Source organism: Acinetobacter sp. YH12135, assembly GCF_013418565.1.
Lineage (GTDB): Bacteria > Pseudomonadota > Gammaproteobacteria > Pseudomonadales > Moraxellaceae > Acinetobacter > Acinetobacter towneri.
Genome location: NZ_VPBU01000017.1, coordinates 1 through 57,671, shown reverse-complemented (window position 1 = coordinate 57,671; position 57,671 = coordinate 1). Strand labels below are relative to the sequence as shown.

Here is a 57,671-nt window from a genome sequence, read left to right as displayed (position 1 = left end):
CTGTTGCTGTGCTTCTGCAATATATTCAGGAATATTACTCACCAAAGTAATGCTGCCACCTGCTTTTAAGCGTGACAATAAAAACTCAAAAAACGGCATATTCAACCAACGCTGGGTGGCATTATGCGGTTCTGGATTCGGATATAAAATAAAGAATTGCTCGACTTGAGCAGGAAATAAAGCATGCACAATCCATGGAATCGCATCGGCATGAACAATCTGTAAGTTCTGCTGACCTTCAAGCTGATGCTGTTTTTGCATCGCCAAAAATTTTTCACGGGTGCGCTCAATTGCAATCAACTTGTGCTCAGGATGCTGCCCGCTAAACAATAGGGCGTGTTTACCTTTTCCGGCCCCAATTTCCACACAAACCGATTCATTGGCAATGGCTTGAAAATCACGAGGGGCATGCATACGCTGTGCTTGAAATTGACGAATTGGCATAATCAGATCAAACTTACAAAATTCGGCACAAGTCTATCAAGTCAGGTGCTATTTGCCTAATCCAATCCTGCATTTTTCATTTGGAGTTGATCATGCCACGTACTTTCCCTTGCCCACGTTGTGGCGAAGCTACACAATGGGAAGACAATCCTTTTCGTCCATTTTGTTCTGAGCGTTGCAAGCTCATTGATTTGGGCGCATGGGCAAATGACGAGTATCGTTTACCCACCCAAGATGCTCCGCAAGCAGAAAACTCTGAGGAATAAGCAATAAATTTCCACGCCAAATATTGCCTAAAACTACACACAGTTTCATGGAATTTTTCACATTTTTAGAAAAATTATTCAAAATTTAGTTGTTATATAATTGCTTTCAGCAGAATTAGCACAGGTTATACTTTGCACTATTCGTGACTCCGTCACTGCACATAACAATAAAGAAAGCAAAAAATAACCTAGGAACATTTCACCATGGAAATCATGTTAAAAGGAATTGTAATGCTGTGTATTTTACTCTCTACCAGCAGTTTAGGCTTTGGACTGTACGCGCATGATTTACTCATGCTGTGCATAGGCATCTTACTGACAATTTTCACAATGCTGTTTGCAATTGAAAGCAAACAAATGCTGAATAATCCCTTTCGCAAATAAAAAAGTCAGCGACTGCTGACTTTTTCTTAAAGCATAAATACACACTGCTTTTAACCTGCTTGCCCCGCCACAAAAGGGTTGTTCTGTTTTTCAAATCCAATGGTACTGATGGGACCATGCCCCGAAATAAACTGAGTGTCATCGGGCAAACTAAAACACTCGCGCTGAATTGAATCTAATAATTGTTGATGATTCCCACGTGGAAAATCGGTGCGTCCAATCGAGCCTTTAAATAGCACATCGCCTGTCCACAAGACGCCATATTTTGCATTATAAAACATCACATGGCCTGGGGTATGCCCTGGTGCATAACGCACTTCAAAGCTTTCTTGACCCAATTGCAGCACTTCACCACCCTCTAACCACTGTGTAACCGTGACTTGTTCAGGGATAGGAAAACCATAACGTGCAGACACTTCTTGCAGTTGATCTAACCAAAAAGCATCTTCTTTCTGTGGACCAATCACAGGAACATTCCAGTAATGTTGCAACGCACCAACAGCCCCCGCATGGTCTAAATGTCCATGAGTGAGCCACAAAGCTTTCACCGTTAAACCCAACGCTTCAACTTCGGCTTTCAGCTTTTCAGGCTCACCGCCTGCATCAATCAAAATTGCTTCTTTGCTTTCTGCATCCCACACAATCGAGCAGTTTTGCTGAAAAGCGGTGACGGGAACAATTTTGACTTGCAACATGGTGGCGAACCTCAAAAATTAATGGCTTAGGTTAAGCTTTACAGCATCAAGATTAGCTTGAAGTAAATGTTTGAGCAAATCCAAATGATCGGCACGAGTATTCAGTGCAGGAATATAGGCATATTCTTTGCCACCTGCTTGTAAAAACAATTCTGCGTTTTGAATTGCCAATTCTTCTAGCGTTTCCAAACAATCTGCAGAAAAAGCAGGACTCATAATTTGCACCGACTTCACGCCCTGCTGTCCCCATTCTTCAAGTAAGACATCGGTATAGGGTTTGACCCATTCCTGTTTGCCAAAACGTGACTGGAAGCTAATTGCCCATTGTTCATCATTTAAATTTAAAGCATCGGCAACCAATTGTGCAGTGATACGGCAACGCTCGGCATAAGGGTCGCCCTTATCAGCATACGGCTGTGGAATGCCATGAAACGACATCAATAATTTTTCTGCCACACCATGCTCGGCTTGAAATTCACGCACACTTTGCGCCAACGCCTGAATGTATAAAGGATGCTGATAATAATCACGAATGATGGATAAGCCCGGCAAATTACGCTGCTGTGGCACCCATTTGGCAACGGCATCATATAAAGGTGCAGTCGAAGTTGCCGAATATTGTGGAAATAAAGGGAACAAAATCACGTGATCTTGAGGATTTTGACTCAAAGCTGCCAAAGCCTGTTGAATACCCGGATTGCCATAGGTCATTACCGGTAGAATATTCAATTCAAACTCAGGATATAGCGGCAATAACTGCTGTTTTAAAGCATCAACCTGTTGCAACAAAATTTCCCGCATGGGTGAATCTTGCTGCCAGACCATAGCATAAGCATGTGCAACACGCTTAGGACGAAATGGCAAAATGAATAAGTTCAAAATGATTTGCCAAATCGGTTTGGGAATTTCAATCACGCGCTGATCAGACAAAAACTGCTTTAAAAAACGGCGAACCGCTGCTGCAGTCGGTTCATCAGGCGTACCTAAATTGGCTAAAAGAACGGTTACTTTGGGTTTTGCTGTAGACAACATCCAGCCCTCGTGTCTGATGATTGAGCCCGACTACTTTAACAGTTTTTTCACTCTGTATTGAGAGATTAATACGGTGTTTTAAATGAATAAACCCGATCGGTATCTAGCAAATTGCTCTCTAAAAGTTTTTGCGCTTTTGCCGTGGTTTGCCACAACATCCGCTGACGATCATCACGCCCCGCCTGCACAATCCAGTCATTTTGACGCATTTGCATTTTAATCTGATGCAAGGCCCGAATATTGATTTGGGCACGTGCAACTGCATGCGCACGTGGCATGATCCGACGTGCATCCTCCAAACCAGTTTCATTCAAATATTCATTCATGCGTTTCGAAAAATATTCTTCAGGGGTTGGATGAATAAAAGTATTGCCTAAAATTGCCAACAACTGCGCCCAACTTAAACTTCGCTCAACTTTCAGCTCTCTAAAGTTACCATCCTGATAGGCATGCATGCGATATTCAAAACGATATGATTCATTCATCGACACTTTAGATACGCTTAGAAACGGGTCTGCTTCGCGCTGTCCCACATCGGTTTCCAGCTGACGTAACTTACTTTTTAAACGTTCAATTTCATCATGCAAAGCTTGTGTATTTTGCGGGCGCACCCAACCAGAAGTCGGATAACGTTCTAGCATTTGCGACATATTAAAGCGGACAGCAAGCTCTAAATCACGCAGAGTGCGGTAGCTAAACACCTGATCGACTTCTTGTTGTAATAATTTACGGAACTCTTTGAATTTTTCACGCAATTCAGGTTTTTCATCATGTAAAGATGAATCACGTGAATCTGGGTCTTCGTGCATAAATACAATGATCGGCTTTTGCTTGGTGACTGCATAAATATACTCTAAATGCATATACCCCACGCCCGACACCGATTGCTCACCGTACTGGCTGCCCAATAGAATCACCACATAATCACAATCATCAATTTGACGGCGTGCAAATGCAGTGCTGAGTGGGGTACGTTGTTCTAAACCCCACGAAAAAAAACCCATTCCCACCAATGTTTGTGCCAAGATCACTCGTTCTGGCTGCATATCTGCCCCAGACGTCGAGATAAAGACCTGATAGCGCTTATCGAGCATTGGTTTCCCCTCTCCTATTGCCATTACAAGTCGGTCACCGTCTACTTGTAATGCCTTTCCCCAATCATAAAAAAATTATCTTAAAGTCAGTCCACAGTACTCACATTTGCGATACTCCAAGAAATATTGCCTGGAATAAGATGCTGCAACACGGGCTTTAATTGTTCTGCATTGTTCCCGCTGACATAACACGCAATTTGTAAAGTATCTGCCAAACTTTGTTCAAATAATAACTCATTTTTAATTAAAATGCGGGAAGTTTGACGCGCAACGGCAATTCCTGAGTCAATTAATGTCAGTTTCTGACCAAAAATGGACTCAATCGCAGGTTTTAGGAAAGGATAATGGGTACAACCGAGCACCAAATAGTCCGCGCCCTGATCGACCACAGGTTGCAAACTCTGCTGTAAGGAACTTAAACATGCCTCACTCATTTGCGCCCCTTGCTCAACAAAAGGCACTAAATCTAGATTGGTGACATTCAAGACTTGCACTTGAGCAGGAATCGCAAAACGCTGCATCACATCTTTAATAAGTTGTCCGCGAAAAGTCGCAGGCGTCGCAAGTACAGCCACAGTTTTGCTTTGGCTATTTAATACGGCAGGCTTTAAAGCAGGCACTAAACCAATAATGGGAAAATCTTCGCCGTAATGATCGCGCAGATAATCTAGACTAAAAGCAGAAGCAGTATTACACGCCACGACCGCAACTTTACAACCTTGTCGATATAACCATTCGATTGCAGCTGCAGTGAGTTCTCGAATATTTTGATCATCACGTGGGCCATACGGCACATGTGCAGTATCGGCATAATAAAGGATGCGCTCATTGGGCAAATATTCTGCAATTTCAATGGCAACTGACAAGCCTCCTATGCCCGAATCAAAAATACCAATTGGCGCACTGGCTTGTGCTTTTGGCATGGCTTGATTTAAGGGAGAAACAGGATGAATGGCTGTCATAGCAAGAGATTCAGCAATACAAAATGGGATGAATAAAGCTTAAACCTCAGCTGCTTAAATGCAAGTGCAAATCACCACTTTTCAACGATAAAATCGTTTCGCCCTGCGCATTTTCACTCAGCTCGCCCAATTCCACCAAATGTAAAAAAGCCGCACGCTGAATCAGGGCATTAATACCAAAACGCACATGCACATAAGGACGCAGCTCACCTGCATATTCACGCATAAAAATAGGATGCTCGGCATCAACAATCACAATATCCTGATGTGTAGTGATAAGTTGAATATAATTTTGCTGTCCGATTTCGACCACATCAACCTGATTGATGAACAAAGGCTCATCTTCTACCTGGATTTCAATTTGTTCCACTGGGGTTTTTAAATAAAACTTGCCCTGCTCTTTCCATAACACACTAGAAAACAGATCAACCAATGCCTGACGTTTGATCAATTGACCTTCGTGCCACCATTCTCCATTGGCTTTGACCAGCAAATCCATTGCTCCACAATGCTTTGGATGCCATTGCTCCAAAGGAGGGATTGATCTTTTGTGACCTGACTGTCCAGTTTTTATATATTGTGCAATGTGCATTAAATTTTTATTATCAGCCGTAGCTACATTTTCTGTCGGTTTGATTGAATTATCGTCATGCTTCATGCTGCAGTACCTTACTGACGGAAAAATAATACGATTCAGCCAATTGGCTAAGACTCGGTTTAAAACTATACTAGCTCACAATACTTACCCATACTGTAAAAGACACGATTAAATTTGTGTCTGGCAACTAAAAATACTCATGGCAGCACCGTTGCTTGATGCGGTTGCCACCTTCAATTATATGAGGAGTCCTACATGGAACACATCGAACGTGAATCGATGGAGTTTGACGTAGTCATCGTAGGCGCAGGCCCTGCGGGTCTTTCTGCTGCGATCAAAATTCGTCAACTTGCAATTGAAAACAATTTAAATGATCTGTCCGTTTGTGTGGTCGAAAAAGGCTCTGAAGTTGGTGCGCATATCCTTTCGGGTGCAATTCTTGAGCCTCGCGCCATCAACGAGTTATTTCCTAACTGGAAAGAAGAAGGTGCGCCTTTAAATGTGCCTGTGACTGAAGATAAAACTTTCTTCTTGATGTCACCTGAAAAAGCTCAGCAAGCACCGCATTGGATGGTGCCTAAAACCATGCATAACGATGGTAACTACGTGATCTCGTTAGGCAACGTGGTGCGTTGGTTAAGTCAAAAAGCCGAAGAATTAGAAGTTTCTATTTTCCCTGGCTTTGCGGCATCTGAAATTCTGTATCATGCCGATGGTACGGTAAAAGGCATTCAAACCGGTGACATGGGCATTGGTAAAGATGGCGAGCCAACGCATAACTTTACTCCAGGTTATGAGTTGCATGCCAAATACACTATTTTTGCTGAAGGCTGCCGTGGTCATTTAGGTAAGCGTTTAATCCAGCAATTCAATTTAGATAAAGATGCTGACCCACAACACTACGGGATTGGTATTAAAGAGTTATGGGAAATTGACCCTGCCAAGCACAAACCTGGCTTAGTTATGCACGGTGCAGGCTGGCCATTAAGCGAAACGGGTTCTTCTGGCGGTTGGTGGTTATATCACGCAGAAAACAACCAAGTGACTTTGGGTATGATTGTGGACTTGTCTTATACCAACCCACACATGTATCCATTTATGGAAATGCAACGCTGGAAAACTCACCCACTGATCAAGCAATATTTGGAAGGTAGTAAACGTATTTCTTATGGCGCGCGTGCGGTAACCAAAGGTGGCTTTAACTCATTGCCCAAATTCACTTTCCCAGGTGGTTCTTTAATTGGTGATGATGCAGGCTTCTTAAACTTTGCCAAAATCAAAGGCTCTCACACTGCCATGAAATCTGGCATGCTCTGCGGTGAAGCGGTATTTGAAGCAATTGCTGCTGGTGTCGCAAAAGGCGGTGATTTAGCAATTGCCCGTGTCACTGAAGGCGAAGATTTCTTTGTGAAAGAATTGACTGCTTACACAGAAAAATTCAACAACAGCTGGCTCAAAGAAGAGTTATACAACGCGCGTAACTTTGGCCCTGCAATGCATAAATTCGGTCAGTGGTTTGGCGGTGCGTTTAACTTTATTGACCAGAACGTATTTAAAGTACCATTTACGCTGCATGATTTAGTGCCTGACTTCAGTGCGCTAAAAACTGTCGATGCTGCGAACTTCAAACCGAATTATCCAAAACCAGATGGTAAAATTACATTTGACCGTTTGTCTTCAGTATTTGTATCGAATACCGTTCATGAAGAAAACCAACCTGCGCACTTGAAACTGACAGATGCTTCTATTCCTGTAAATGTGAACTTACCAAAATGGGATGAGCCTGCTCAGCGCTATTGCCCTGCTGGTGTTTATGAAATCATGGAAAATGATGATGGTTCAAAACGCTTCCAGATTAACGCAGCCAACTGTGTTCACTGTAAGACTTGTGACATTAAAGACCCATCACAGAACATCACTTGGGTAACACCTGAAGGTGGCGGTGGTCCGAATTACCCGAATATGTAATTGCGAATCGCAATTGAGAAACCCAAAAGCAGTGCCTCGGCACTGCTTTTTTATACACAGTTTACAAAATTACCAAGGTCTCATAATCCCTTACATTTTTCAGGTATTTCTCTATTCAAAAGCAGGCGATTGAATAACTTTCCTTGTTATGCTGTTTTTGCTTATTTTTTATCTTTTCTATTTTTAGTTTTTTATTTCGTTTTTTTCAGACTTGAACAACCGAAAATGTTGTTTTGTCAGCTTTTATACAATGCTATTCGGCATTTTATGCAGCACTTAGCACGGTAGCAAAATGTTGTAGATGCTGACTAAAACTGACTTGAGTGGAGTATAAAGCAGTACTTTGAGTTTTATCTTGCTCAAGCATTTGGTTGTTCTTATTTTCATTAGAAGAGGAATTCCAACATGCTTAATTTAACAGACACCCTCAACCAACTTAAAAATGTGCAGGCACAACCTGCAGTCAGCTTATTTCTACCCACACATCGTACCTTTCCAGACAATCAGCAAGATGTGATTGCTCTTAAAAACCAACTTAAACAACTCGAAGAACGCCTGTTGGCAGACTATGACAAACGTCTGGTGGCACAAATTTTAGAACAGATTCATCATCAAACCAAAGATTTGAATCCCAACTACCATTTAGACAGTCTGGCTATTTTTGCCACAGCCGACAGTGCACAAGTACTGCGTCTGCCATTCCCTACCCAAGAACGTATTGTGATTGATCAACAATTTTCAGTGCGTGATTTTATTCGTGAGCTATCTTATGCAGTGCAATACTATGTGGTAGTGATCAGTCGTGAAGTTGGACGTCTGATTAAGGCCTCCAATGATCGTGTAATCCATGAGTTTTCTGTAGATGACAGCGACTTGAATGAACGACTGCCACATGGTGCATTTCCTGTTCAAAATGATAACTTATATAGCACCAGCGGTGCAGAACGTGCCACAGCCGCCAATGAAGACCGTTTACTCAAAGAGTTTTTAAACCGTGTCGATAAAAATGTGCAAACTGTACGTGCCAGTGAGCCATTGGGCTTGGTCATTGTGGGTGATCGACGCAATATCAGTTTTTATGAATCTATTTGCGACCAACCCAATGCCATTATTTTCAGTGTAGATAACGTCACTCAGCTAGAACAAGGCAGCGCACAACACATTATTGACAGTATTCAGACCGAGCTAAAAAGCCATCAACAACAATTGCATCAGCAACATGCGCAGCAACTGGATGAACTCTATGCCAGTGACCGTGTTGTGACCGATCTGCAGCAAATTTATCAGGCAGTGTTGCAAAATAATGTCGATACTTTATATGTTCAACAAGGCTACATGCAGACAGGTTGGGTCGATACCGACCAGCAACGAATTTATCTAGATCAAGCGCACGCACCTGACAGCGCACAAGCCACAGACGATGTGATCAACCATATTATTGATGCAGCACAGCAACACGCTGCCAATATCGTATTTATTCCTGCCGATTATTTACAGTCCAAAGCACCACTGACTTTAATGAGTCGCTATGCGGTCTAAAACTCAGTCCATTTGACTGTGATCTAAAAAACAGCCATGCAGATTTATCTACATGGCTGTTTCAATCAAGATTCAAACTTCTCATTCATACGCAAATCTACGCTTTTTCATGACTTTCTCATGAATAAAACGATCAATTAGAATCGAGTCGTTACCGCCAACTGTACCCGATGACTGTCGCTATGTGATCGCCCGCTATATTCATAATTCAAATTGAGAAAACTATGTTGTCCAAAGTGAAGTTGTGAACCTAAGGCAGCATGATATTGACCTTGATCGGCATGCCATGCATCAAACTTCAGTTTCTCCGCTGTGCCTACATAATGGGTATCTAAATATGCTTTTTCCTGAATCGGTTGGCTGTAATACAAGCTGCCTTGCAATTGCCATGCTGGATTCAACTGGTAATTGGCTTGCAAACCTGCACCAAAATTCCAGCGCTGCATCACCAAATCATCTAAGCTGTTGACACCATCCTGCTGAGTTTGTTCGGCATGAACATAATGTTGGAACGAAGCATCTAAATACGGTTGAATCTGCATTTTTTGACTGAGTGGATAGCTATAATCTAGACGCAAACCTGCGGCATACATTTGTCCATCAAACTGTATTTTTTGTGCTTGAGCATGACCACGCTGCGCGTCAACATCCACCTGCATGCCTTTTAACCATGCCGCAACACTTAAATCACGATTAAGCTGCTGTGCTGTCCCCATAGTTAGTGCATAGGCTTTGCTCTGACTGCTATTTTTTGAGCCTGTTTGTACGGCATCATCTAAGTTCAGTTGACTGAAATCGGCCTGCGCTGCCAAGGTCATCCCTGCCAGTTTTGTTGCCACACCAACACCTTGATGATGACTACGGCGCTCACTATTTAAGCCGACATAATCCATATCATAACTTTGGTAATCACCCGAAAACCAAAGCTGTTTGGGTTGTGCGGTTGCCAAACGCTGTGCAAACTGACGTTCTTGCTTGCTGCTTTCTTCTGCGACATTTAAAACGGTATTGGCATAAAAACTTGGATCAAGTTGATGAAACAGTTGATTCAATGCCTGCGTAGAAACTGTACTTTCAGCAGCATTGCTATAACGTATAGTTTGAGCAAAATTGTTAAATAAGCGATTGGCAAAAACTTTTTCAGCATCTTCCAGCGTTTCTAACTGTTGTTTCTGATCAAGACTTGCTAAAACTACATCTAAATTACGGGCAACCTGAGTCCGTCCTTCAAGTTCAGCAGCAAGAGCCGCCACCGTTTCAGTCGATTTACGCTTTGCCGTAATCACCACATCGGTATTGATTGTATCTGCCGCACGTACAGGCTCGCCCGTTGCATTCAGTTCAGGACGATAACTAACTTGTGTCAACTCAAATAATGGATTGCTTGAGCGATAAGCATCGAACTCACGCTGTACGCCTTGTTGCGCACGTAATACGGTAGTTTGTGAACCTTGTGCAGTAATAAGTGGCTGATCAAGTGGCACTTCATCAAACAGGTTCAAAGTCCCTGCCAAATTGGCGGTTCCCGTTACCGTCAGCAAATTGCCAAAACGTGCTTTAAAACCCGCATGTTGCTGCTGATCTGCAGCAATCTGCATCGAATAGTTGCCTGTGATGGTTAAATTGCCTCCGTTTCAAGAAATGCACTGCCTGTTTCGACTTCTAAAATGTTTTGTGAAGGTTCAGGTTCTTGAATCGCACTGCCCATCTCGATGTCAGAGGTATCTTGTGGTGCTTCAATATCTTGAATTGCACTATCGACCAAGACGGTGTCGGTTAAAACAGGCTCGGCTACTGGTGGAGCTACCACATCGACTGGTTGCTCTACTTCTGACGGAGGTGATTCAAGTGTAGGTATCGTATCAGGCTGATTGACATCATTATTTTCTAAAACGGTAGCATCATCGCTAGGTACAGCATCATTGCTGTCTAAAAGTGAATCTTCAGTTGGTGATGTATTGCCATGATCTGTACTGCCACCACTCAAACCACCGCCATTGGATGATGCATCGCCATGATCTAGCTCTAAATTCACAGGAGGTTGATCGGTAATGGGTGCAGATGGTGCGACAGGTTGCTCTACTCCGCTGCCAATGCCTTCATTTGTAGTCGGTTGATCTTCTTGGCTGACATTTTCTGCCCCCAACACATCAGTGACTTGAACCGTGCTTGACTGAGAGCCTGAACCCGATGAACAGCCTGAGATACTCATGGTCAATAAACACGCCACACTCAGTGGCTTTAAAGAAAAGTTTTGCTTTTTATCTAAAATCATACCGTACTCAATCAAAATGATGATAACGCAAGATTTATTGATGATTGATCACGTAAAAAATTAAGCAGATTTTGCTCAGTCTAAATGGCATATTTTTTTAAGATAAAGACAATCAGTTAAGCCCCCCAAAATTATTTTTCTTAACTTGACTACTTTAATGCGACAGCTTAATCAGCTTTTTCAGCCTTATAAAACATAAACACTGCCATATAACATTCAAACCAAGCAAAACCCCAAATCTGCTTAATTTTATCCCCAAATATTCTGCAATCGAACTCAATAAACTGATCGCATTATAGGCTAATTTTTCCATATATTAAAAAATAATTTAAATTATTTTGTTAAAAATCAATAATTAAAATACAATCTAAGTTCACATTTTACAAATGGTTTTTTACACCTTACACATAACGTCGCATAATTTTGCACCAGCACACAGCAAGCTAAAAAAATGCATAAAAGTTAAAAAGCATCCCCAAAAATGTGCGATGCCTAACGCAAGAAATGGATACTTTCAGCATTTTTCAGTTTGAGCTGTGATGCGGGTTCAATATTTGAATCATTAAAAAAATAAAGATGTCTTGGACGTTCAAAAACACAAAAGGCATATTTCAATTTGCACAAATAACAAATGAAATATGCCTGTATTGATCACATTATTTTTATAGTTATCGTTATTTCGTGATGGGCGGTTTCAATGCGAATCCTTTTTAATTAACCTTTTTTCACTAAATAGTGAAACTCTTTATTGCCTTGCTCATCTAGGCGCTCTTCTTGCAATAACAACTCATGCCCTAAATGCATGCAAAATTTTGGAATATCCCAAGACGTAGAGTTGTCTGTTGCAAAAACTTCAACTACATCGCCCGATTTAGATTTGCGAATGGCTTGATGCAACATCATCACAGGTTCAGGGCAACGCAAACCGCGCGTATTTAATTGAATGCTAGGTGTGAGAGGAAGTTCAGACATGCACAGACTCGGTATTTAAAACATCGCGTTAGTTTAGCATAAAGCACACTCTTATTTGATGTGTTGCCGCTGCATCCCACAGCATTTGCGCATGACGTCTTTGCCCTACTTTTCTACCAAGATTAGCAATAGACAACTGTGTTTTCTAAGGTATGATTAAGCTAAGTTTTTTAGATATAAAGAGTCTTTAGGAAAGATCATGCACGAGGAATCAGGCCCATCGTGGGGTATGCGTGGCTTAAGAAAATGGTTAGGCACCGCGCCAGAAACCCGCGATGAATTGCTAAAATTAGTACAAGATTCACGTCGTTTTTTAGAACCCGATACGGTGGCAATGCTCGAAGGTGTTCTGGATTTACCTGCCACCAAAATTCGTGAAGTGATGACCCCACGTACCGCGATGATTAGCTTGCAGGAAGATGACGAGTTACTCGACATTCTGCACGTTTTGGTCGAATCGGCACATTCACGTTTTCCTGTGTTTTCATCTGACCAACCAGACAATGTGGTGGGAATTTTATTGGCAAAAGATTTATTGCCATTACTGACCGAACAAAGAACTAAAGTCGATATTCGTGCCCTCATGCGTCAGCCATTGTTTGTGCCTGAAAGTGCACGTTCAGACCAAGTATTGCGCATGCTTAAAAACACTCAAACCCATATTGCGGTTGTGATTGATGAATACGGCACCACTTCAGGTTTGGTCACGCTAGAAGACATTTTGGAAGAGATTGTCGGTGAAATTGAAGATGAACACGACAATATAGACGAAGAAGCAGAATACATTATTCCAGATAATGACCCGAAAACGGCAAATACTTGGTTAGTACAAGCACTTACACCAATCGAACATTTTAATAATGTTTTAGATGCAGATTTTTCTGACGATGAAGTAGAAACTGTGGGCGGTTTATTGCTTCAGGAAATTGGTTTGGTGAGTGATTTGCAAGGACAAGTGATTGCGATTGGCAACTGGGAATTTACCATTCTTGAAGCAGATGCCCGCACTATTCATCTGATTCGAGCCGTACGTCAATGAGGACTTTTTTTTCCAAGCTGTCTAATCCTGCAGAACATCAACAACTGCCCTTAATTTATCCATTAATCATTGCCCTATTGGCAGGTGCAGTGTTTAGTTTGGCACTTGCTCCCTATCATTACTGGTGGATTGCCTTACTTTCACCTGCTTTGCTGTATGCGACTTTAAGCAAACGCACCCCGAAACAGGCCTTCTTGATTGGTTGGTCTTACGGGATTGGGTTGTGGTTTGTCGGAGCATTTTGGCTCTATACATCCATTCACGTCTATGGCGACACCAATGCCTTTTTAAGCGTGCTGATGATTGTCATTATGGCGCTGTTGATGGGTTTGTTTACTGCCGTACAAACGTGGTTATATCGTCGGTTTTTCCCTGAAACACCACTGACTTTTGCACCGCTATGGGTATTTTTTGAATGGGCGAAAACTTGGGTCTTTACAGGTTTTCCATGGCTGTTTGCAGGTTATGCCTTCACCGAACGCTTTTTGGATAGCTATGCACCGTTGTTTGGTATTTTCGGGGTGTCTTTTGTGGTCATCTTGCTGGCCTGTGCGTTGGTTGAAGTCCTTAAAAAGCGTATCTTCTGGCTGATTCCATCGGCAATTTTACTTTTGGGTGCATGGGGTGCAGCACAACTCAGTTTTGTAACTGCAAAATCTGAAAAGCCACTCTCGGTTTCTCTGATTCAAGGCAACATTCCTCAAGACTTAAAGTGGCTAACCGAATACCAAATTAAGACCTTGGAAATTTATACCCGCTTGACCCGAACTGAATGGGGACGCGACATTATTGTTTGGCCTGAATCATCCATTCCAATGTTCCAGACCGATATTGAACCGTTTTTGGATGCCATGAAAACACAGGCTGAAAAAACGGGCAGTTCGTGGGTGACAGGTATTCCGTATTGGGACTTGCCTGAATCACAAGTGCAGCAACATCCAATGTATTACAACAGCATTATGGCAACGGGAGATGCGGCTGAAGGCTTGTATAAAAAGCAGCGTCTGGTGCCTTTTGGTGAATATATTCCGCTTTCAGGCTTACTGAGTTGGGTACTACCTGCGATGCAAAATGACCCATCCATGAGTGGTTTTTCACGTGGAGCGTCTGAGCAAAAACCGCTTGCAATTAAACAGCATCATTTGGGGGCAGCCATTTGTTATGAGGTGGCTTATCCGAACCTGACCCGCCGCAATGCTAGCCAAAGTGACTTTTTGGTAACAGTATCCAATGATGCTTGGTTTACGGGTACTGCAGGGCCATTGCAACATTTACAAATGGTACAAATGCGCGCCAAAGAAAATGGACGCTGGTTTGTTCGTGCCACCAATACAGGTGTGACCGCATTTATTGACCATCATGGGCATATTGTCAAACAAGCGCCAATGGATCAGGAATTTGTGCTGCGTGGTGATCTGCCTGCCATGCAAGGTCAAACACTGTATACCCAACTCAGCGATTGGCCTGTGCTGATTTTCTCATTGCTGTTGTTAATTATGGGGTGGATTTATCGACCACGTCAGGTGGATGTGTCGTTTAAATCACGTCGTTAATAGTACTGTTCAATAGCGGCTAGAAATAACCATTCATAAAAAAACCGAGCATTAAGCGCTCGGTTTTTTTGGAGTTCACTGAATCAATATATAGACTCAACTCATCTTCTATTAAGGCTGATAATAAATGTCGGCATCGGTACCTTCACCACCCTGCTGACCATCTGCACCAAAAGAATATAAATCAAATGGGCGACCTTCTGAACCCGGAATCACATATTGGATGTCATTATCCCAACTGTCTTTCGGATAGCCCCCTTTCACATAACCGCCTGGCAACCAGTTTTTAGCCGAAGCAGGCTGATTCACCAAGGCGTCTAAACCACCGTCTTGCATTGAAGGATATTTTTGATTATCGAGTTTGTATTGATCGAGTGCGCCAGCCACACCTTTTAAAGTAATAACCGTAGTATCTACTTTGGCTTTTTCACCACGTCCCATTACGTTCGGTACGATTAAAGCCGCCAACACACCTAAAATTACAATCACCACCATGACTTCAATCAGGGTAAAACCAGACTGTTTACTCGGTTGCTTCTGTTTCATTCAATCTCTCTCATTTATTTATATCAATTCGACATTTATTTTAGATTCTGTTTGAAGAACGATGCTTCAAAACGATTTAAATCATATTGTTCATATTCACAATTGGCAGCATTACCGCAATCACAATCACCAGTACAATACTCGCCATCAGTACCAACATCAACGGTTCTAATAATGCCAACAGGGTAGAAATCAGTGTGGTCACTTCACGGTCTTGCATGTCTGAAGCACGTGACAGCATACGGTCTAACTCGCCCGAGGCTTCACCACTTTTGATCATTTGTACCATCATCGGTGGGAAATAACCACTGCGCTCTAATTGCGTCGCCAAGTTACCACCTTCAGTGACTTTTTCTGCCGCCAAATTGACCGCATCACGAATGACCCAGTTGTTACTGACCGCAGCACCAATATTTAGCGCATCCACCAAAGGCACACCCGACTGAGTCAAAATAGACAAGGTACTGGCAAAACGCGCGGCATTAATCCCACGTGATAATTTTGCAAATAACGGCAACTTTAAGGTTAAACGGTCAAAGGCATAATGCCCTGCGGTGGTGCGTAAAAAACGCACCAACAACAATACCCCCACCACAGAAGCCACCAGTAAAAACGGCCATGCAACACGAATAAAATCACTGGCTTTCATTAATGCCACGGTGATCCACGGCAAGGCATCTTTGCTCTGATCAAAGGTTTTAACAATATCGGGTACGACATAAGTCATTAAACCCATCACAATCGCAAAAGACATCAGCATTAAAATGATGGGATAAATCATCGCCCCTTGAATTTTTTTCTGCATGGCAAAGCGGTTTTCGGTGTAATCTGCCAATTGTTCCAGAATTAAATCCAAATGCCCCGAACGCTCGCCTGCGGCAATGGTGGCAATATATAAGTCTGGAAAACGCCCCGATTGTTGTAAAGCATTGGCCAGTGAATAACCTTCCAAAACTTTGGAACGCACCGACATCAGCAAATTTTGCACATGGGCTTTTTCACTTTGTTTACCCACAGCGCGAACGGCTTCTTCCAAAGGAATCGCAGCAGCCACCAAAACCGATAACTGACGGGTCAGCAAAGCCAAATCATAGGCGGTGATTTTTTTCTGAAACCATTGTTTGCCACTGTGTTTATCTTTTTGTTCAACGGTATCGACACTGACAGGAATCCATTCTTTGTCACGTAATTGCTGACGGATTTGTCGTGCAGAATCACCCTCTAAAACACCTTTTTGCTGCTTCCCTGAAGCGTCAATGGCAGTAAATTGATATGCTGGCATTGTAATGCTCTAATTTTCCAAAATTTCTTGCAACACAGTTGCGTCTGACCACTAAAATCATTCATATTCTTAGATATAAATTCTGTGCTCACTCTAACACATGCCAAAGTCGAGCACGAAGCCATTTTTCACAGGACGATACGACTTTTTCTATGCCAGATTCCACTTTAGACCCACAGCCTGTTTATCGTATTCGAGTGGCTGTACCCGTATATCTTTACGACTGCTTCGATTATATGCTCAGTGCAGCACAATATCAGCAAGCAGAAGTGGGCGCGCGGGTCTTGGTTTCTTTTGGTCGGCAAAACTTGGTCGGAATTATTGTCGAAAAACTGGCACTCGACACCCCAATTGATCCACGTTTTAAACTCAAAGCCATTAGCGAACTGTTAGATGAGCAAGCGATTTTAGACCCTAAAGTTTTAACTTTGTTGACATGGTCGGCACAATATTATCAATTCCCGATTGGTGAAGTGATGCAAAGTGCCTTACCTAGCTTATTGCGCCAAGCCAAACCCTATAATTTATTGGCACGTACTTGGAAATTGTTGGATGCACATGCCGAAGCTAAAATTACACGCTCAGAAAAACAACAAGAAGCCTATAAAATTTTAAAGCTGCATCCTTCGGGAACTTCTGAAAATATTTTAAATTTGGCAGGCATTGAAACAGCAACCCTAAAAGCCTTGGCGAATAAAGAAATTTGCGCATGTGTTTTGGAAGCCCAAGATTTTAGCCCAATGCCAGTGACTTTGGCGCAAATGCCTTTAACCCCTAATCCAGATCAGAAAAAAGCCATCGACAGCGTACTTAAAGTACGGCAGCAATATAAGGCATTTTTACTGGATGGTTTAACGGGTAGCGGTAAAACTGAAGTGTACTTACACATCATGCATGAGGTACTAAAACAGGGCAAACAAGTGTTGGTGTTAGTACCTGAAATTGGTCTAACGCCACAAACCATTAGCCGTTTCCAATCGCGTTTTCACTGCCACATCGCCCTCTTACATTCAGGTTTAAATGATTCCAAGCGTTTGCAGGCGTGGCAAGCCGCACAAACGGGCAAAGCCTCGATTATTTTAGGTACACGTTCTGCGATTTATACCCCATTGCCAAATTTAGGCTTGATTATTTTAGATGAAGAACACGACCTGTCTTTTAAACAGCAGGAAGGTTTTCGCTACCATGCCCGTGATGTTGCGCTCTATCGTGCCCATCTGGAAAATTGCCCTGTTATTTTAGGTTCGGCAACTCCAAGCATTGACAGCTATGCACTAGTCGATCAAGGCAAAATGCAATGTCTGGAATTAAATCAACGCGCGGGCACGGCACTCATGCCCAAAATCCACCTGATTGATTTAAAAATTGCCAAAAAACAGCACGGTATTAGCCAACAATTGATTGATGAAATCAAAAAACGCTTGGCTAAAAAAGAACAAGTTTTGGTGTTTTTAAACCGACGCGGCTATGCACCTGTATTGATTTGTGAGAGCTGTGCATGGCAAGCCAAATGCCCAAATTGTGATGCCAACTTTACCTTGCATCATCAACCTTATACACATTTGCATTGCCACCACTGCGGTACGATTCATCGTAAACCTGAGCAATGCCCTGCCTGCAACCATGCAGAACTCAAACCAATTGGCATGGGCACTGCCAAAGTCGAAGACAGTTTAAACGAGCTGTTTCCCAATGTAGATGTGATTCGGGTAGATCGTGACTCAACCAGTCGTGTTGGCAGTTGGCAAAAAATTTATGACCGTATTCAACGCAGCGAACCACTGATTTTATTGGGCACGCAAATGCTGGCCAAAGGGCATCATTTTCCGTATGTGACATTGGTGGCAATTTTAGATATTGATTCAGGCTTACTTAGTGTGGATATTCGCGCACCTGAACGCACGGCTCAACTGATTGTGCAAGTGGCGGGACGTGCAGGGCGTGGTGAGCATAAAGGTGATGTTTATTTGCAAAGTGTGCGTCCTGATCATCCACTTCTCACCACATTGGTCGAGGGAGATTACCGCAAGTTCGCCAAACAAAGTTTAAAAGAACGCAAAGCTGCACAATTACCGCCTTATCGTTACAGTGCTTTGATTCGCTGTGAATCTAAAAGTCAGGAATTAAACCAGCAATTTTTACAACAACATGCACAATGGCTTAGAGAACATTCAGAACAATTAATTGAAATTTGGGGGCCGATTCCTGCGCCAATGGAACGTAAAGCAGGACGTTTCCATGCACACATGGTGTTGTTGTCTAAAGATCGGGCACGCTTACATTTTTATATCAGGAACTGGTGGCAAAATATGTTGCATGAAAAGCCATCCAGCATGAAACTAAGTTTAGATATAGATCCGCAAGAATTTAGCTAATACTGTAAATTGAAACTTAGCTGTATCAGCACTTATTTCAATAATCCACCGCTTTAAACTTTGGATGACCACATGTCCTTATTGTTACAAATAACCATTTTTCTAGGCGCTTCATTGGTTTTGGTTCCCTTACTAAAACGCTTTGGTATTGCGACCGTATTGGGCTATTTGTTTACAGGCATTTTGCTAGGGCCTAGCGTATTCAATATTGCCAGCGACCCCGATGATATTCAGGAACTGGCAGAATATGGTGTGGTGTTCCTGATGTTTATTATTGGCTTAGAACTGCGTCCACAACGGCTGTGGGAAATGCGCAAGCCCATTTTTGTTTTGGGTAGTTTACAGGTCGGCATCACGGGTATTCTACTTGCAATCTTGGCTTTTTTTGTCTTACAGCAAGGCATTGCCTCAAGTGTGGTGATAGGTTTTGCACTGGCACTTTCCTCTACAGCCTTTGTGCTACAAATGTTGCAAGAAAAGCAGCAACTCAACAGCAGTTATGGACAACAATCCTTTTCCATTCTGCTGTTTCAAGATATTGCCGCCATTCCTTTAATTGCCATCATTCCCATGTTAGCAGGTGCAGAATCGACTCATCATGGCATTGCTTATTTTGCTGCAATCATGGCGACCTTTAGCGGTTTGTTCTTATTTAGCCGTTATCTCATGCGTCCATTTTTTCGTTTTGTGGCTAAAAGTGGCGCACATGAACTGATCACTGCTGTCGGTTTATTCATTGTACTTGGCGTGGTCAGCATTATGGATGTGCTGGGCATTAGCACCACCTTAGGTGCATTTTTAACAGGCGTATTGTTGGCAGATTCCGAATTTAGACATGAGTTAGAAGCCAGTATTGCCCCATTCAAAGGCTTATTGCTAGGCTTATTTTTTATGACCGTCGGGATGAGCACCGAACTGGCAATCTTAATGAATACCCCTTGGCTGATTGTAGGCGGTGCATTGCTGCTCCTGCTCATCAAACTGATTAGCCTCACGGCCATTGCCCGTTATTTCCAATATTCTTGGCGCAATAGTTTGTTGTTGGCGACTTGCTTGGCACAAGGCGGTGAGTTTGCCTTTGTGGTGCTCAGTGTCGCACAAAGTGAAAGTGTGCTCAGCCAGGCCATGCTGCAACCACTGACCTTAATTGTGACTTTGTCGATGGTGTTGACCCCAATTTTATATTGGTTGATGAGCAGTCAAATTATTCCTCGCTTAGAACGTGAAAAATCGCCTGAATATGACGAAATTCCCGATACACATCACCCCATGATTATTGCGGGTTTTGGTCGTTTTGGACAAATTATTGCCCGTGTGGCGTACTTGCAGCATCTGCACTTTACTGCCATCGACAGCAATATGGATAAAATTGATTTTGTGCGGAATTACGGCGGTAAAGTCTATTATGGCGATGCCACTCAACCTGAAATTTTACGTGCCGCAGGCATCGAGCATGCCAAAATCTTTATTCTAGCCATTGATGATATTGAAGACTCAATGAACGTGGCACGGCATATTCGCCTGAATTATCCAGCGCTAAAATTACTGGTACGCGCTCGTGATCGTCATCATGTGCACTTATTGCGCGATTTAGGCGTTACCTATATTTGGCGTGAAACGTATTTATCCTCTTTAGGCATGGCCTATCAGGCTTTGCGCGATTTGGGCATTAATGAAAAAGATGCCTATAAAAGCATTGAGTTGTTCCGTGATTATGATGAACAACTCTTGGCACAACAGCAGCACATTTATACCGATGAACAAAAAGTATATGAAACCCATCGTAACGCTTTGGCAGAACTGGAACACCTGTTTGAAAGTGATGCACAAAACCGTGAAATGCCCTTGGGTGTCGATTTAAAACGCGGCTTGCATAGCAGTCATATTGATGTAACACGTGATGCAGCAAACTGACTTGTGTTTTACAATATTGCCACCATTAAAACAGGGTTATGGAGAATTTTATGTCTGATTTACGCCAACGCTTTTTTATTGAAGATAGCCCTGTTCGTGGTGAAGTAGTTCATCTCGAAGAAGCTTTGCAAACCATTTTGAAACAACGTGATTATGTGCCTGCGGTACAAGTGTTGTTGGGAGAAATGCTTTGCGCCACTGCCCTACTGGCCAGTACCCTAAAAATTAAAGGGCGTATTAGCTTACAAATTCAGGCATCTGGCACATTTAAATGGGCCATGGCGGAATGTAACCACTTGGGTGAAGTGCGTGCGTTGGCAGACTACGAACAAGACCCGCGCTTTTTAAGCGCTGAAGACAGCAGTACCGTCCTGAAAAGTTTGGTCAGTCCTGTACTGTTTATTAATATCGAGCCTGAATTTGGTGAGCGTTATCAAGGTATTGTGCCTTTGGACAAAGCCAATTTAGCTGAATGTTTAATGCAGTATTACGACTTATCGGCACAAATTCCAACTCGTATTGTGTTGGCAAGCAATGCCGAACGTGCGGGCGGTTTGCTGATTCAATTGTTGCCGCGTAACAGTGAAGAAGAACAACAACGGGTCGATGAAGATTTATGGCCGCGTGTGACCATGCTGACTGAAACCTTAAAAGCGGAAGAATTGACTGATTTAGACGTCAATGAAATTTTGTACCGTTTATACAATGAAGAACAAGTGCGTTTGCCTGAAGTGGAAGCCTTACGTTTTGGTTGCACTTGCTCCAAAGAGCGCTGTGCCAATGCCTTAATGCAAATTGGTGTTGCTGCGGTACGTGAAACTTTGGAACATCAGAACCCTATTACTATGGATTGTCAATTCTGCAGCACACAATATAGCTTTAGTGCCGAAGAAGCCTTAGGTTTATTTGGAGAACATCTCAGTTAAATGGCATGGTGAATACCATGATTAATATGTGATGCAATGCTGAAAATTCATCAAAAATGAGCAGTACATTCTGCTCATTTTTTATTTACGTGATGACCATCGTCAAAACCTATTATTTTATTACTTTTCATGTGATTAATTTCACAAAACTTTCATGCAATTACTAGAAAATACCGCGTAAATTGGGTATAAATAATCCCATATTTTTTTTATGCCTTTATATATTTTAGGCTGCTTCTTCTCTGGGATATTGATTTTATGAACACCCTGTTCTTTTCTCGTTTAGCATTCATCAGCGCGATTTGCTGTTCAAGTTTAGCTTATGCAGCCAATGCAGACCCACTTTTGGGCAAATGGAAAACATTAGACTACCGCACAGGTTTTTCATTGTCTGACGTAGTCATGAGTAAAGATAAACAAGGTGCGTATGCCGCTACGATTATAGAACTACGTGCGGTTCCTGGCGCACCGCGTTTGGAAAATTGCACACTCTGTACGGGTAAAAATAAAGATAAGCCACTGTTAGGTTTTGTGCCATTAAGTCACTTAAAAGCTACGCCAAGCAATCAAATTGAATTTTATGAAGGTGACTATTTAGACCCGCGCACAGGTAAACAATATAAAACTCGTGCACGTTTAAGCAGCAATGGCAAACATTTAACCCTTTATAATGTAGACCTTGCCACCAATGCCAGCCGCAAAATGACGTGGGTGAAATACTGATTTTATTCCTCACCAATGCGATAAAAGCTGTGTTCTGCACACTTTTATCGGAATGATTAGATTTAAATTACCAACTCCATAACACTTATATCTTTTCCTGCCTGACATCTCACACTGCTCAATTTGCTTGTTTATTACATTCTTGCTATAAAACCCGAAATAGAATTTTTACTCTATTTTTTAAAATAACAATTTTGGGGATGCTGTTCATGAAAATAAATTTCAGAGGGATTTTTGCGGGTTTCGTTTTAACAACCCTCTCAAGTGTTGGCTTTGCAGAAAGCGATCTACTGGTCGGTAAATGGAAAACCATTGATGATCGCACAGGTTATTCACGTGCCGATGTCGAAATTCGCAAAAAGCCAGATGGCACTTATGAAGGCATTATCGTGGAAACCCGTAATATTCCGGGTGCAGAAAAAATGGTGATTTGTAGCAATTGTCCAGGTAACTTAAAGAATAAACCTTTTATTGGCTTGCCATTTATTTGGGGCTTTAAACAAGATGCTAAAAACCCACGTGAATTTAACCAAGGTCATGTTTTAGACCCAATTGGCGGTAAAGTTTATAAAGGCAAAGCTCGTTTAAGCGCTAACGGTAAGCGCCTCACCTTACGTGGCTATGTAGGTGTTTCAGTGATTGGTCGCAGCGTGACTTGGGTAAAATACTAATTCCAAAAACTAAGATATTGATTTACAGGGTTCTTTTTAAAGAGCCCTTTTTATTACCAAATTTTGAAACAATCCTTTTAAACACCGTACGACCGTTCAATCCAAAATATTGAAATAAAGGATGGCATTGAATAAAAAATAGACTAATATCTATAAGACATCTATACGCACAAGCCAAATTGACACATCAATATAACAGGCGTGAGCACAGCAAAGGGTTGGCTGAATTTCACCAAAGGAATACAAATAAAAGATTCTATTACAGCGTACACAGGCTAAATTAAAGAGAATCACTTATTGGATATCCACCAATTATTGATGTAAAGCAATCCCTCATTTCAGGCGAGCCAACTCGTTTGAATTCGATCAGAAGGAGTATGCCATGACCACTATTTTATATCGTGAAATCACTTCAGACGGACAGCACACAGAAATTATTGAAGAATTTACCCAGTTAGATTTAAAAAAATTTGCCGAAGCGTGTGGGCAAAGCCCTGAATGGGTCTTACAACTTTTAGAATATGACATCCTGCCTTCCCGCCCTGCCGAACGTATCCACCAATTTTTTGGTGAAGATATCAACCGTGCACGCCAAGCCTATCGGCTGCAACGTGATTTTGATGCCAGTTTTTCAGCTGTCGCCATGATGCTTGACCTGATTGATGAAGTGCAAAAATTACGTAAAGAAGTTAAACATCTGAATTTTCAACATAGTTAATCCTCACGCTCTAGTTGTGTGATTCATCACCTTGCTAGAGCGTTTTTCTTTCTATGCCCGTAAATTTTTTTGATGAGAATGATCTACACAATGAAAACTAAAGACTGCAACAAGAAGATTAAAAATATGTTTCCTGAGTTTCGTGATTTAATTCAGGGATTACGCGACAGCAATCCACATTTTTCAAAAATTTTTGAAGATCACGAACAGCTAGACCGTGAAATTAGCCAGTTAGAGCTTGATCCTGTGCATCAAATTAATGATGACATTGAAGCGCTGAAACGCAAAAAATTAAGACTAAAAGATGAAATGTATCACTTGCTGCGTAATGCACAAAATGATCAATTGGCTTAAAAATACATACAAGTCTGAACTGCAAATCCTCATACGATCAAATGCAGGACACAGCAAGAAAAGACAAAAAGCAAAACAAGATGGCGTATTCAAGTCTGAAAACAGCATTCAAAAAACTGCCATCTTGAGCTAAGTGTCTGCCTATCTGGTTCAATCTGTGGATAAGCTTATCAGTCCTATGGATAACTTTTGAGGTCTGTGGACAACTTTTATCAACGAATTATCTTGTGACATATATTGGATGTGGAACTCAATTTATCACCACATCTGCAAGTCTATCTTCTGGATTATTTAATTTTAGTCAGTTTTTCGACTTCTTTAATGGTGCCTTTCACGGTTTGCTTAATGGGTTCATAGTCTAAAAACCAAAATAAATTCATGGTTTGGTCATTATGTTGCTGTGCCAACATATCAATCACACTTTTTTCACCCAGACCGACAAGGTGCCTACGATAAAAATAATACAGCAACAACAAAGTAGTCATCACCATTACCCCAAGCATGATCCAAAAGGCCTGTGCGTGTTTCAGTCCTGGCATAAACTCAAAGTTCATCCCATACACCCCTGTAAATAAAGTCAAAGGCGCAAAAACTGCGGTAATGATGGCTAAAATCCGCATGTTTTCATTGGTCTGGTTGGCGATAGCAGAAAAATGCAGATCAATTGCGGTTTGCACTGCAGAACGTAAGCGAATGGTATGCTTTTGAATCCGTTCAATATGACTGGTCAAATCATCCAAACGCACCAAAATAATATCCTGCCGTTCACTACGCTTTTTGCCACGTAAATGTGGGTAGTTATCGACAATTTCATCACGCAATTCCTGCAAGGCTTCTATTTGCTCTTCACATAAATTTTCAACTTGCTGAAACGCCATATTTTCTTGCAACAATTGATGCCAACGGGTAAAACGGCGATGTCCCTGCAGCAATTCTTGTTGCCAATATTCCACACGGCGGGTCAGTGGCATACGAATATCCAAGTAATCATCTGCCACCAAATTCAGTAAACGTAATGTTAAATCTAGTGGTGTTGCTGCCAATTTGCGCGCTTTATTCTGTTCTTCAATCGGGCGCTGCACTGCAGCTTCTACACGTGACAAATAGCTTTCCATGACTTTATTGCCCTGTTCCCGCACACTAATCAAAATCTGCGGTGTCATAATAAAGCTCATCGGCGTAGTGGCCAGTCCAAAAATCCGTTCATGTTTCTCCCCGACTTGTTGCCCTGTTGCAATACGGTCTTCGGGTGTGATCAGTTTACGGAAAATCAATAAGTCATAATCATCTAAAGTATCAAACGCACAAGGATGCTCTATATTTAAAATATCGCGCACATGATATTCATTGAGCGATAATTGACTGTACTGAAAAATCTCTTGTTGCCACTGTTCTGCACGGTTAAGCACATCATCACGGGTGCAATCAATCCAGATAAATTCAGGCTCAAGCCCTTCAATTGGCTGTTTTTGCACATAAATATTGGTTTTATGATTGGTATGCAGATAAAAATAATAACTTTGCATAGAACGGGCACTCTATTTCAGTTTTCTTGTACGGTTTTTTGAGATTTTAAGATGTACTCAGTTTAAGCATGGATCAGGCTTCTTTTCAAATACATGCTGTAATTTATGCCGCTTTTCATACAACAAAGATGGTTTGTACGATGCAACAAAATTTTTAGCATAAAAAAACCCGCATTCAGATTGAATACGGGTTTTTTGACCATTTCAGATCATCAACACAGCATTACGCTTGTTCGATATCTTTCATAGTTAATTTGATACGACCACGGTTGTCTACATCAGCAACCTGTACTTTCACTTCCTGACCTTCTTTCAACACGTCTGCAACGTTGGCAATACGCTCATTTGAAATTTGAGAAATGTGAAGTAAACCGTCAGTACCCGGAAGGATATTTACGAACGCACCGAATTCAACAATACGGATTACTTTACCTGTGTAAATTGTACCCGGCTCGATTTCAGCAGTTAAAGCCTGAATTTTTGCAACAGCAGCTTGTGCAGCAGCTTTGGTTTCACCAAATACGCGCACTGTACCGTTGTCTTCAATATCAATTGCCGCTTTAGTTTCTTCAGTAATTTGGCGGATGGTAGCACCACCTTTACCAATCACGTCACGAATCTTGTCTGGGTTGATGTTAATCACTTGGAAAGTTGGTGCATGCATTGAAATTTCTGGACGCGCACGTGAAATCACTTGGTTCATTGCATTTAAGATATGCATACGACCTGCATAAGCTTGGTTTAATGCAACTTCCATGATTTCTTCAGTGATGCCTTCAATCTTGATGTCCATTTGCAATGCAGTAATACCGTTGGCAGAACCCGCAACTTTAAAGTCCATGTCGCCAAGGTGGTCTTCATCACCCAAAATGTCAGAAAGTACAGCGAAACGCTCGCCTTCTTTCACTAAGCCCATTGCGATACCCGCAACTGGTGCTTTCAATGGAACACCTGCATCCATAAGTGATAACGATGCACCACAAACAGACGCCATAGAAGATGAACCGTTTGATTCAGTGATGTCCGATACGATACGAATCACATACGGGAAGCGATCTGCTGCAGGAAGAACAGCTTGCACACCACGACGTGCCAAACGACCATGACCAATTTCACGACGTTTAGGGCCAGATTCACGACCTGTTTCACCTACTGAATATGCAGGGAAGTTGTAGTGCAACATGAAGTTGTCAGTTTTAGTACCCGATAAGGTATCAACCATCAAGGCATCACGTGTATTACCTAAAGTGGTGGTAACCAAAGCCTGAGTTTCACCACGGGTAAACAATGCAGAACCGTGCGCACGGTCTAGAACGCCAACCTGTACGTCAAGCGCACGAACGGTTTTGGTGTCACGACCATCAATACGTGGTTTACCAGACAAGATGTTGTCACGTACGGTACGGTATTTAAGATCTTCAAAGAGTTCGTTCAAGTCATCTGCAATGCCAGTTTCGTCATTTTCAGGAACGAATTGCGCAACTGCTTCTGCTTGAAGTGCATCTAATGCAGCATAACGGTCTTGTTTGATCGCAATGGTGTACGCTTCAGAAATTTTTGCTTCAAACGCTTCTTTTAGTTTTGCACGAAGGTCTTCGTTTTTCTCTGGAGCAGTCCAAGTTGACTCAGTTGCACCTGCAGCCGCAGCAAATTCTTTGATCGCTTGAATCGCGATTTGCATTTCGTCATGACCGTAAAGCACTGCGCCTAACATTTGGTCTTCTGAAAGTTCTTTTGCTTCAGATTCAACCATCAATACAGCAGATTCTGTACCTGCAACCACAAGGTCAAGGTCAGATTGCGCCATTTGTTCAAAGTTCGGGTTAAGCACGTATTCGCCGTTGATTAAACCCACACGCGCCGCACCAATTGGGCCACGGAACGGTGTACCTGCAATTGCAAGTGCAGCAGACGTACCTAACATTGCAGCAATGTCAGCTTCCATGGTTTTGTCAGAAGATACAACAGTCGCAGTAACTTGAATTTCGTTGTAGTAACCTTCTGGGAACAACGGACGAATTGGACGGTCAATTAAACGTGAAATTAAAGTTTCTGCTTCAGAAGCACGGCCTTCACGCTTACCATAACCACCTGGGATACGACCTGCAGCATATTGTTTTTCTTGATAGTTAACAGTCAGTGGGAAGAAATCTTGACCCGCTTTTGCTGTTGGTTGAGCAACCACTGCAACCAATACAGTCACGCCACCCATAGTAATCATTACCGTGTTGGCTTGACGCGCTACACGACCAGTTTCAAGTACAACTTGGTGCTGACCAAATTGGAATTCTTTACGAATAATATTAAACATCGACATGTTTTATTTTTTCCTAGTTCTTGTGAACAATTATTCTCGTGGAGACCCCTAAGGTTTGGCATTCACAATACAATTGTTTAGGTAAATGACAAAGCTTAGAAGCCGACCTCACTCGAATGAAACACGATTTTTAAACACAAAGAAGGAGCGAATCATTCGCCCCTTCCACTGATCTAGCCAAGGCTAGATATACTTTAGTTTTCAGTAATACAGCATTCAACATGCAATAGTCCGAAAATAAAAGCTTAAATCGAATTAACGACGTAAACCTAAAGCAGCAATCAATGCGCTGTAACGAGTCACATCTTTGCCTTTAAGGTAGTCAAGTAACTTACGACGTTGGTTAACCATACGGATTAGACCGCGACGGCTATGGTGGTCGTGTTTGTGCTCTTTGAAGTGACCTTGTAAGTCATTGATTTGAGCAGTTAAAAGTGCTACTTGAACTTCTGGTGAACCAGTGTCGTTTTCAGCACGAGCAAATTTAGCAATGATCTCTGCGCGATCTGCGTTTGTTAAAGCCATTCGATTTCTCCGAGATGCTTAATAAAAAGATTTGATACCGATCAATTGATTACTCAATTGACTGCCGTGCATCACTACAGCAAGGGCACTATTTTAAGGCAAAAACGTGCCGATTGCAAAACAGAACGACAAACAAGCGCTTTTAATTTTGAGATGTCCCAATAAAAGTATGATTTATGCTGAGGGTGTACACATCATGTTAGGTATAAAGTACCTACGGAAAATAAATATACAATTGTATATGATTGATAATATGTAATATTTTGCCAACTGCTTTTCATCCACTGGAATATTTTGCCGTTAAAATAAAACAGCCCGAGCATAGCTCGGGCTGTTTTTTGCGCTGTAGTTTCTTGTCTTATTATTCTTATTGTCTTGTTTATTGTGGTTATTTGCGCGTTTTCGCGTCTTATTCTCTGAACATTCCTGTTCTTGCTTTCACGTCCTTGTGTGGTAGATTTTGCCACAATACTAAAGTGAAAGAAGTCGTATTTCTCGTATCTGTTTGTAAGCTTTTTCTTACAACAGGTAAGCATTGTCAGCATTTTGCAAATCACCCAAACTTACAGGCATAAAAAAGCCCTGTAGTCTCTCCCAAAACTACAAGGCTTAGCGGCTGTAAGTTTCCTCTTCTCACTCACGTCCTGTCAGTTCGCTGTCATTCGACATTTATCGTTATTATTCTGCGATTATGCTCAACTATCCCTATTGAGCTTTTTATGTGAAGTCATCTTCTCAAAAAGATCTTGAAATCTCTATGCGCAAATTTCTCGAATCAATGTAAGCCATTTCGTACAAAACCATCTCTTATTCAGTTTTACTTAACAATCCAAAGCGTCATTAATTCTGGCTAATAAACCACTGCTGCGACGGGTACGAATCATCAAAGCTTGCTGCAAAGCTTGCGCATCAACCAACAAACTTACGACTTTTTTAGCACGGGTAATGGCAGTGTAGATCAGCTCCTTACTCAGCAAGTTTTTTGCCGCAGCATCCAACACCACAGCTGTATGAGTAAATTCAGAACCTTGCGATTTATGAATAGTAAGTACAAATGCGGTTTCAATATTTTTAGGTAAGCGTGTTGCAGGCACCCACTTATTTAAACTTGGAAAATATACTTCAAACTGGCGCTGATCATTCTGCTCTCGCATAAAACAGATGCCAATATCACCATTCGACAACCCCAGTTGATAATCGTTATAGGTCATCATGACGGGGCGTCCTGCATACCAATCGCCATGTTTGGTTTGTTTTAACTGTTGCAACAAGCGTTTTTCAATCTGCAAATTCAGTTGTTGTAAACCCAAATGACCATGACGAATTGCGGTTAAAATACGGTAATCATCAAATACATTCACCACATTCTCAACATGCGCTTGAAATGCTGTACTTGATTGTTCCAAGCCCAAAGTATGTGCTTTTAATACCGCTACATAAGCCTGATAACCATACATCAGCTGATCATAATAATGCGCTAAATTTTCCGCTGAAATTTGCCCATTTTGCTGAGGTAAATATTGCAGTTGTAGGGCATCTATTTCGACTTGCTTAAATTGAATTGGCTTTAATTCACCTGCTGCCACGACTTGCTGTTCAAACTCAGCCAAAACCTGTGCAGGAGAATGTTCTTGCTGAATAAACTTCGCCATTGCGCCAATTTTTGCACCTTCAGCAAAACGACGTGTGGTCACTAAATTGACACGGTTATTTGCGAGTTCAGGCACTTGCTGTAAATCGGCCAATACTGTACCGACATCGACTGAAGCCAATTGATTGGCATCGCCCAACAGAATTAAACGTGCCTGCGCAGGAATGGCAGCCAATAACATCTGTGACAGGCTTAAATCCAGCATCGACGCTTCATCGACCACAATCACGTCATAAGGTAGAGGTTGTTTAGCGTGAAAACGTGGCTTGCCTGTATTGCCTAAGCCCAATAAACGATGCAAAGTCACGGGTCGTAATTGACGTAAAGCATCGACATTAAACATTTGTAAAGCTTGACTATTCAAGGCATTTTGCAAAGCTTCATCCATCCGCTGTGCCGCTTTGCCTGTTGGTGCAGCCATCGCAATCCGAATATTTGGCAAAGCTTGATTAAGCACCGCAACAATATGCGCCAAAGTATAGGTTTTTCCTGTACCTGGCCCACCAGTGATAATACTTAAACTTTGAGTTGCCGCAGTCTGTAACGCTTTTTGCTGCTGTGGATCTTGCAATAAATTAAGCTGTTCGGCTTGTAATTCAAAGGACAAAGGCGGCTGCGCCTGAATCCGTAAAATATCGCTAGCAACCTGATGTTCCAGTTTCCAGTAGCGATACAAATACAAACGCTGCCCATCAAATACAAACGGTGCAATTTGTGGATCAGGATTTAAAGCGCTACGCTGCAAGTTCATGTGCAAATGTTGCAATGCCGCCACTTGTTCTGCGGTTGCAGGAATACAGCTATCCCCTTGCTGAATAGCATCGAGTACCTGTTGCATCAAAATTTGCGCTGAAGCATCAAAAGTGACATTGCTAAATGGCGGCTGACATAGGTAATCCATCCACGCCTGCATTGGCGTTTGAGCTGAATTTAAGTGAATATGCTTGTTTTCCACACAGTTATCCTCAAAGTTATCCACAGGATAAGCAATTGTTTTATTAAGTCGATAAGCTGACTTAGCGTTATTTTTTAAGTTCAAAGTAACCCAATATTTGATCTAGTTGCAGAATAAATTCCGCATCTGGCCGCCAATGACAAACCCCTTGCCCTGCTTGCCCCTGCATACCACGCAAATACAAATAACTGGCTCCACCCAAATGTTGCCGAATATCATAATCTTGCAAACGACTGCTCAAATAACGGTGCAACGCCACCAAATACAAGGCCGCTTGTAACCAATAACTCGATTGGGTCATGTTGTGTTCAAGGTTGGTTTTTTCATAATCGCGCTGATCGGCACCCAAATAATTACTCTTATAGTCGGCAATGTGATAACACTGCCCATCAAAATAAACCAAGTCAATTGAGCCTGTCAGATAACGCGCAGTAGCGGCTTCATTTAAATCTTGAATAGGATGTCCCGCATCTTCAAACAATTGCTGAATTGCTTGAATAAATAAGCGCTGATCTGCCAACGCCAAATAGAATGGAAACTCTGATAAATAATGTGCAGTAGATAAGGCGGAAAGCTGGAAAGTATCGTGCAAAGGAGTATTCAACACATCCTTCAGCCACTCGGTCATGTGCGCAAAAATATCTGCTTCCTGCACAGTCGCGCTGCCTTTGGCAGTGTCGAGTTTTGCAATCAAATCTACCAATAACACATCTGAATTAAACTCTTTGTCGTTATGAAAACGGCGTTTGACTTCTTCAAAAATGTCATCATGACTGGCTTGAAAGTCGATATATTCAAAGAGTTTATGTAAAAAACTCCCCGCTTGAGTACCACGCTGAAAATTAGCTTTGATCCATGCAATCGGTTGAGCCACCTGTACGATTTCCTGTTCCGTTTCGACAGGTTCCTGATTGATTTCGTCGGCAGCAGCAGCCTGCTCCTCGCTTGCCAATGCCAAAGTATCGCTACGCATGGCGGCAGGTAAATGTTGTGCCAAGCCACTAAAACTGGTTTTGGTTCGTGGATAAAAGCGACGCTGCGGAAAATCTGCAGCTTCAATCTTAATTTCTTGCACTTGTTCAAGTTGTAATGCTGCCGCCAATTGTGTCAGAGGTGCTTCATCACAGCTCCATGCTGCTGCAATTTCTGCTGAACTTGGCGCTTGTAAACGCCAGACATTTAAACCAGCAGATTTTGGTGCAGCCTCTTTTTTACCTTCTTTTGCAGGCGTAGGCTGTTTTAGCATCGCATAGACCCGATAACTGGCACGGGTGAGTGCCACATACCAAAGCCGATTCAACTCTGCCAAACGGCGCTCACTGTGCTGCTGCATTGCTGTGGCATCTATGTCTTTATGTTTAATGGCAATGATACGTTGCTCAATGCCTTGCTCTTCCTGCGTTGCAAACACCAAAGCAGACTTGTCAGATTTGGGCGGCTGATCTGCCGACATCAAAAAGACCACTTTAAACTCCAAGCCTTTGGACTGGTGAATGGTCATCAATTTCACGCCTGCCGCATTAGAAAGTTTTCGTTCAATTTCCCAATCGCGTTTGGCAGGTGATTCAACTTGCTGTAAATACCAGTAATACAGCATGTAAGCCCCTTGATGGCGTTCACTTTGACGACTCAGCAATTCGGTTAAATGGCGTAAATTCACCACATGCCGTTCATTGTCAAAACTGCGTTTTGCCACCAAATTTTCCCAAATTTTAAATAAGTTCAGGCAGTAATTCCATGCGGTTAAAAAGCCTTTATTGACCCACATTTCCCGAATGCAGTCGAAGTCATAAATAAACTGACCTAACCCCTGTTGCTCAAGTTCAATCAACTGTTGCAGGTTATAACCCAATAAACGTGTCAGTAAGGCACGCTTGACCTTGGCTTCATCATAAGGATGTAAAATTGCAGTTAAAATTGTCGCCACATCTTTGGCTAAAAAGCCTGTAAAAACACTGCGCTGGCTACTTCTATTGACCTGAATTCCAATCCGCTCAAGCTCGTATTGGGCTTGATCTAGCTTTTGATGACTGGTCGATAAAATGGCAATATCATCAGCTTGCAAAGCAACTTTGCCTTCAGAATGATCAAAATATAAATCGCCTGCGATACCTTGATTTAATAACGCGCGAATTTTCCATGCAATTTGAATGGATTCATCCTGATCATGTTCCACCGTCACCCAACGCAGCGGTGCAGGATTGACCTGTTGCCGATCCATTAAAGCAGGATGAGGACGTGAACCTGCAATGACAGGTTCATAAATCACTTTCTCACCAAAAGCGGGTTGGCGTTGAAATAGCTCGTCCACCACACAGACCAACTCTTTCACTGAACGATGATTTTGTCTGAGTGAATAAATGCGACCTTGCTTTTTCAGCACGTCATCACGGGCATTGTTATAGGTCAGCATATCGCCACCGCGAAAACCATAAATCGCCTGCTTAGGATCGCCCACCATAATCATGCAACCGCGCGCATACCACTTCGGATTACGCCAAATTTGCGCCAGCATGTCGTCTTGATCTTGGTTAGTATCCTGAAACTCATCCACCAAAATCAGTGGATAACGGGTATGCACAAACTGCGCAAAACGCTGCCCACGTTCGCCCTGCAACGCTTCGGCTAAGCTGCGAATTTGTTGGGCAAAAGTGGTTTCCCCTTTTTGCTGTAAAAGTTGCGGTAAACGCTGCTTGACGTGTTGTACCAAATAGAATTTTAAATTGGTATCCACCAATTCAATTTGACGCTCAAAATTAAGTTTGGCATCCACAACTGCTTTAATTTTTCGGATTACAGGATGATCAAAAAAAGCATCTTGCACCTCTTGCGTACATGGCGCTTTCGCTTTGTTAAAAATAGATTTTCTGAGCTTACCGTCTTGATTCAAATATAGTGCAAAGACCGCATTAAACAATGCGGCAAGATGTGAATTAAAATAATGTTCTAAAGGGCTGTGCTTAATTTTTTCAATCAGTTTTGGCAAAGTCACTGTAAATAGTGGCTGCAACCCCTTCTTATCACTCCCCGCGACATAATCGGAAAAATTAAAGCTATATTCACCATCATAATATTCTTTTAATTCTTCAATTTGCGTCATGGTGATACTGGCTAAATTCTGCAACGCCTCTGCTAAATCTTGTACATCCAATTGTGCCTGATCTATGCCCTGAATCTCTGCCGATGCAAAATTCAAACTGGTATTGACCAACCCCTCATAGTCTGCTGCAGATTTCAACCGCCCACATAACAGCATATAGTCCACAACATGCTGAGGCTGTGCTTGAATCCATTCACGCAGCACATCATGCACCAATTGTTCAGTATAGACCGATGCTTGGTCGGTAATATTGGCGCGCTCAATTTTGCCGCTTTCAAAGGAAAATTCACGCAATAATTTTTGGCTAAAGCTATCCAGCGTTCCGACAAATAATTCATCGAGTTGTGCAATCACCAAGTTCAAACGTGAACTGGCATAGTCCAGTTTTAAGCGATATTCCTGCAGAACATTTTTGAGTAAAGGGTCTTGTAGTTGTGTAATTTTTTCTGCAAGGGCACGCTGATCTAAAGACTGGTTTAAACACTGATCGATATATTGTTGGGTTTCAAGCAAACGTGCACGAATACGACTTTTTAGCTCGGCTGCTGCGGCACGGGTAAATGTGGTCGCAATCACCTGATTAGGCAAATAATCTTTCAGGAAAATCCGCACCATCAAACTAGATAAAGTATAGGTTTTTCCTGTACCTGCCGATGCTTCAATCCAATGCAAGCCTTTGAATTGCATCTCTTGAATTGGGTCATAACAAATTGGGAATGGGCTAGATGAGTTCACGCAGATTCCCCTTGTTTTTGAAGATTTTTCGCAGATTCATAATTTTCAATGATGGGCTGATACAGTCGATGGCTATATTGCTGAAATGCCTCAATCAACAACGGTTCAGTTTCACTGTCTTGAAAAATAAATGACCAGTCTGGGTGATTTTTCTCACTTTCATCAATAAAGCTCCTCCTAGCACCGTCATGCCAATGTTTTACGAAGCTTTCCATATTCAAAACTTGATCGGACTGAGCTTCATCCCACTGAATTTCAAATTCTTTTTTATCTTTCATTTTTAAAACCAAAGCCGCAGGCAATAACACAGGATATTGCTGTGCGTGTTTCCAGAACTCAAACCACTGGGCTAAATACTCGTGTGCTTGCTGTGCATGGATATTGGCAAAATGAATCACCGCATCTTTACACACCACAATCCGCTCTAAATCTTGATGTTCTGTGTTCTGATAGGCCACCCAAAACAAATATTCCAACCACACTTCGGCATATTTTCTTGGTCTGGCACTCGCTGCCACCACGCTACACCAAAGCTTTGTCGGCTGTTCAGGCACTTGAATACGGATATGCAAATGCGGATTCATTTTCCAAAGCTGTTGCGTTGTTGTGGTTGCCTCGTCTGCAAATTGCTGGAGTGTGTCACGTAAATATTGCTGTTCTTGCAGTCCCGTTTGAAACGTGGCATTTAAGGTTTTACCCACAGGCAAGGTATCTTGCAACAAGCTTTCTGCATCTTGCTCGCCATGTTGCAGTAAAAAATCACGCACACTATATTTTTCCAAGCCATTTAAAATCAGCGGCTCGTGGTTCATTGCAGCAGTGTCGGATTGTAAATTTTCGACCCCAATCGCTTTTAAATAGGCACGCGCAGGGAAACACACATCTCGAATCCATTGCATACTGTCGAGTACCACCACGTCTTGTGGCAATAATGGATATTCACCAAACCATGCTTCGCGTGGTGTGGTTTCTTGCTGCATTTGTTTGGCAACCCGATACCATTGATCTTTAAAGCGAACTTCACGGCTTTCGGCAAAACGCAGTTGATCAAAAGGTTGCAAACTATGCAGGTGATAAAGAGATTTCAATTGCGCAGGAATCTCGACACCGTTCAAGTTTAAGCGTGAATCGCTAGCCCTATCGGGATGTTTCACAATCAATTCCAAATGCTGCACAAATTCCTGCACCAGCACGGATGGATCACGTACCTCACCATCGCTGACATCAAAACCGTTATAAAATAACCAAACACTGTCTTGCGCCAACAATAAACTGTCTAAAAACGCCCCCTGATCATCCTCAATGCGTGAACGATCTCCCAGTTGTGGTTTTAATAGTTGCATCAAATCAAAAGCCAATTGCTGATCACGACTTGGGAACACGCCATTGTCCAAATTCAACATCACAATCAACTTATATGGCAGCGGACGAATTGCACCAATTTGGCTAAAGGTAATGGCGCCCGATGGACTGGCTTGTTCGAGTTGGGTTTCGAGCTGGGCTGAAATTTCTTGCAGAATATAATCCAGCGGTAAGCTTAAATGACGCAAATCTTGACCCGACTGCACATCAAAATAACTGGCTAAGGTCAGCATACGGTCATGTTTTTGCACCAAACTAAACACCGATGCCAACACATCTACCCCTGCATCCTGAAACTCACTCAGGTCTTGCATCAGTTGTTTAAGCCAATATTCCACCGTTTTGGCTTGCCCCAATTCATGCTGAATTAGCCAATCACGGCGCTGTGCAAAATCCTGATAAATTTGAACCAGTTTAAAAATCAATTCAAAATCGCTACTTTGCACATCGGCATAACTTAAAGTGTGCTGAACCACGCAATGCTCTGGCACTGCAACGCCCAAAGCCAAACGATCTAAAGCAAACTTTAAGCTGAACCGATAATCTTGATCATCTGCACTCAGGCTGCGTTTTAAATGCTCGGCATCTAAACCACGTTTAAAACCTGCATTGGCCAACAACTCATTCATGCGCTCAATGTTGTTTAAATTCAAGGCATAACGCTGTTGTGTGGCAGCCAAACTCAACCAGTCGCCAAACTCCTCAAAGCTAAAACGTCCTTGTACTAGCGCTATACGCCCAACCACCGCACGCCAAGCATTATGAATGTCTAAAGAGCTGATGCCTGCAATTTGAATAGGCAAATACACACTATCTTGACTGAGTTGATGCCCTAAAGTAGCTTGATTCTGCTGTGCTTTTTGTTGTCCTTTCTGATAGAGATCACGCTCACTTGGCGGTGCAGCAAATACGCTGCGAATTAAAGACTCTTGTTCTTTGAGTTTCGGACTCAATACCAAAATATCACTGGCTTGGCGGCTGTCATCTTGTCCTAGCCATGCAATTAAACGATCTTTGAGTACCTCAAGCTGACGTAAACTTGAATGACACACATGAATTTGCAATGACTCATCGGCAGGATCTAAGTCATACGCCTGCGCGACTGGCTCAACCAAATTCAATACATCCGATTGAATTTTACCCAGTAAATGCTGCGGCTCTTCTTCAGGGAAAAGATCATACCACTCGCCTTCATCACCACTTGACAACGCCGCCAATAAAGAAAAGTGATCACGTGCCTGTTTACCAAAGCGTGTCAGCAAAGGATGATGTGACTCGCGCATATCGGCATTAAATTCGCCATTATATTTTTTGATATATGCAGCAATATCATCATCACTTACGGTTTTATTTTGACTTTCCATCTCACGAATAAAACGACTTTTGATTCGCGCATCCATGTTTAATTTCCACTTAGGATCGACCATGTCTGCCCAATATTCTTGCGATGGGTTGTAATGCAGAATAAAAATATCCATATACTGCGCCAAACGGCGGATAAACAGCAACTGACTTGGCGGCAAATCCAATAAGGTAAAAATCACCAACTGTTTGGGTAATTTGTTAATACACGAATTTGGATTTTCAGGCTCGCCCAAAGCTTGCCAAAATTGCAGATCAATCTCCTGCATTTTTTCAAAATCTGCATGAAAAATATGCAACCACAACCAACTTTGCCATTGCTCTAATTCTTCGGCTTGCTCTTGAGTAAATGCGGCTATTTCCAATGCCGCTTGTTTTTCTTCTTCGCTCTCAAAGTTTTTAGGGATATAAATTTGCTGCTTTAAGTTCAGGCGTTTCTGCTGTCCCCAAACCGCTAACCAATTGCTTTGACATTGGCAGACACCCTCGCAGCCTTTTTGGCAAAAACCACGATAAACCATGTAATTGCTAAATAAACGTGAAACTTTATCTGCCACCCAATACAGCATGTTTTGCTTTTTGAGCTGCTTTTCTAAACCCTGTGACAATTGCTCTGCGCTGTCATAAATTCGCTGAATCAAACGATGTAAAGCATGCTCGGCAGGAAGTGGGTTTTGTTCGTGTTGTATCCACGGTTGTAAGTCATAAAACACACGCCATTGCATCACAATACGCGGAATATTTGCCTGACGCACCCGATCTTTATCGTCTAAAACTGCCTGATAAGCGGCCCATTGAAAGGCACGAATACGATGATGAAATTCAGTATTGGCACTAATGCCTTTTTGCTCGGCTATTTTTTCCGTCAGCCACTTTTCTACTGCCACTGAAGGCACAATAAAATGCTGGGTTTGTAGCACCTGAAGCGGATTCGATGTCGGTTGACGTATGGTTTTCAGCATTTCATTGACTAAAACTTCTATACGTTGGCTTTGTATGACATGAATCGCCATAAGGTATCCTTTAATTTATTTTGAATAAGAATGTATTAAATGTACTAGAAGGCCGTTGATCTATCATTTGCCTCAAGCACAACAAAAGAATAAAGATTATTGGCTATACACTTACAACGGTGTATGACACTTTACAAGCATACTTTTATTGCCTACTTTATTCAAAAAGTGCTTTGAATAAAGTGGTTTAATTTACCAAACAGCATACGATTATCCGCCATTTTAAGGTTGTACTTATGATAAAAAGAGAGACAATTCCAGACAGTATTGATCCAAGCCTAGACTTGGAAATGATTCGTGCAGAATGCCTAGAACTGGTCAAAAAACGTGCCTATTTTTCTGCAGGTGCAGCCATCATTCCTGTGCCGTTCTTAGACGTTGTCATTGATGTGGGCATCTTGTCGCAACTGATTCCAGAAATTAATGCACGTTTTGGCTTATCTCCTGAGCAAGTCAGCGTGTATGATCCTGAAACCCGAAAAGTCCACTGGAGCGAATTGCGTAAACGCGGTGTGGAATTTTCAGGCTTAGTCGTGGCGCGTACTGCAGTAAAAAAATCCCTGAATAATGTCGCAGCCAAGTACATCACCAAACAAGTCACCAAGTTTATTCCATTGGGTGGACAAATGGTGGCAGCAGGTTTGGGTTATTTTATTATGAAAAAAATTGCCGAAACGCATGTTGAAGAAAGCTATAAACTGGCAAAAAGCATTCAGCTTAAACAAGCCAAAGTTGTGAATGCTTAATTTTTAAACTAAACAGGCTCAAATTCAGCTAACTTAACACGCAGTCTTTGCATCCTCGAGGCAGATTATTCTGCCTTGAGTTGTTTCAAGATGGTTCTTAAAATTTCCAAACGTGCTGCATTTTTGTCATTACTCGGAATGATGTGCCACGGTGCATATTCGGTACTGGTACGTTGCAGCATATCTGCCGCTGCCACCAAATAATCATCCCAACGGCTACGGTTGCGCCAGTCTTCATCTGTAATTTTAAAACGCTTATGTGCGGTTTCCTGACGTGCTTTAAAACGCAGCTCCTGCTCATCTTTACTAATGGCTAACCAAAATTTGATGACGACAGTTTGATGATCATTTAAGTCTTTTTCAAAACGGTTGATTTCGTCATAAGAACGCTGCCATTCCAGTGGGCTAATCAAACCTTCTACACGTTCTACCAATACCCGCCCATACCAAGAACGGTCAAAAATATTGATTTTTTCTTCAGGCAGAATTTTCGTCCAAAAACGCCACAAATAAGGACGACTGATTTCAAAGGCTTCAGGTGCACTAATGGTGTAAATTTCGTATTCACGCGGATCCAGTTTTTTTACAATCCGTTTAATCGCGCCGCCTTTGCCTGCTGCGTCCATTCCTTCAAAAACAATGCTGACATTACGGTTATCTAAACGCAGTGCATCTGCCACTTTTTTCGTGAGTTTCTTTAACTCTGCTTTATAGTCATCCTCATTGACCGATTCAGATACAGGATTAAGCAAAACTTCTGGAATTTCTGCAGCTTGCCAAGTGATGCCCGAACTGGTCGGATGCACAGGACAATGCTCTAAAGCACGTAAAATATGCTGTGCAAATTGTTGATCGCGGATGGTTTCATCTTCGCAATCAATCATAATCCAGTCATCGGTAAAGCGTTGGCGCAGCTTCTGCAAGCTGTCATATTGCTTTTTATTGCGCCAATCCAAACCGTGCAATTTATGCCAATGCACTTCGCTCGGTTCCATATCATCTAGTCGTTTTTGTAGTGATTTCCACGATAAATCGAACCAGATTTTAATGACATCCACATGGTTATTTTTTAAGTCTTCTTCATAGGCACGCATTTTTTCGACATAGTTATCAAACATGGTGTCATCAATTTGTTTAGACACATGCATGGCTGTGCTTAATAAGTCACTATACCAATTGCCAAACATCACCATAATTTGACCTTCGGCAGGAATAAAACGTGCATAAGGCTGCCAAAGTGTCTGTTTGGGATTAAACGGGTGCGGCGCATCGGCTTTTACCCTTAAATAACGCGGATCGACCCATTCTCTTAATTGTTTAACCGATTCACCCTTACCCGCCAATTCAATGCCGCTCACTAAAATCAGCAAACTTTTGGCATTTTTTTCACCTTTGGTGTTTTTTAAAGCATATTGGGCTTCAATTAGCTCGACTGAAAGTTGTTCTTCTTCCATGAGTTTAAATTCAGTATGTGCTTGTGACATCATCTACCCTATTGTTGTGTTATTTAAGCTCTGCTGATCATTCATCTATATTTACGATATTAGAATGAGCGACAGACTTTGATCAGTATACGAATATCGACCCATTTTTTAACAACTTTTCGCTTATTTTTGTAGATTAATCTCACACACTGACCTTTGCCGTTTGGAATTCTGTGTAATTTGTCATAGCGACGAGATCAAACTCACATTAAGATTTGCCCATTCAACTCAATAATGAGACACCCTATGTCTAAACTTGCTGCTTTAGATGAGCTGTTAGAACTGTATTATCAATTTAAATATCATAAAAATCCTATGCTTTTTCAACGCTTACAAGATGTTCAAGCGTGGCAAAAACAGCGTATGCAACGCACCCATGCCACACAGTTTGCCGAAAAGCACAATGTCTTGATGGCTGAATATTTTTTAAACCGCTTATATGGCGGTCCAGATTTTGACGCTTTGGCAGGTCAAATTGCTCGCCTACTGAAATATGCACACAAAGCTGAAAAAATCATCCCTGAAAATGCAATAAAAACAGGGACTTCTGGGGTAAGTCTGGCGATTTTGGCAGTGCAGTTAGATGAACAAGTCGCGATACAATTGCTACAGGACTATCCTGAAAATATGCCTTTAAATGATGAGATGATGCGTCTGACTTATTTAAAGCTCGATCAGGGCGAAGCACGCTTAAAACAATTAAATATGTTGGATGAACTGGGTAAAAACCTAGATAAATATATGCGCTCTTTTGTGGTCTATACCGCTTTTAAAATGTGTAAAGGCGCGGCGCAAAAATACAGTTTTCAAATTATGTATGAGTTTATGCAAGATGGCTTTTTAGCCATGAAACCATTAAAGTCTGCAGAGAAATTTGTGAAGCAATTTACTACCACAGAACGGGAAATTATTGCCAAAGTACATGCAGGTGATTTACATCCATTTTCATAATCCCAATGTGTGAAATAACCAACACTTATTCAGCACACTTACGCTATCTTTGGTTTTTTCTGTATATTATTCATAACAATTGCATGATGATTACTGTACAAGTGCTTAGAATCTGTCATCATGCATACACTGCAGCCTTAAGCCTTTTTATCCTGAGGAGTGACTCCAATGTCGAATGAAAATCAAACGCCTACCGCTACTCCCGAGTCGGCACAACCAACAGACAAAGTGAGTCCATTCTTAACCGAACCTCTACCGCAAGGCGCTCCACAAGGTCAGCAACAATCTTTAGAACAAAAATTAACGGATACACCTGTTACGGGTTCAGTGCCAAAATATAATTTGCCGCGCGGTGCCAACACAGGCAATGTCGGTGCAACCACACACTTCGGCTACCAAACCGTCAGCAGTGAAGATAAAGCCCAGAAAGTCGCAGAAGTCTTCCACTCGGTTGCAAGCAAATACGACATTATGAACGACTTAATGTCATTTGGTATTCACCGCTTATGGAAACGCTTTGCGATTAATATGTCAGGTGTACGTCGTGGTCAGCGCGTACTGGACATTGCAGGCGGTACGGGTGACTTAGCCAAAGTCTTTAGCCGTGAAGTTGGCCCTACAGGTCATGTGGTACTGTCAGATATTAACGAATCTATGCTGAATGTTGGCCGTGACCGTCTAATTGATGCAGGCTGTACCAATGTCGATTTCGTGTTGGCGAATGCCGAAACTTTAGAACCATTTGAAGACAACAGCTTTGACTTACTGACTATTTCATTTGGTTTACGTAACGTGACCGATAAAGATGCAGCTTTGGCAGCGATGTACCGCGTACTCAAGCCGGGTGGTCGTTTATTGATTTTAGAATTTTCAAAACCAGTATTTGAACCGTTCTCAAAACTCTACGATTTATATTCATTCACAGCATTGCCATTGATGGGTAAAATTGTCGCAAACGACTCAGAAAGCTACAAATACTTGGCTGAATCTATTCGTATGCACCCAGATCAACGCACTTTAAAAGGCATGATGGAACAGGCAGGCTTCCAAAACTGTGATTACCACAACCTGACTGGTGGTATTGTTGCCGTTCACCGTGGTTTTAAACTCTAAGGCGTACCGCAATGTGGTCAATTCTCGCCCTTGGTGCAGTTGAGAAACTGATTCATCATGTTATTGATTTGGATGCGATTACTCGCATCCAGCTCAACCAACTACACGGCAAAATGTTGCGTGTGGTGCTCGATTCGCCACAGCTTTCTGTAGATGTCTTTTTTGATGACAACAAAGTTCGTTTAGAACCTACTGCAACAGGTCACAGCGAGCAGCCTTCTATTTTTGAGCATGAGAAGCGCTCTAGCTTCGCAAGGTTTGATCAAGCGCAAAATATCAGCCCCGCAACGACCACTTTGCATGTTAAAAATGTGGTGCAATTGCTCAAACTGTTGCTATCCGATGAAGTGGGCAATATTCCCCTACAAGGTGACTATCATCTTTTACAAGATATTCAGCGCATTATGCAGCAGGCTGAACTAGACTTGGCCGCACATTTAAGCCCTTGGATTGGTCCTGCTTTGGCTCATGAAGTTGGCAAAATTCAGCTTGCACCCAAGCATTTAAAACGCAGTCTACACAGCCATTTGTTCTTTGCTGAAGATGCCCTAAAAGAAGACAGTGGTCTATTTGCCCCACGCTGGCAAATGGATGACTTACAACAAGACACGCGCATTTTTCAACAAAATTTAGACCGCGCCGAAGCCAAAATTCAACAGCTACAAGCGCAGCTTGATGCACAGCCAGATACCGCTTCTGACACCTTAAACTCCACTCAACCCTAGGGAATAAGTCTTTATGATTCCGCACGTTTCACGTTTACTCGAACTTTGGCGCATTGCCGCGCACTATAGACTCGACACGTTGTTTCCTGCGGAAGAACTACCAGAAAAGGCACGTCATGCGCTCAGTTTTATTCGCATGCACCCTGCGGCTTGGTCAAGTAAAGAACGTAAAAACCCGCTGAAGCTCAAAGAAGCTTTAGAAGAAATGGGACCATTGGCAATTAAACTTGGGCAATTGCTGTCTACGCGTCGTGACCTGATTCCGCCTGAAGTTTTACAGCAATTGGTATTGCTACAAGACCGTGTCAAACCGTTCGGTTCTGACATGGCACAAATGCGAATTCAGCAATCCCTTAAGGCAGACATCAACACCCTGTTTGCCCGTTTTGATGAGCAACCTTTAGCAGCAGCCTCTATTGCGCAAGTCCATACCGCTGCCTTGCATGATGGTCGTGAAGTCGTGGTTAAAGTCACCCGCCCCGATATTCGCCAGCAAATTCTACAAGATTTTGAAATTTTGGAATGGCTCGGCGCAGCACTGGAAAAACGTCTGGAAGCGGCACGTGCTCTACATTTATCTGAAATTATTCAGGACTATCGTCAAATTATTCTCAACGAACTGGATTTGACCTTAGAAGCGGATAACACCCGCCGCATGCGTCACTACTTTACAGGCTCAAGCATGATGTATGTGCCTGAAGTCTATATGGACAGTAAAGATGTAATGGTGGCAGAGCGCATTACAGGCGTGCCAATTTCCGACACAGCAACCTTTGATCGTTTGGGTATGGATCGTGCCGATTTGGCAGAAAAAGGCCTCACAATTTTCTTTACCCAAGTGTTCCGTGACAACTTTTTCCATGCCGATATGCACCCTGGCAACGTCTTCGTGGAAACCATCAATCCGAATAATCCGCGTTTTATTGCGCTAGATTGTGCGATTATGGGCGAGCTGTCCAAGCATGACCAAATGACCGTAGCGCGTATGTTGCTAGCAGTGATGAACAGCAACTTTATGCAGCTGATTCAAGTCGTACATCAAGCTGGCTGGATTCCACCAGGCACAGATCAAGATGCCCTCGCCCGCGAAATGCGTCGTACTGTCGGGCCAATGGTGTCTAAACCGATGCACGAATTGGACTTTGCAGGCATTCTGATTCAGGTCATGGATATTGCACGTCGTTTCCATTTGGAAATTCCACCGCAATTGATGCTACTCCTGAAAACATTGGTGCATGTTGAAGGCTTGGGCACAGACTTATATCCAGAACTGGATATCTGGAAACTGGCAAAACCAATTTTAACGGATTGGATTAAAGCCAATATGAATCCAGTCAAAAATGTCAAAGAAATTGGGCAGCAAATTCCCGACCTGTTACTGGGTGCGCAAGACTTACCAAGTTTAATGATTGACAGTTTAAATGGTTTAAAAAACCAATCGGCTTGGCATTCCAAACAATTGCATGAATTACAAAGCATGCGTCTACAAATGGAACATCAGCAAAAACGCAGCTGGATTTTTGGCAGCATTATGGCCATTTTCCTCTCCATTGCGATTATTGCACCGTGGTATGTCTCTATTGTTTTAATCGCGTTGGCAAGTTTCTTGGCGATTTGGCGTATAGCTAAATAAAGCCACATTGCTTGATAACAAACTGATTAGACGATAAAAAAATTAGAAAGCCTGTTTTAAAGCAGGCTTTTTTATCACGCTGATTTTCTCTAACTCATCCTAAAAACTACCGCATGACTCATCAGTCACCAAATGATGCCTCTCGCCATTGTTGCAAAAATCACCACGCCTACAATTAATGCACATTTGTAGCGTTATAGATCAAGCATGACTCAGCTTTTGCATAAACGTGCCCCTGCACTCAGTATTCGCGCAGGACATCTGGCACGCCAACTGATTGAACAAGAAGGCTTACATGCCCAACACGTCGATATTATTCCAGGTGCAGCAGGCGGCCCCAAAGGTATTGGCATTCAAGGCTTAGACCAAGCTATTTTTGGCGAGTTTTTTGCCCAAGCCCCAAAGCGTCGTACTGTGGTCGGTTCTTCAATTGGCAGTTGGCGCTTTGCCAGTATTTTGGCGTGGGGCGCAAAACAAGGCACTGAACGCCTGTCCGATTTATATACCAACTTGTATTTTCATAAAAAAATGTCGCGCCAAGAAGTCGCTGAGATTTGTCAAAATATGCTGTTTGAACTGATTCAGGGACAGCAACAACAACTGATTCAGCATCCTGACTATCACCTCACGGTCATTTCCGTCAAAGCTCAACATATTTTCCAAAGTGACCAAGCCTTGCCTTTGCTAGCATCTGTGGCTGGAATTATTGGTAGCAATGCCATTGCGCGCAAACATAACCGCTTATTTATGCAACGCGTCATCAGCCAACCTGCGCAAGGTCAGCAGTTTATGGTAGAGGATGATTTTGTCACCCATTACCAAGCCCTGAATGAGCAGAATGTCGCACCGTGGCTGCTCGCCTCAGCGTCTATTCCCGGGGTGATGTCTGCTATTCGTGACATTCCTGATGCGCCCGTGGGCAGTTATCGGGATGGTGGCTTAATTGACTACCATCTAGATTTACCTTACCAAAGTCAGGGCATTGTGCTGTACCCACACTTTACCGACAGCATTACCCCTGGCTGGTTTGATAAAATGTTGAAGCATCGTAAAGCCAATCCTGAAAATCAGGCCCGGACACTCTTGCTATCACCTTCGGCAGAATATTTAAGCAGCTTGCCTTTAGGCCGTTTGCCCGATCGTAAAGACTTCACCTTAAAAGGTTTAGATCAGGCACAGCGCATTCGCTTATGGAAACAATCGGTGGCAGAAAGTCAGCGTTTGGGCGATGAATTTCTGGAAATGGTGGAAAAACAAAACTTCCCTCAATTTATGCAAACGCTTTGACAGTACAAATCTGGCAAGATAATTTAGGTAAATTGTCTTGAATCACGTACACTATAGGGACGATGCAAAATCGTGCGCTCAGAAAATAGCGTCCATACAATTTAAATTAATTTTGGTGAACAACTCATGAATAACTTGCAATGGCTCGATGAAGTAAAATTTAACGAACAAGGATTAGTGCCTGCCATTGCACAGCATCATCAAACAGGACGTGTGTTGATGGTGGCGTGGATGAACCGTGAAGCCTTGGCACTGACTGCCGAAAAAAATCAGGCGGTGTATTTTTCACGTTCACGCAATAAATTGTGGCACAAGGGTGAAGAATCTGGACACTTTCAAACTGTGCACGAGATTCGTCTGGACTGCGATGCCGATGTGATTATCCTGCAAATTGAACAACATGGTGGAATTGCTTGCCACACAGGGCGTGAATCTTGTTTCTATCGCAAACTCACCGCCAATGGTTGGGAAATTGTAGATGCACAGCTGAAAGACCCGAATCAAATTTATGGTGAACAAGCCGCCAATGCTCACACCTTAGCCATGAGCCAATCAAAGGCACAAGCTGAACAGGTTGAAGTTTTGGCTTATTTAGGGCAAATGATGAGCGAGCGCAAAACCGCTAATCCTGACTCATCTTATGTAGCCAAGCTATACCATAAAGGCTTGAATAAAATTTTGGAAAAAGTCGGTGAAGAAACCGTGGAAGCAATTATTGCCGCCAAAGATTTCAACACCGAAGCCAATGCCAACAACAAAAATGACCTGATTTATGAAGTGGCCGATTTATGGTTCCACAGCATTGTCATGTTGGGTTATTTCGATATTGAACCGCAAGTGGTACTGAATGAATTGGCTCGTCGTCAAGGTTTATCAGGCTTGGTTGAAAAAGCCAACCGTAGCCATTAACGCGAAAAGCCAACCCTGATCTGTGTCTGTAATCACCAAGCCTCGCCCGACCTATGAGCAAGCCACTGCTATAGATAATGCACGTCTGGGCAAATCTTTTAAAGTGATTGCCTATGCAGGTACAGGTAAAACCACGACCTTACAAATGATCAGTGATGCCATGCCAGAACGGCGTGGCATGTACTTGGCATTTAACAAAGCCATTGCCGCAGAAGCACAAAGTAAATTTCATCGTCAGGTCGATTGTCGTACATTTCACTCGCTTGCATATCGCAGCGTTCCACGTGGAGTCACCGACAAATTACGCCTACCCCGTTTAAGTCCAAGTTTTATTGCCAAAGAGTATCGTTTAGAACCGATTACCCTTAGACGTATGATGGGCGGACGCTATGAAAAATATGTGTTGATGCCAAGTCGTTTAGCCAGTTTGGTGGCCAATGCCGTGAGTCATTTCTGCTCGACCAGTTCGCAATACCCTGCCCCACGACATTTACAAGCACCCAGTTGGTTGCATCCAGATGACATCGACACCTTACAAAAGCATCTTTATCCTGCGGTAGAACGACGCTGGTTGGAGTCAATTGACCCGAATCATCAGGCAGGCATTGGACACGATATTTATCTGAAACTTTGGGCCTTGTCTGAACCCAACATTCCTGCCGATTATGTGCTGTTTGACGAAGCTCAAGATGCCGACCCGCTCATGCTGGGCATTTTACTCAAGCAACGTAATACTCAAGTGATTTATGTGGGCGATGCGCATCAGCAAATCTATGCTTGGCGTGGTGCAATCAATGCCATGCAGCAATTACCTTTGCCTGAATCACGACTGACCACATCGTTCCGTTTTGGTGAAGAAATTGCCCTGACCGCCAATGCCATTTTAGGTGGGCTGAATGAAACCGTGCCACTCTTGGGCAATCCAGAATTACATTCCAAAGTGGTCAACAAACCGCATACCAAAATGCGTGATGCGATTTTATGCCGTACCAACGCCCGTGCCATGGAACTGCTACTGGCAGGTTTAGTGCATGGCGATAAAGTCAGTCTGCAAGCCGACCATGTGCGCTTAAACCGTTTTGTGGATGCTGCCGCGATGCTCAAACAAGGCAAACGTGTGACCGACGTTCCGGAACTGGCATGGTTTAACTCTTGGCATGATGTACATGAATATTGTGAAACCAACGATGGCAGCGACATTAAACCTTTGGTCAAACTGGTGGATGATCATGGTACTAATCCACTCAAACGGGCGTTGGCAAAAATCACCCCAATTGACCAAGCCGACTATATTATTTCGACAGCGCATAAAGCCAAAGGTTTAGAATGGAATCGGGTACATATTGAAGACGACTACCAATTTAAACTGAACGACAAAGAGCATAAAATTAGCGATGAAGAATTAAGATTACTGTATGTGGCATGCACACGTGCTAAAGTCAGTTTAAATATTCATCATATTTACGATTTGGTACAACAACTGAAAATAAAAATGCCGACATCGTTACGCAAAGCGGTGGGGTAATTGCAGCAGGTGCGCTATGAAAATTACATCGGTTCATTTCAGACACATCACCCATTTTGCAGACCTAAAACTCGAACTCAATTATCACGATCTTCCCATCACCCTTATTTTAGGAGACCAAAGTGCGGGGAAGACTTCGCTATTACGCTTTAGTTATCAGGCACTAACCTGGTTTGCCGCTCGCTATAAAGACTTACGCACTGCGGGTTTGGTGATGCAAGATCAAGATATTTTGTTCAACCGCTTGCAAGCTAAAATTGATGTTTGTGTGGAAATTCCAGCAGAAATAGGCAGTTTGGCAGAATCAAGCAACACGCAAATTGAAAGCACCCAACATTGTGACTGGCAATTATATAAAACCCTGAATAGTAGCGGCGTAGGAGTAAGCAAAGCAGAAACCGCCAAGCTTGAAAAAATGGTGCAGCTCTATCAACACGCCATTAAACATGACCCGATGCAAGGTCTACCGCTGATTGCCTACTACCCTGCAGAACGCTTCGTGAATGAAGTTAATTTACTCAATAAAAATAATCCGCTGATTTTACAACCTGGACATGCCTACGAAATTGCTGCGATTCCATTCACGACATTTACTCGTTTTTTTGAATGGTTGCGGGAAATTTCCGATATTGAAAATGCCCAAAGTGCGCAGCTTTTACACAAGCTATATCAGCAACAACAAAGCGAACTCGCACAAACCCTGAATCAGTCCTTATTGCATGCCTATACCCAAATGCATGCACCGAGTTTACAAGCACTGAAAGATGCCTTACAAATCGTGCTGCCTGAAATTGAAGACTTATATCTACAACATCTGCCTAAATTACAACTCATGGTGCGCTGTCAGGGCAAAGATATGCTGTATCAGCAATTGTCGAACAGTCAGCGCAACTGGATTGCTCTGGTAGGCGATATTGTACGTCGCCTCTGTTTGCTAAACCCAAACAGTTTGTATCCGTGTCGCGAGGGAGATGGTATTTTGTTGATTGACCAGATTGATCATCAGCTCGATCAACAACAGGCCGCACAAATACTGACCCGTTTACATCAAGCTTTTCCGCGCTTACAAATTATTGCCACAGGCAACCGCAGCGAACTTTTGGAACAAGCGGAACGCTTTCAATGTTTAAAACTGGAACATCAACAGCTGCATCCCATCGCATGGCAAAGTTTACAACCGCAGTTTGCAGAAATTTATGCTGATGTGCTAGAAACCACTCACACGACAGAAGACGTCAGCCTACAAGAACAAAACCCAACACAATTAGGCACGGCTGAAATTTTGCAGCAGATTCAAAACCATTTAACTGCCGAACAAAAACAGGAATTGCTGCAACGCTTACAGCAATTGGATAGTGAGCCAACACCTGATCAATTGCCTGAATCTTAATTGCCGAAGTCTTTCAAGGCATACTTGGGCAAAAAGCAAGGAAATACTTTATCCCGCATATAACAGACGGTATATAATGACTTTGCTGTATGCAAAAAAAATTGATGTTGTTTTATTCATGTAATAAAATCAGATTAATTTTGAACTTTTATAGTAAAATCCGATTTTGCTGTAGTTTTTAAAGTTGCGCAATACAACTTTTTTTATACCTTGAATAGTGTCTATTGACCTTTCAAACACGGTGAATGCTGTAAAAATGCAGCAGATGCAGATCAACTTCATCCATAGTTCAACTAGGTTGTAGATTGACGCATCTAAATATTTTTAACACAGCTTTAACCAAACCAAGCACAACCTTATTCGCTGCATCGTCAGCGAAAGATCAGCATATTTTTTGCTGCTTGAGCCGCCTAGCCATGTAAAATTATTTTTGCATGATCTTGTTTTGAGTTTAAGTTGCGACAATACGCTCATCAAAACAATAGACTACGTGTTTACTGACACGACTGATTGGCTTTCAAGATTGAATCTTTTGGATGGTGTGTTGCTGTCCTGTAATCCTTGGAAGATAAGATTCATCCTTTAGGTTTTCAACCTATTCACGACAATGGATATGAGTGTGCTACCGATTATTATATTGTTACCGTTAGTACTGGGCACAACCCTTGTCTCGTGGCTGAAACAATTTTCACGCGGGGTAACGGCTTTAGGGGCGATTGGCGTCAGTCTGAGCAGTCTTATTCTGCTCCTGACTCAAGCAAAAGCAGTCTTTAATGGCGAAACGATCATTCAAACATGGTCTTGGCTGCCACAGTTGGGGATTGATTTAAGCTTTCGTCTAGATGCGCTTGGTTTATTATTCTCCTTGCTGATCACGGGGATCGGCACACTCATTTTTATTTATGCCTATTATTATTTAAGTCCACAAAACTCGCTCAGTAAACTCTATGTTCTCCTCATGCTGTTTATGGCTGCCATGTTGGGAATTTCGCTCTCCAATAACCTGATTTTGTTGCTGACTTTTTGGGAACTGACCAGTATTTCCTCTTTCTTATTGGTGGGTTATTGGAGCAATTACGAGGCAGCACAACGCGGCTCACGTATGGCACTGACCATTACAGGCATGGGCGGACTCGCCATGCTCGGTGGTTTTGTGTTATTGGCGCAAATCACAGGCACCTATCAAATTGACCAAATCTTAATGATGACTGAACAAATTCAAAGTCATCATTTATTTGTACCAACTTTATTGCTGATTTTATTGGGTGCATTTACCAAAAGTGCGCAATTTCCGTTTCACTTCTGGCTACCCAATGCCATGGCTGCACCCACGCCTGTTTCTGCCTATCTACATTCGGCAACGATGGTCAAAGCAGGGATTTTCTTGCTGGCGCGCTTATTGCCAATTTTTGCAGGCGCAGCGTTATATCACAACCTAGTCACCTTTATTGGTCTATTTACCCTGTGTATGGCAGCATTCTTTGCCATTTTCAAAGAAGATTTAAAAGGCTTATTGGCGTATTCCACCATCAGTCATTTAGGTCTGATCATGTGCTTACTCGGCATTGGTTCACCGTTAGCAGTAGCTGCTGCAATTTTCCACATCATCAACCACGCCACCTTTAAAGCGGCCCTGTTTATGATTGCAGGAATTATCGACCACGAATCAGGCACACGTGATTTACGCAAACTTAGTGGCTTATGGCAACTATTACCCTTTACCGCCACCCTCACTATGATTACCGCGGCCTCTATGGCTGGCGTACCGTTGACCAACGGCTTTTTGTCCAAAGAAATGTTCTTCACTGAACTGGTAGCAAACTTATCTGGCCCTGTACTGTTGGTTTCTGCAATTGTTGCGACACTGGCGGGTATTTTTGCAATGGCCTATTCAATACGTTTGGTACACGGCGTTTTCTTTGATGGTCCAATTGGTAAAGATGTCCCAAACAAAGAAGCTCACGAACCTCCGTTTGGCATGCGTGCACCCGCAACTTTATTGGCTGTTTTATGTATTTTAGTCGGCTTGATGCCTGCCTTATTGGTCGAGCATATTGTCAATAGCACGACTCGTGCCAGTACCCAACTGTCGCAGTTTGAAGGCACACATCTGGCAATTTGGCATGGCTTTAATCTTCCCCTGCTGATGAGTGTTATTGCACTGCTTGGCGGGATCATTTTCTATTTCTCGCTCGCCAAAGGTGGAAAAATCCGTGAAATTGACCTCGACCCACATTTAGGTCAATTCCAAGGCAAACTGCTGTTTGAATTATTCTTAAAACATTTGCTACAAGTTTCACGCAAAATCAAACGTAAAACCGAAAATGGTTCACTGCAAAGCTATTTGGTGTGGATCATTGCTTTTACGGTATTCATGGTCGCGCTACCATTATTCAATCAGGGATTAACAACTGGCACACGTGAACTCACACATGCGCCTATGATTGCCATTGTTTTATGGTTATTGCTGTTCTCTGCCTGCTGGATGATGCTGTGGTTCCACCATGAGCGCATCAAAGCTGTCTTAATCAGCGGTGCAGTTGGCTTGGTCGTCACCATGATGTTTGTCGGACTGTCTGCTCCCGACTTGGCACAAACTCAAATCACGGTTGATGTCGTCACCACTGTTTTATTGCTGATGAGTCTATCGCTGCTCCCACAATTGACCCCGTATGAATCTAGCCGTTCACGTCGTTGGCGAGATGCCTTCATTGCGATTGGTGGCGGCATTGGTATCGGCTGGATTGCGTGGCTGGTTATGACTCGCGACCACAATTCAATTTCATGGTTCTTTAATCAGCAATCCATTCCACTCGGTGGCGGAACCAACGTGGTCAACGTCATTTTGGTGGACTTCCGTGGTTTCGATACCTTTGGTGAAATTACCGTCTTGGGCATTGCTGCGATTGGTACGCTGTGTTTAATGGATGGTATGCGTGCGCACGGCACTATCATGACCCAAGGTTTAACCTATCGCTTTAATCCTTCACCGTTGATGCTGCGGATTACCGCCTCATGGATTTTACCTATCGCCCTTGTGGTCAGCCTGTATATTTTCTTGCGCGGTCATAACTTACCAGGCGGTGGCTTTATTGCGGGCTTAATTACCGCAATGGCGTTGATCATCCAATACATTGCGCTTGGTCAAGACCACACCGAACAAATGCTCAAAGCTAAATCTGGACGTTTATACGAAATCTGGATTGGCGTGGGTTTAAGTATTGCAGGTCTGACAGGACTTGCCGCATGGTTCTGGGGACGTCCATTCCTCACCAGCGCACATATTTATGTCAATCCTCCGATTATTGGTGAAATGCACCTCGCTTCGGCTGCCTTATTTGATGTAGGCGTGTATGTCACGGTGGTTGGTGCGGTAATGTTGATGATTTCTGTCTTGGGCGACTCACGTCACTCAGGCATGTCTGGCCCACTTCCAAAGGAGTAATGCAATGATTAGTATTGAGTTTTTAATTGCGTCTGCCATTGGAATGTTAGTCGCGACAGGAATCTATTTAATTTTACGTGCCCGTACCTTTCCTGTGGTTTTGGGCTTGGCGATGATTGGTTATGCCGTCAATATTTTCTTATTCAGCATGGGGCGTATTCAGCTCAATGCACCTGCAATTTTGACTGAAGCTTCAAAAGTCACCGACCCATTACCACAAGCCTTGGTATTAACCGCAATTGTGATTGGTTTTGCCACCACCGCATTTATTGTGCAATTGGCGCTGCGTAGCCGTTATGAAACAGGGACAGACCACGTCGATGCCAAAGAAGAACATCCACTGCTTGACCCACGTGAGGATGAGCCATAATGACTGATTTCCTCCAATTTTGGCTACAGCATTCACCTATTTTTAGCATCCTGATTCCAACCTTTACCGCATTTATTTTAGTGCTATTAGGCAATCCGGGCTTTGGTTCACTCTCACATGACTGGCGTCAGCCATGGCGTCGTGGCATTAGCTATCTTTCTGCCACACTCGGTTTAGTCACTGCAATTAGCTATTTAATTCAAGTCAGCAGTGGGCAAATTATTATTTATAATTTGAGCGAATGGGCCGCCCCGTTTGGCATTATTTTAGTGCTGGATCAATTGTCGGCTTTAATGCTAGTCCTGACGTATGCCCTAGCCTTGCCATTGCTGTGGTTCTCCAGCAAAAAATGGGATGAACGTGGTCGCTATTTCCACACCATGGTGCATTTCCTGCTCATGGGCCTCTGTGGTGCCTTCCTCACAGGTGACTTATTCAACCTGTTCGTTTTCTTTGAAGTGTTATTGCTAGCCTCTTATGTCCTGTTATTACACGGACAAGGTAAAGCACGTTTTCAGCTCGGGATTCACTACGTCACCATCAACCTGCTGGCATCTGCCCTATTCCTGATTGGTTTAGGCATGATTTACGGCAGTGTCGGCAGTTTAAACATGACCGATGTGGCACGTCTTATTCCGCTACTCGATGCTGATGCACATAAAATTGCGGTGGCAGGTGGCTTACTGCTATTTGTGGTATTTGGTATTAAAGCCGCCATGTTGCCTGTAGGTTTCTGGTTACCTAAAACCTATGCCGTGGCTACGACCCCTGTAGCAGCTTTGTTCACCATCATGACCAAAGTCGGTGTTTATGCGATTTTACGGGTCAACGGTACTGTATTTGATGATGCGCTCAGCCATAAAATTCTACAAAACTGGCTGCTGCCAATTGGTCTCATTACCTCTCTCTATGGGGTCATTGGCGCCATTGGTGCAGAACGTCTGCGCCGTTTTGTTGGTTTTATGGTGCTGTCTTCAATTGGCACCATTTTGATTGCCATTTCCATGATGAACACGGAGGCTTGGTCTGCCGCACTGTATTATTTGGTACACAGTACGCTCATTGCTGCTGCGTTCTATCTGCTCTGCGGTTGGATTACTTCACAACGTGGACAATTCAAAGATCATTTCACCATCGCACCACAAATGAAACAGCATAAAGTGGTTGCATTAACATACTTTATCATTGCTTTAATGATGGCAGGCTTACCACCGTTTAGCGGCTTTTTGGGTAAAGTCTTTATCTTACAAGCCACGGCCAATGTCCCTTATCAAGGCTGGATTATTGGCATCATTTTATTGGTCAGTTTGCTGAGTATTATTGCCTTTACTCGTGTTGGTTTTATTCTGTTCTGGCGTGCAACCAAACCTGAAGATGACATTCAAGCTGAAGCTTACCATGAGTATCAAGCACTGCCGGCTATTGCACCGCCACGTAATGACCGTGTGATTTACTTTTTATTGGCAGGCTTGATGCTGTATGTAGTATTTGCCAACCCAATTCAGCACTATATGGCCAATACAGCCCAGCAAATCCAGCATAATGCGGCCTATGAAGCGATTATTTTGAAAAAAGACCGTGCGGGTAATGTGATTAGCGTACAGCCTTATGACCCACTTTATTTACCTGAAACCAAATATGGCGGTGAAAGTCTGGATGCTAATGCACACTTAATTCCATACGTGATTCACCCGAACACTTTGGAAGGTGAACATATTTCTGACTATAAACAACGTCAGATTCAACAGCAAAATCGTCAGGAAGCACAGCAACCTAGCGATACTCAACTCAAACCTGCGGAGCCCTAAACATGCAAAAAACGAGACCAAAAACTTCGTTTTGGGATAACCTGCTGCCACACCCGTTTGTATCTGTCTTGGTGGCACTGAGTTGGCTGATGTTGGCGCATAGTGTTTCTGCAGGGAATCTGTTGATGGCACTGGTCTTGGCGCTCTTGATTCCCAAACTGATCCAGCCCTTTATTGCGCGTACACCAGACATCAACTGGACTGCAGCCATTCGCTTATTCTTCGTGGTGGTCTGGGATATTATGATTTGTAATATTCGTGTCGCAAAACTGGTACTTGGCCCAACAGACCGTATGCAGCCAAAATGGTTCCGTGTCCCTCTCGAAACACAACACGAACAGGTCAACAGTATTTTGGCGATGATCATTACCACCACACCAGGCACGGTTACAGCAGGTATTGACCAAGACCGTGGCGATATTTTGGTGCATGCTTTAAACACTGCAGATGAAAGTGTAGATATTCAAGACATCAAAAATCGTTATGAAAAACCGCTGATTGAAATTTTTGGTGCACAGTCAGGAGAAAAGCAATGATGATTCTGCCTTATGCACTTGGAATCTGCATGGTTGCGATTACGCTGTCCATGTTTATGTGCCTATATCGCCTGATTATTGGCCCTTCAATTGTAGACCGCCTGTTGGCCTTGGATACCTTGTTTTTAAATGCGACCTGCTTGGTGGTGGTTCTGGGTATCTATTGGACCAGTACCTCATTATTTGAAGGTGCGTTATTGGTGGCGATGCTAGGCTTTGTGTCTACTGCAGCACTGGCGCGTTACTTCACCAGTGGTCATGTGATTGATTAAGGAGAATGAACATGCAATTACTCATGGAAATTTTAGTGTCATTCTTTTTAATTATTGGCGCATTTTTCATGTTGGTGGGCGGCATTGGCATGGTTCGCCTACCCGACTTATTTATGCGACTGCATGCCCCTACAAAATCCAGCACTTTAGGACTAGGCAGTTTCTTAATTGCAGCCATTATTTATGCGGCATTTGAAGGACGATTTGGCTTTGCAGAAGTATTAATCACCCTATTTGCGTTTATTACCGCGCCTGTTTCTGCCAATTTAATGGCACAGGCAGCACTGCATTTACGTTTACGTTCGATGAGTGGCAATGTGCCTGAAACCTTAGACCGTCCATTACCGTGGCAACGCCAACGTCGTAATTTACGTCGTTATGAAAAAAAGTCCCATGATGATTTGGTCTAGAATATTAGTCAGGCATTAAAAAAAGCATCGTATCCGATATAACCTTGCTTACATTGCAAAAGCTGTAAGCGTCCGCTGAATCCCATACCTATTTTTTAATTCGATTTAGGTTTCCAGCAGTGCGGCAGCAATTCTTCAATTTGGGTCACTTTGTGTGTCGGTAACCTTTTCAGCACATCACTTAAATAGGC

At 42.7% G+C, this 57,671-nt stretch carries 46 protein-coding genes (1 of these 46 running past the window's edge); 27 read left to right on the top strand and 19 right to left on the bottom strand.

Features of this window, described 5'->3' with window-relative positions:
• A protein-coding gene (locus tag FTU70_RS10475) for a tRNA (guanine-N(7)-)-methyltransferase (RefSeq protein WP_225543524.1) crosses the window boundary here: on the bottom strand, positions 1-450 show its 5' portion. Its footprint begins 243 nt before the window's first position; the window shows 450 of its 693 coding nt (coding positions 1-450); it begins with the start codon at positions 448-450; its stop codon lies beyond the left edge, outside the window.
• 86 nt (positions 451-536) lie between these two features.
• On the opposite strand from FTU70_RS10475, the gene FTU70_RS10470 reads away from it, so the two are divergent.
• Positions 537-710 carry a DNA gyrase inhibitor YacG gene (locus FTU70_RS10470; RefSeq protein ID WP_154321096.1) on the top strand — a complete coding sequence of 58 codons (174 nt, stop codon included), beginning with the start codon at positions 537-539 and terminating at the stop codon, positions 708-710.
• Between the two features lie 434 nt (positions 711-1,144).
• Here FTU70_RS10470 and FTU70_RS10465 read toward each other — a convergent pair whose 3' ends face one another.
• The 5 genes from FTU70_RS10465 to FTU70_RS10445 all read right to left on the bottom strand — a co-directional run bounded on the left by FTU70_RS10465 (position 1,145) and on the right by FTU70_RS10445 (position 5,535).
• Positions 1,145-1,789 carry an MBL fold metallo-hydrolase gene (locus FTU70_RS10465; RefSeq protein ID WP_131261085.1) on the bottom strand — a complete coding sequence of 215 codons (645 nt, stop codon included), beginning with the start codon at positions 1,787-1,789 and terminating at the stop codon, positions 1,145-1,147.
• Positions 1,790-1,807: 18 nt separating this feature from the next.
• Entirely contained in the window at positions 1,808-2,821 is a 1,014-nt protein-coding gene (gene hemH, locus FTU70_RS10460; protein WP_180060557.1) for a ferrochelatase, read from the bottom strand.
• 65 nt (positions 2,822-2,886) lie between these two features.
• Entirely contained in the window at positions 2,887-3,915 is a 1,029-nt protein-coding gene (locus FTU70_RS10455; RefSeq protein WP_096901324.1) for a DUF4062 domain-containing protein, read from the bottom strand.
• 86 nt (positions 3,916-4,001) lie between these two features.
• The gene (gene murI, locus FTU70_RS10450; protein ID WP_004975969.1) at positions 4,002-4,877 is read right to left on the bottom strand and encodes a glutamate racemase; all 876 of its coding nucleotides are present in this window, start codon (positions 4,875-4,877) and stop codon (positions 4,002-4,004) included.
• Positions 4,878-4,923: 46 nt separating this feature from the next.
• Positions 4,924-5,535 carry a DUF1285 domain-containing protein gene (locus FTU70_RS10445; RefSeq protein ID WP_004975967.1) on the bottom strand — a complete coding sequence of 204 codons (612 nt, stop codon included), beginning with the start codon at positions 5,533-5,535 and terminating at the stop codon, positions 4,924-4,926.
• A 195-nt stretch (positions 5,536-5,730) separates the two neighbouring features.
• Here FTU70_RS10445 and FTU70_RS10440 point away from each other — a divergent pair, with 195 nt between their 5' ends.
• Positions 5,731-7,443, top strand: coding sequence for an electron transfer flavoprotein-ubiquinone oxidoreductase (locus FTU70_RS10440; protein ID WP_180060556.1), 1,713 nt, complete (start codon positions 5,731-5,733; stop codon positions 7,441-7,443).
• Positions 7,444-7,848: 405 nt separating this feature from the next.
• Positions 7,849-8,982 (top strand): hypothetical protein, encoded by a 1,134-nt coding sequence (locus FTU70_RS10435; RefSeq protein WP_104852982.1) that lies wholly within the window; start codon positions 7,849-7,851, stop codon positions 8,980-8,982.
• 137 nt (positions 8,983-9,119) lie between these two features.
• On the opposite strand, the gene FTU70_RS10430 is transcribed toward FTU70_RS10435, so the two are convergent.
• From FTU70_RS10430 to tusA, 3 genes are all read right to left on the bottom strand, one after another.
• Positions 9,120-10,580 carry an autotransporter outer membrane beta-barrel domain-containing protein gene (locus FTU70_RS10430; RefSeq protein ID WP_131261087.1) on the bottom strand — a complete coding sequence of 487 codons (1,461 nt, stop codon included), beginning with the start codon at positions 10,578-10,580 and terminating at the stop codon, positions 9,120-9,122.
• A 20-nt stretch (positions 10,581-10,600) separates the two neighbouring features.
• Positions 10,601-11,257 (bottom strand): hypothetical protein, encoded by a 657-nt coding sequence (locus FTU70_RS10425; protein ID WP_180051925.1) that lies wholly within the window; start codon positions 11,255-11,257, stop codon positions 10,601-10,603.
• A gap of 714 nt (positions 11,258-11,971) precedes the next feature.
• Positions 11,972-12,229 carry a sulfurtransferase TusA gene (tusA, locus tag FTU70_RS10420; RefSeq protein ID WP_180060555.1) on the bottom strand — a complete coding sequence of 86 codons (258 nt, stop codon included), beginning with the start codon at positions 12,227-12,229 and terminating at the stop codon, positions 11,972-11,974.
• Between the two features lie 199 nt (positions 12,230-12,428).
• Between tusA and FTU70_RS10415 the strand changes: the two genes are divergently transcribed.
• Together FTU70_RS10415 and lnt are read left to right on the top strand one after the other, a co-directional pair.
• A complete protein-coding gene (locus tag FTU70_RS10415; protein WP_218946876.1) occupies positions 12,429-13,268 on the top strand; it encodes a CBS domain-containing protein in 840 nt (279 codons plus the stop codon).
• The gene (lnt, locus tag FTU70_RS10410) at positions 13,265-14,821 is read left to right on the top strand and encodes an apolipoprotein N-acyltransferase (RefSeq protein WP_004975952.1); all 1,557 of its coding nucleotides are present in this window, start codon (positions 13,265-13,267) and stop codon (positions 14,819-14,821) included. The genes FTU70_RS10415 and lnt overlap by 4 nt, the downstream gene beginning before the upstream one ends.
• 111 nt (positions 14,822-14,932) lie before the next feature.
• Here the strand turns inward: lnt and gspG are convergent, their stop codons facing one another.
• Entirely contained in the window at positions 14,933-15,367 is a 435-nt protein-coding gene (gene gspG, locus FTU70_RS10405; protein WP_004975950.1) for a type II secretion system major pseudopilin GspG, read from the bottom strand.
• A 76-nt stretch (positions 15,368-15,443) separates the two neighbouring features.
• Complete coding sequence (gspF, locus tag FTU70_RS10400) at positions 15,444-16,649, bottom strand: type II secretion system inner membrane protein GspF (protein ID WP_004975948.1); 1,206 nt, start codon at positions 16,647-16,649, stop codon at positions 15,444-15,446.
• 152 nt (positions 16,650-16,801) lie between these two features.
• Between gspF and FTU70_RS10395 the strand changes: the two genes are divergently transcribed.
• The 7 genes from FTU70_RS10395 (at position 16,802) to FTU70_RS10365 (ending at position 24,330) form a co-directional block, all read left to right on the top strand.
• Complete coding sequence (locus tag FTU70_RS10395; RefSeq protein WP_004975947.1) at positions 16,802-19,024, top strand: primosomal protein N'; 2,223 nt, start codon at positions 16,802-16,804, stop codon at positions 19,022-19,024.
• 72 nt (positions 19,025-19,096) lie between these two features.
• On the top strand, positions 19,097-20,938 hold the full coding sequence (locus FTU70_RS10390; RefSeq protein WP_131261089.1) for a monovalent cation:proton antiporter-2 (CPA2) family protein: 1,842 nt from the start codon (positions 19,097-19,099) through the stop codon (positions 20,936-20,938).
• Between the two features lie 50 nt (positions 20,939-20,988).
• Positions 20,989-21,864 (top strand): Hsp33 family molecular chaperone HslO, encoded by an 876-nt coding sequence (gene hslO, locus FTU70_RS10385; RefSeq protein ID WP_004975941.1) that lies wholly within the window; start codon positions 20,989-20,991, stop codon positions 21,862-21,864.
• Positions 21,865-22,122: 258 nt separating this feature from the next.
• Positions 22,123-22,587, top strand: a complete 465-nt coding sequence (locus tag FTU70_RS10380) for a DUF2147 domain-containing protein (protein WP_004975938.1) — start codon at positions 22,123-22,125, stop codon at positions 22,585-22,587.
• A gap of 209 nt (positions 22,588-22,796) precedes the next feature.
• Entirely contained in the window at positions 22,797-23,258 is a 462-nt protein-coding gene (locus tag FTU70_RS10375) for a DUF2147 domain-containing protein (protein ID WP_004975935.1), read from the top strand.
• A 382-nt stretch (positions 23,259-23,640) separates the two neighbouring features.
• Positions 23,641-23,976 carry a chaperone modulator CbpM gene (locus FTU70_RS10370; RefSeq protein ID WP_096901332.1) on the top strand — a complete coding sequence of 112 codons (336 nt, stop codon included), beginning with the start codon at positions 23,641-23,643 and terminating at the stop codon, positions 23,974-23,976.
• A 90-nt stretch (positions 23,977-24,066) separates the two neighbouring features.
• A complete protein-coding gene (locus FTU70_RS10365) occupies positions 24,067-24,330 on the top strand; it encodes a YdcH family protein (protein WP_026438326.1) in 264 nt (87 codons plus the stop codon).
• A 287-nt stretch (positions 24,331-24,617) separates the two neighbouring features.
• Here FTU70_RS10365 and FTU70_RS10360 read toward each other — a convergent pair whose 3' ends face one another.
• The 6 genes from FTU70_RS10360 to FTU70_RS10335 form a co-directional block, all read right to left on the bottom strand.
• Positions 24,618-25,856: a magnesium transporter CorA family protein gene (locus tag FTU70_RS10360; protein ID WP_167845736.1), complete on the bottom strand. Its 1,239-nt coding sequence runs from the start codon at positions 25,854-25,856 to the stop codon at positions 24,618-24,620.
• Positions 25,857-26,079: 223 nt separating this feature from the next.
• The gene (pnp, locus tag FTU70_RS10355; RefSeq protein WP_171257431.1) at positions 26,080-28,167 is read right to left on the bottom strand and encodes a polyribonucleotide nucleotidyltransferase; all 2,088 of its coding nucleotides are present in this window, start codon (positions 28,165-28,167) and stop codon (positions 26,080-26,082) included.
• Positions 28,168-28,428: 261 nt separating this feature from the next.
• On the bottom strand, positions 28,429-28,698 hold the full coding sequence (rpsO, locus tag FTU70_RS10350) for a 30S ribosomal protein S15 (RefSeq protein ID WP_004975922.1): 270 nt from the start codon (positions 28,696-28,698) through the stop codon (positions 28,429-28,431).
• Positions 28,699-29,519: 821 nt separating this feature from the next.
• A complete protein-coding gene (gene recD / locus FTU70_RS10345; RefSeq protein WP_218945015.1) occupies positions 29,520-31,262 on the bottom strand; it encodes an exodeoxyribonuclease V subunit alpha in 1,743 nt (580 codons plus the stop codon).
• Between the two features lie 109 nt (positions 31,263-31,371).
• Positions 31,372-35,091 (bottom strand): UvrD-helicase domain-containing protein, encoded by a 3,720-nt coding sequence (locus FTU70_RS10340; protein ID WP_180060560.1) that lies wholly within the window; start codon positions 35,089-35,091, stop codon positions 31,372-31,374.
• Between the two features lie 44 nt (positions 35,092-35,135).
• The gene (locus tag FTU70_RS10335) at positions 35,136-38,876 is read right to left on the bottom strand and encodes an exodeoxyribonuclease V subunit gamma (protein ID WP_180060554.1); all 3,741 of its coding nucleotides are present in this window, start codon (positions 38,874-38,876) and stop codon (positions 35,136-35,138) included.
• Positions 38,877-39,112: 236 nt separating this feature from the next.
• Here FTU70_RS10335 and FTU70_RS10330 point away from each other — a divergent pair, with 236 nt between their 5' ends.
• Positions 39,113-39,622 carry a hypothetical protein gene (locus FTU70_RS10330; protein WP_218944916.1) on the top strand — a complete coding sequence of 170 codons (510 nt, stop codon included), beginning with the start codon at positions 39,113-39,115 and terminating at the stop codon, positions 39,620-39,622.
• Positions 39,623-39,687: 65 nt separating this feature from the next.
• On the opposite strand, the gene FTU70_RS10325 is transcribed toward FTU70_RS10330, so the two are convergent.
• Complete coding sequence (locus FTU70_RS10325) at positions 39,688-41,106, bottom strand: phosphate--AMP phosphotransferase (RefSeq protein WP_104852966.1); 1,419 nt, start codon at positions 41,104-41,106, stop codon at positions 39,688-39,690.
• A 246-nt stretch (positions 41,107-41,352) separates the two neighbouring features.
• Here FTU70_RS10325 and FTU70_RS10320 point away from each other — a divergent pair, with 246 nt between their 5' ends.
• The 14 genes from FTU70_RS10320 to FTU70_RS10255 all read left to right on the top strand — a co-directional run bounded on the left by FTU70_RS10320 (position 41,353) and on the right by FTU70_RS10255 (position 57,480).
• Positions 41,353-42,057 (top strand): hypothetical protein, encoded by a 705-nt coding sequence (locus tag FTU70_RS10320; RefSeq protein WP_004975910.1) that lies wholly within the window; start codon positions 41,353-41,355, stop codon positions 42,055-42,057.
• Between the two features lie 168 nt (positions 42,058-42,225).
• Positions 42,226-43,170 (top strand): bifunctional demethylmenaquinone methyltransferase/2-methoxy-6-polyprenyl-1,4-benzoquinol methylase UbiE, encoded by a 945-nt coding sequence (ubiE, locus tag FTU70_RS10315; RefSeq protein ID WP_004975907.1) that lies wholly within the window; start codon positions 42,226-42,228, stop codon positions 43,168-43,170.
• A gap of 11 nt (positions 43,171-43,181) precedes the next feature.
• On the top strand, positions 43,182-43,895 hold the full coding sequence (locus tag FTU70_RS10310; protein ID WP_154321106.1) for an SCP2 domain-containing protein: 714 nt from the start codon (positions 43,182-43,184) through the stop codon (positions 43,893-43,895).
• A gap of 13 nt (positions 43,896-43,908) precedes the next feature.
• Complete coding sequence (locus tag FTU70_RS10305) at positions 43,909-45,528, top strand: AarF/ABC1/UbiB kinase family protein (RefSeq protein WP_180060553.1); 1,620 nt, start codon at positions 43,909-43,911, stop codon at positions 45,526-45,528.
• Positions 45,529-45,735: 207 nt separating this feature from the next.
• Complete coding sequence (locus FTU70_RS10300) at positions 45,736-46,815, top strand: patatin-like phospholipase family protein (RefSeq protein WP_131261096.1); 1,080 nt, start codon at positions 45,736-45,738, stop codon at positions 46,813-46,815.
• A gap of 126 nt (positions 46,816-46,941) precedes the next feature.
• Positions 46,942-47,724 (top strand): bifunctional phosphoribosyl-AMP cyclohydrolase/phosphoribosyl-ATP diphosphatase HisIE, encoded by a 783-nt coding sequence (gene hisIE, locus FTU70_RS10295; RefSeq protein ID WP_004975893.1) that lies wholly within the window; start codon positions 46,942-46,944, stop codon positions 47,722-47,724.
• Between the two features lie 22 nt (positions 47,725-47,746).
• Positions 47,747-49,249, top strand: a complete 1,503-nt coding sequence (locus FTU70_RS10290; RefSeq protein ID WP_004975892.1) for a UvrD-helicase domain-containing protein — start codon at positions 47,747-47,749, stop codon at positions 49,247-49,249.
• Positions 49,250-49,265: 16 nt separating this feature from the next.
• Positions 49,266-50,639: an AAA family ATPase gene (locus FTU70_RS10285; RefSeq protein ID WP_179997305.1), complete on the top strand. Its 1,374-nt coding sequence runs from the start codon at positions 49,266-49,268 to the stop codon at positions 50,637-50,639.
• Positions 50,640-51,246: 607 nt separating this feature from the next.
• Entirely contained in the window at positions 51,247-54,084 is a 2,838-nt protein-coding gene (locus FTU70_RS10280) for a monovalent cation/H+ antiporter subunit A (protein ID WP_180060552.1), read from the top strand.
• 4 nt (positions 54,085-54,088) lie between these two features.
• A complete protein-coding gene (locus FTU70_RS10275) occupies positions 54,089-54,454 on the top strand; it encodes a Na+/H+ antiporter subunit C (protein ID WP_004975886.1) in 366 nt (121 codons plus the stop codon).
• On the top strand, positions 54,454-56,262 hold the full coding sequence (locus FTU70_RS10270; RefSeq protein ID WP_180060551.1) for a monovalent cation/H+ antiporter subunit D: 1,809 nt from the start codon (positions 54,454-54,456) through the stop codon (positions 56,260-56,262). The genes FTU70_RS10275 and FTU70_RS10270 overlap by 1 nt, the downstream gene beginning before the upstream one ends.
• Positions 56,263-56,264: 2 nt before the next feature.
• Positions 56,265-56,798, top strand: coding sequence for a Na+/H+ antiporter subunit E (locus tag FTU70_RS10265; RefSeq protein WP_004975882.1), 534 nt, complete (start codon positions 56,265-56,267; stop codon positions 56,796-56,798).
• Entirely contained in the window at positions 56,795-57,070 is a 276-nt protein-coding gene (locus tag FTU70_RS10260; RefSeq protein ID WP_004975880.1) for a monovalent cation/H+ antiporter subunit F, read from the top strand. Before FTU70_RS10265 ends, FTU70_RS10260 begins: the two co-directional genes overlap by 4 nt.
• An 11-nt stretch (positions 57,071-57,081) precedes the next feature.
• Positions 57,082-57,480, top strand: a complete 399-nt coding sequence (locus FTU70_RS10255) for a Na+/H+ antiporter subunit G (protein WP_004975877.1) — start codon at positions 57,082-57,084, stop codon at positions 57,478-57,480.
• Positions 57,481-57,575: 95 nt separating this feature from the next.
• Here FTU70_RS10255 and FTU70_RS10250 read toward each other — a convergent pair.
• A partial coding sequence (locus FTU70_RS10250; RefSeq protein ID WP_004785112.1) for a transposase domain-containing protein occupies positions 57,576-57,671 on the bottom strand: 96 nt, incomplete at its 5' end.

What these genes read in the sequence shown, in the direction of transcription:
- pnp (WP_171257431.1), bottom strand. Translation starts at nt 28,167, where the DNA reads ATGTTTAATATTATTCGTAAAGAATTCCAATTTGGTCAGCACCAAGTT.
- hemH (WP_180060557.1), bottom strand. Translation starts at nt 2,821, where the DNA reads ATGTTGTCTACAGCAAAACCCAAAGTAACCGTTCTTTTAGCCAATTTA.
- FTU70_RS10265 (WP_004975882.1), top strand. Translation starts at nt 56,265, where the DNA reads ATGCAAAAAACGAGACCAAAAACTTCGTTTTGGGATAACCTGCTGCCA.
- FTU70_RS10255 (WP_004975877.1), top strand. Translation starts at nt 57,082, where the DNA reads ATGCAATTACTCATGGAAATTTTAGTGTCATTCTTTTTAATTATTGGC.
- FTU70_RS10305 (WP_180060553.1), top strand. Translation starts at nt 43,909, where the DNA reads ATGATTCCGCACGTTTCACGTTTACTCGAACTTTGGCGCATTGCCGCG.
- FTU70_RS10470 (WP_154321096.1), top strand. Translation starts at nt 537, where the DNA reads ATGCCACGTACTTTCCCTTGCCCACGTTGTGGCGAAGCTACACAATGG.
- gspG (WP_004975950.1), bottom strand. Translation starts at nt 15,367, where the DNA reads ATGAAACAGAAGCAACCGAGTAAACAGTCTGGTTTTACCCTGATTGAA.
- hisIE (WP_004975893.1), top strand. Translation starts at nt 46,942, where the DNA reads ATGAATAACTTGCAATGGCTCGATGAAGTAAAATTTAACGAACAAGGA.
- FTU70_RS10335 (WP_180060554.1), bottom strand. Translation starts at nt 38,876, where the DNA reads ATGGCGATTCATGTCATACAAAGCCAACGTATAGAAGTTTTAGTCAAT.
- FTU70_RS10425 (WP_180051925.1), bottom strand. Translation starts at nt 11,257, where the DNA reads ATGATTTTAGATAAAAAGCAAAACTTTTCTTTAAAGCCACTGAGTGTG.
- FTU70_RS10320 (WP_004975910.1), top strand. Translation starts at nt 41,353, where the DNA reads ATGTCTAAACTTGCTGCTTTAGATGAGCTGTTAGAACTGTATTATCAA.
- FTU70_RS10360 (WP_167845736.1), bottom strand. Translation starts at nt 25,856, where the DNA reads ATGCAAAGTTATTATTTTTATCTGCATACCAATCATAAAACCAATATT.
- recD (WP_218945015.1), bottom strand. Translation starts at nt 31,262, where the DNA reads ATGCAGGCGTGGATGGATTACCTATGTCAGCCGCCATTTAGCAATGTC.
- FTU70_RS10435 (WP_104852982.1), top strand. Translation starts at nt 7,849, where the DNA reads ATGCTTAATTTAACAGACACCCTCAACCAACTTAAAAATGTGCAGGCA.
- murI (WP_004975969.1), bottom strand. Translation starts at nt 4,877, where the DNA reads ATGACAGCCATTCATCCTGTTTCTCCCTTAAATCAAGCCATGCCAAAA.
- FTU70_RS10280 (WP_180060552.1), top strand. Translation starts at nt 51,247, where the DNA reads ATGGATATGAGTGTGCTACCGATTATTATATTGTTACCGTTAGTACTG.
- FTU70_RS10430 (WP_131261087.1), bottom strand. Translation starts at nt 10,580, where the DNA reads ATGCAGATTGCTGCAGATCAGCAGCAACATGCGGGTTTTAAAGCACGT.
- FTU70_RS10370 (WP_096901332.1), top strand. Translation starts at nt 23,641, where the DNA reads ATGACCACTATTTTATATCGTGAAATCACTTCAGACGGACAGCACACA.
- FTU70_RS10300 (WP_131261096.1), top strand. Translation starts at nt 45,736, where the DNA reads ATGACTCAGCTTTTGCATAAACGTGCCCCTGCACTCAGTATTCGCGCA.
- FTU70_RS10455 (WP_096901324.1), bottom strand. Translation starts at nt 3,915, where the DNA reads ATGCTCGATAAGCGCTATCAGGTCTTTATCTCGACGTCTGGGGCAGAT.
- FTU70_RS10310 (WP_154321106.1), top strand. Translation starts at nt 43,182, where the DNA reads ATGTGGTCAATTCTCGCCCTTGGTGCAGTTGAGAAACTGATTCATCAT.
- hslO (WP_004975941.1), top strand. Translation starts at nt 20,989, where the DNA reads ATGTCTGATTTACGCCAACGCTTTTTTATTGAAGATAGCCCTGTTCGT.
- ubiE (WP_004975907.1), top strand. Translation starts at nt 42,226, where the DNA reads ATGTCGAATGAAAATCAAACGCCTACCGCTACTCCCGAGTCGGCACAA.
- FTU70_RS10375 (WP_004975935.1), top strand. Translation starts at nt 22,797, where the DNA reads ATGAAAATAAATTTCAGAGGGATTTTTGCGGGTTTCGTTTTAACAACC.
- FTU70_RS10340 (WP_180060560.1), bottom strand. Translation starts at nt 35,091, where the DNA reads ATGCAATTCAAAGGCTTGCATTGGATTGAAGCATCGGCAGGTACAGGA.
- gspF (WP_004975948.1), bottom strand. Translation starts at nt 16,649, where the DNA reads ATGCCAGCATATCAATTTACTGCCATTGACGCTTCAGGGAAGCAGCAA.
- FTU70_RS10260 (WP_004975880.1), top strand. Translation starts at nt 56,795, where the DNA reads ATGATGATTCTGCCTTATGCACTTGGAATCTGCATGGTTGCGATTACG.
- FTU70_RS10270 (WP_180060551.1), top strand. Translation starts at nt 54,454, where the DNA reads ATGACTGATTTCCTCCAATTTTGGCTACAGCATTCACCTATTTTTAGC.
- FTU70_RS10440 (WP_180060556.1), top strand. Translation starts at nt 5,731, where the DNA reads ATGGAACACATCGAACGTGAATCGATGGAGTTTGACGTAGTCATCGTA.
- FTU70_RS10390 (WP_131261089.1), top strand. Translation starts at nt 19,097, where the DNA reads ATGTCCTTATTGTTACAAATAACCATTTTTCTAGGCGCTTCATTGGTT.
- tusA (WP_180060555.1), bottom strand. Translation starts at nt 12,229, where the DNA reads ATGTCTGAACTTCCTCTCACACCTAGCATTCAATTAAATACGCGCGGT.
- FTU70_RS10465 (WP_131261085.1), bottom strand. Translation starts at nt 1,789, where the DNA reads ATGTTGCAAGTCAAAATTGTTCCCGTCACCGCTTTTCAGCAAAACTGC.
- FTU70_RS10285 (WP_179997305.1), top strand. Translation starts at nt 49,266, where the DNA reads ATGAAAATTACATCGGTTCATTTCAGACACATCACCCATTTTGCAGAC.
- rpsO (WP_004975922.1), bottom strand. Translation starts at nt 28,698, where the DNA reads ATGGCTTTAACAAACGCAGATCGCGCAGAGATCATTGCTAAATTTGCT.
- lnt (WP_004975952.1), top strand. Translation starts at nt 13,265, where the DNA reads ATGAGGACTTTTTTTTCCAAGCTGTCTAATCCTGCAGAACATCAACAA.
- FTU70_RS10275 (WP_004975886.1), top strand. Translation starts at nt 54,089, where the DNA reads ATGATTAGTATTGAGTTTTTAATTGCGTCTGCCATTGGAATGTTAGTC.
- FTU70_RS10415 (WP_218946876.1), top strand. Translation starts at nt 12,429, where the DNA reads ATGCACGAGGAATCAGGCCCATCGTGGGGTATGCGTGGCTTAAGAAAA.
- FTU70_RS10365 (WP_026438326.1), top strand. Translation starts at nt 24,067, where the DNA reads ATGAAAACTAAAGACTGCAACAAGAAGATTAAAAATATGTTTCCTGAG.
- FTU70_RS10330 (WP_218944916.1), top strand. Translation starts at nt 39,113, where the DNA reads ATGATAAAAAGAGAGACAATTCCAGACAGTATTGATCCAAGCCTAGAC.
- FTU70_RS10325 (WP_104852966.1), bottom strand. Translation starts at nt 41,106, where the DNA reads ATGTCACAAGCACATACTGAATTTAAACTCATGGAAGAAGAACAACTT.
- FTU70_RS10445 (WP_004975967.1), bottom strand. Translation starts at nt 5,535, where the DNA reads ATGAAGCATGACGATAATTCAATCAAACCGACAGAAAATGTAGCTACG.
- FTU70_RS10395 (WP_004975947.1), top strand. Translation starts at nt 16,802, where the DNA reads ATGCCAGATTCCACTTTAGACCCACAGCCTGTTTATCGTATTCGAGTG.
- FTU70_RS10380 (WP_004975938.1), top strand. Translation starts at nt 22,123, where the DNA reads ATGAACACCCTGTTCTTTTCTCGTTTAGCATTCATCAGCGCGATTTGC.